General features: G+C 70.0%; 56 protein-coding genes and 1 riboswitch (1 of these 57 running past the window's edge). Of the genes, 22 read left to right on the plus strand and 34 right to left on the minus strand.

Annotated features, from left to right (window positions below; translation table 11 throughout):
* The 4 genes from groL to thrC all read right to left on the minus strand — a co-directional run.
* A protein-coding gene (gene groL, locus QSK37_RS14090; protein WP_285620452.1) for a chaperonin GroEL crosses the window boundary here: on the minus strand, positions 1–1513 show its 5' portion. Its footprint begins 110 nt before the window's first position; the window shows 1513 of its 1623 coding nt (coding positions 1–1513); it begins with the start codon at positions 1511–1513; its stop codon lies off the left edge, out of view.
* 272 nt (positions 1514–1785) lie between these two features.
* Positions 1786–1986: a cold-shock protein gene (locus tag QSK37_RS14095; protein ID WP_285620455.1), complete on the minus strand. Its 201-nt coding sequence runs from the start codon at positions 1984–1986 to the stop codon at positions 1786–1788.
* A 251-nt stretch (positions 1987–2237) separates the two neighbouring features.
* The gene (locus QSK37_RS14100; protein WP_285568448.1) at positions 2238–2516 is read right to left on the minus strand and encodes a MoaD/ThiS family protein; all 279 of its coding nucleotides are present in this window, start codon (positions 2514–2516) and stop codon (positions 2238–2240) included.
* A complete protein-coding gene (gene thrC, locus QSK37_RS14105; protein WP_285620458.1) occupies positions 2513–3757 on the minus strand; it encodes a threonine synthase in 1245 nt (414 codons plus the stop codon). The genes QSK37_RS14100 and thrC overlap by 4 nt, the downstream gene beginning before the upstream one ends.
* 15 nt (positions 3758–3772) lie before the next feature.
* Positions 3773–3941, minus strand: a riboswitch (SAM riboswitch).
* 179 nt (positions 3942–4120) lie between these two features.
* Between thrC and QSK37_RS14110 the strand changes: the two genes are divergently transcribed.
* Positions 4121–5542, plus strand: coding sequence for an alpha,alpha-trehalose-phosphate synthase (UDP-forming) (locus QSK37_RS14110; RefSeq protein WP_285620461.1), 1422 nt, complete (start codon positions 4121–4123; stop codon positions 5540–5542).
* Positions 5543–5572: 30 nt separating this feature from the next.
* Here the strand turns inward: QSK37_RS14110 and QSK37_RS14115 are convergent, their stop codons facing one another.
* Genes QSK37_RS14115 through QSK37_RS14125 form a run of 3 tightly spaced genes read right to left on the minus strand, consistent with a single transcriptional unit; the run spans position 5573 to position 7033 of the window.
* A complete protein-coding gene (locus QSK37_RS14115) occupies positions 5573–5980 on the minus strand; it encodes a VOC family protein (protein ID WP_285620464.1) in 408 nt (135 codons plus the stop codon).
* A 58-nt stretch (positions 5981–6038) separates the two neighbouring features.
* Positions 6039–6482 carry a helix-turn-helix domain-containing protein gene (locus QSK37_RS14120; protein ID WP_285620465.1) on the minus strand — a complete coding sequence of 148 codons (444 nt, stop codon included), beginning with the start codon at positions 6480–6482 and terminating at the stop codon, positions 6039–6041.
* On the minus strand, positions 6482–7033 hold the full coding sequence (locus QSK37_RS14125; RefSeq protein WP_285568439.1) for an RNA polymerase sigma factor: 552 nt from the start codon (positions 7031–7033) through the stop codon (positions 6482–6484). Before QSK37_RS14125 ends, QSK37_RS14120 begins: the two co-directional genes overlap by 1 nt.
* A gap of 54 nt (positions 7034–7087) precedes the next feature.
* Here QSK37_RS14125 and QSK37_RS14130 point away from each other — a divergent pair, with 54 nt between their 5' ends.
* Together QSK37_RS14130 and QSK37_RS14135 are read left to right on the plus strand one after the other, a co-directional pair.
* Positions 7088–8806, plus strand: coding sequence for a serine/threonine-protein kinase (locus QSK37_RS14130; protein ID WP_285621998.1), 1719 nt, complete (start codon positions 7088–7090; stop codon positions 8804–8806).
* An 82-nt stretch (positions 8807–8888) separates the two neighbouring features.
* Positions 8889–9425, plus strand: coding sequence for a PadR family transcriptional regulator (locus QSK37_RS14135; protein ID WP_285620468.1), 537 nt, complete (start codon positions 8889–8891; stop codon positions 9423–9425).
* 81 nt (positions 9426–9506) lie between these two features.
* Here the strand turns inward: QSK37_RS14135 and QSK37_RS14140 are convergent, their stop codons facing one another.
* The 3 genes from QSK37_RS14140 to QSK37_RS14150 all read right to left on the minus strand — a co-directional run bounded on the left by QSK37_RS14140 (position 9507) and on the right by QSK37_RS14150 (position 11273).
* A complete protein-coding gene (locus QSK37_RS14140; protein ID WP_285620471.1) occupies positions 9507–9920 on the minus strand; it encodes a hypothetical protein in 414 nt (137 codons plus the stop codon).
* 98 nt (positions 9921–10018) lie between these two features.
* Positions 10019–10825 carry a trehalose-phosphatase gene (gene otsB / locus QSK37_RS14145; protein WP_285620472.1) on the minus strand — a complete coding sequence of 269 codons (807 nt, stop codon included), beginning with the start codon at positions 10823–10825 and terminating at the stop codon, positions 10019–10021.
* Between the two features lie 121 nt (positions 10826–10946).
* On the minus strand, positions 10947–11273 hold the full coding sequence (locus QSK37_RS14150; protein WP_285568434.1) for a DUF3263 domain-containing protein: 327 nt from the start codon (positions 11271–11273) through the stop codon (positions 10947–10949).
* Positions 11274–11372: 99 nt separating this feature from the next.
* Between QSK37_RS14150 and QSK37_RS14155 the strand changes: the two genes are divergently transcribed.
* The 3 genes from QSK37_RS14155 to QSK37_RS14165 all read left to right on the plus strand — a co-directional run bounded on the left by QSK37_RS14155 (position 11373) and on the right by QSK37_RS14165 (position 13989).
* Entirely contained in the window at positions 11373–12179 is an 807-nt protein-coding gene (locus tag QSK37_RS14155; protein WP_285620475.1) for an SAM hydrolase/SAM-dependent halogenase family protein, read from the plus strand.
* An 85-nt stretch (positions 12180–12264) separates the two neighbouring features.
* Positions 12265–13365, plus strand: coding sequence for a calcium/proton exchanger (gene cax / locus QSK37_RS14160; RefSeq protein ID WP_285620478.1), 1101 nt, complete (start codon positions 12265–12267; stop codon positions 13363–13365).
* 69 nt (positions 13366–13434) lie between these two features.
* Positions 13435–13989: a MarR family winged helix-turn-helix transcriptional regulator gene (locus QSK37_RS14165; protein WP_285620480.1), complete on the plus strand. Its 555-nt coding sequence runs from the start codon at positions 13435–13437 to the stop codon at positions 13987–13989.
* A gap of 7 nt (positions 13990–13996) precedes the next feature.
* Here the strand turns inward: QSK37_RS14165 and QSK37_RS14170 are convergent, their stop codons facing one another.
* Positions 13997–14242, minus strand: coding sequence for an SHOCT domain-containing protein (locus QSK37_RS14170; protein WP_285568428.1), 246 nt, complete (start codon positions 14240–14242; stop codon positions 13997–13999).
* A gap of 351 nt (positions 14243–14593) precedes the next feature.
* On the opposite strand from QSK37_RS14170, the gene QSK37_RS14175 reads away from it, so the two are divergent.
* From QSK37_RS14175 to QSK37_RS14185, 3 genes are all read left to right on the plus strand, one after another.
* Complete coding sequence (locus QSK37_RS14175; protein ID WP_285620482.1) at positions 14594–17182, plus strand: S8 family serine peptidase; 2589 nt, start codon at positions 14594–14596, stop codon at positions 17180–17182.
* 807 nt (positions 17183–17989) lie between these two features.
* On the plus strand, positions 17990–18382 hold the full coding sequence (locus QSK37_RS14180; protein ID WP_285620485.1) for a hypothetical protein: 393 nt from the start codon (positions 17990–17992) through the stop codon (positions 18380–18382).
* 91 nt (positions 18383–18473) lie between these two features.
* Positions 18474–19259, plus strand: coding sequence for a DUF4097 family beta strand repeat-containing protein (locus tag QSK37_RS14185; RefSeq protein WP_285620487.1), 786 nt, complete (start codon positions 18474–18476; stop codon positions 19257–19259).
* Here the strand turns inward: QSK37_RS14185 and QSK37_RS14190 are convergent.
* The 3 genes from QSK37_RS14190 to QSK37_RS14200 all read right to left on the minus strand — a co-directional run bounded on the left by QSK37_RS14190 (position 19256) and on the right by QSK37_RS14200 (position 22703).
* The gene (locus tag QSK37_RS14190; RefSeq protein ID WP_285620490.1) at positions 19256–19969 is read right to left on the minus strand and encodes an SUKH-4 family immunity protein; all 714 of its coding nucleotides are present in this window, start codon (positions 19967–19969) and stop codon (positions 19256–19258) included. The genes QSK37_RS14185 and QSK37_RS14190 overlap by 4 nt on opposite strands.
* A complete protein-coding gene (locus QSK37_RS14195; RefSeq protein ID WP_285620492.1) occupies positions 19960–21585 on the minus strand; it encodes an ABC-F family ATP-binding cassette domain-containing protein in 1626 nt (541 codons plus the stop codon). Before QSK37_RS14195 ends, QSK37_RS14190 begins: the two co-directional genes overlap by 10 nt.
* 245 nt (positions 21586–21830) lie before the next feature.
* A complete protein-coding gene (locus QSK37_RS14200) occupies positions 21831–22703 on the minus strand; it encodes an NmrA family NAD(P)-binding protein (protein WP_285620495.1) in 873 nt (290 codons plus the stop codon).
* Between the two features lie 123 nt (positions 22704–22826).
* Here QSK37_RS14200 and QSK37_RS51730 point away from each other — a divergent pair, with 123 nt between their 5' ends.
* Positions 22827–23477 carry a maleylpyruvate isomerase family mycothiol-dependent enzyme gene (locus QSK37_RS51730; RefSeq protein WP_432705564.1) on the plus strand — a complete coding sequence of 217 codons (651 nt, stop codon included), beginning with the start codon at positions 22827–22829 and terminating at the stop codon, positions 23475–23477.
* Positions 23413–25452 (plus strand): hypothetical protein, encoded by a 2040-nt coding sequence (locus QSK37_RS14215; protein WP_285620508.1) that lies wholly within the window; start codon positions 23413–23415, stop codon positions 25450–25452. Before QSK37_RS51730 ends, QSK37_RS14215 begins: the two co-directional genes overlap by 65 nt.
* A gap of 8 nt (positions 25453–25460) precedes the next feature.
* Here the strand turns inward: QSK37_RS14215 and QSK37_RS14220 are convergent, their stop codons facing one another.
* The 5 genes from QSK37_RS14220 to QSK37_RS14240 form a co-directional block, all read right to left on the minus strand.
* Entirely contained in the window at positions 25461–25973 is a 513-nt protein-coding gene (locus tag QSK37_RS14220) for a GNAT family N-acetyltransferase (RefSeq protein WP_285620510.1), read from the minus strand.
* Positions 25974–26016: 43 nt separating this feature from the next.
* Positions 26017–26409 carry a peptidoglycan-binding domain-containing protein gene (locus QSK37_RS14225; protein WP_285620513.1) on the minus strand — a complete coding sequence of 131 codons (393 nt, stop codon included), beginning with the start codon at positions 26407–26409 and terminating at the stop codon, positions 26017–26019.
* Entirely contained in the window at positions 26382–26777 is a 396-nt protein-coding gene (locus QSK37_RS14230; RefSeq protein ID WP_285620516.1) for a hypothetical protein, read from the minus strand. The genes QSK37_RS14225 and QSK37_RS14230 overlap by 28 nt, the downstream gene beginning before the upstream one ends.
* 99 nt (positions 26778–26876) lie before the next feature.
* Positions 26877–27182 (minus strand): hypothetical protein, encoded by a 306-nt coding sequence (locus QSK37_RS14235; protein WP_285620518.1) that lies wholly within the window; start codon positions 27180–27182, stop codon positions 26877–26879.
* 207 nt (positions 27183–27389) lie between these two features.
* Complete coding sequence (locus QSK37_RS14240) at positions 27390–28499, minus strand: protein kinase family protein (protein ID WP_285620521.1); 1110 nt, start codon at positions 28497–28499, stop codon at positions 27390–27392.
* A 178-nt stretch (positions 28500–28677) separates the two neighbouring features.
* Here QSK37_RS14240 and QSK37_RS14245 point away from each other — a divergent pair, with 178 nt between their 5' ends.
* Positions 28678–29520 (plus strand): AraC family transcriptional regulator, encoded by an 843-nt coding sequence (locus QSK37_RS14245; RefSeq protein WP_285620524.1) that lies wholly within the window; start codon positions 28678–28680, stop codon positions 29518–29520.
* 7 nt (positions 29521–29527) lie between these two features.
* Here the strand turns inward: QSK37_RS14245 and QSK37_RS14250 are convergent, their stop codons facing one another.
* On the minus strand, positions 29528–29653 hold the full coding sequence (locus QSK37_RS14250) for a hypothetical protein (protein WP_285620526.1): 126 nt from the start codon (positions 29651–29653) through the stop codon (positions 29528–29530).
* 171 nt (positions 29654–29824) lie between these two features.
* Between QSK37_RS14250 and QSK37_RS14255 the strand changes: the two genes are divergently transcribed.
* Positions 29825–30436, plus strand: a complete 612-nt coding sequence (locus QSK37_RS14255) for a dihydrofolate reductase family protein (RefSeq protein ID WP_285620528.1) — start codon at positions 29825–29827, stop codon at positions 30434–30436.
* A gap of 6 nt (positions 30437–30442) precedes the next feature.
* Here the strand turns inward: QSK37_RS14255 and QSK37_RS14260 are convergent, their stop codons facing one another.
* Positions 30443–30898: a pyridoxamine 5'-phosphate oxidase family protein gene (locus QSK37_RS14260; protein WP_285620531.1), complete on the minus strand. Its 456-nt coding sequence runs from the start codon at positions 30896–30898 to the stop codon at positions 30443–30445.
* A gap of 73 nt (positions 30899–30971) precedes the next feature.
* On the opposite strand from QSK37_RS14260, the gene QSK37_RS14265 reads away from it, so the two are divergent.
* A complete protein-coding gene (locus tag QSK37_RS14265; protein WP_285620533.1) occupies positions 30972–33665 on the plus strand; it encodes an ATP-binding protein in 2694 nt (897 codons plus the stop codon).
* Between the two features lie 32 nt (positions 33666–33697).
* Here QSK37_RS14265 and QSK37_RS14270 read toward each other — a convergent pair whose 3' ends face one another.
* The 10 genes from QSK37_RS14270 to QSK37_RS14315 form a co-directional block, all read right to left on the minus strand.
* On the minus strand, positions 33698–34567 hold the full coding sequence (locus QSK37_RS14270) for an alpha/beta fold hydrolase (protein WP_285620535.1): 870 nt from the start codon (positions 34565–34567) through the stop codon (positions 33698–33700).
* A gap of 276 nt (positions 34568–34843) precedes the next feature.
* A complete protein-coding gene (locus QSK37_RS14275; RefSeq protein WP_285620537.1) occupies positions 34844–36349 on the minus strand; it encodes a twin-arginine translocation signal domain-containing protein in 1506 nt (501 codons plus the stop codon).
* A 29-nt stretch (positions 36350–36378) separates the two neighbouring features.
* Complete coding sequence (locus QSK37_RS14280) at positions 36379–37146, minus strand: sugar isomerase domain-containing protein (RefSeq protein WP_285620540.1); 768 nt, start codon at positions 37144–37146, stop codon at positions 36379–36381.
* Positions 37139–38305: a hypothetical protein gene (locus QSK37_RS14285; protein WP_285620542.1), complete on the minus strand. Its 1167-nt coding sequence runs from the start codon at positions 38303–38305 to the stop codon at positions 37139–37141. Before QSK37_RS14285 ends, QSK37_RS14280 begins: the two co-directional genes overlap by 8 nt.
* Entirely contained in the window at positions 38302–38949 is a 648-nt protein-coding gene (locus tag QSK37_RS14290) for an N-acetylmannosamine-6-phosphate 2-epimerase (protein WP_285620545.1), read from the minus strand. The genes QSK37_RS14285 and QSK37_RS14290 overlap by 4 nt, the downstream gene beginning before the upstream one ends.
* Positions 38946–39860, minus strand: a complete 915-nt coding sequence (locus QSK37_RS14295) for an N-acetylglucosamine kinase (RefSeq protein WP_285620549.1) — start codon at positions 39858–39860, stop codon at positions 38946–38948. Before QSK37_RS14295 ends, QSK37_RS14290 begins: the two co-directional genes overlap by 4 nt.
* Positions 39857–40672 (minus strand): carbohydrate ABC transporter permease, encoded by an 816-nt coding sequence (locus QSK37_RS14300; RefSeq protein ID WP_285620551.1) that lies wholly within the window; start codon positions 40670–40672, stop codon positions 39857–39859. Before QSK37_RS14300 ends, QSK37_RS14295 begins: the two co-directional genes overlap by 4 nt.
* A gap of 68 nt (positions 40673–40740) precedes the next feature.
* The gene (locus QSK37_RS14305; RefSeq protein ID WP_285568370.1) at positions 40741–41604 is read right to left on the minus strand and encodes a carbohydrate ABC transporter permease; all 864 of its coding nucleotides are present in this window, start codon (positions 41602–41604) and stop codon (positions 40741–40743) included.
* Positions 41605–41609: 5 nt separating this feature from the next.
* On the minus strand, positions 41610–42872 hold the full coding sequence (locus QSK37_RS14310; RefSeq protein ID WP_285568368.1) for an ABC transporter substrate-binding protein: 1263 nt from the start codon (positions 42870–42872) through the stop codon (positions 41610–41612).
* 21 nt (positions 42873–42893) lie between these two features.
* Positions 42894–43646 (minus strand): GntR family transcriptional regulator, encoded by a 753-nt coding sequence (locus tag QSK37_RS14315; RefSeq protein WP_285620557.1) that lies wholly within the window; start codon positions 43644–43646, stop codon positions 42894–42896.
* A gap of 357 nt (positions 43647–44003) precedes the next feature.
* Here QSK37_RS14315 and QSK37_RS14320 point away from each other — a divergent pair, with 357 nt between their 5' ends.
* Both QSK37_RS14320 and QSK37_RS14325 read left to right on the plus strand, forming a co-directional pair.
* On the plus strand, positions 44004–44609 hold the full coding sequence (locus tag QSK37_RS14320) for a class I SAM-dependent methyltransferase (RefSeq protein WP_285620559.1): 606 nt from the start codon (positions 44004–44006) through the stop codon (positions 44607–44609).
* A 91-nt stretch (positions 44610–44700) separates the two neighbouring features.
* The gene (locus tag QSK37_RS14325) at positions 44701–45903 is read left to right on the plus strand and encodes a DUF418 domain-containing protein (protein WP_285620562.1); all 1203 of its coding nucleotides are present in this window, start codon (positions 44701–44703) and stop codon (positions 45901–45903) included.
* A gap of 57 nt (positions 45904–45960) precedes the next feature.
* Here QSK37_RS14325 and QSK37_RS14330 read toward each other — a convergent pair whose 3' ends face one another.
* The gene (locus tag QSK37_RS14330; RefSeq protein ID WP_285620566.1) at positions 45961–46200 is read right to left on the minus strand and encodes a DUF7683 domain-containing protein; all 240 of its coding nucleotides are present in this window, start codon (positions 46198–46200) and stop codon (positions 45961–45963) included.
* A 738-nt stretch (positions 46201–46938) separates the two neighbouring features.
* Here QSK37_RS14330 and QSK37_RS14335 point away from each other — a divergent pair.
* The 3 genes from QSK37_RS14335 to QSK37_RS14345 all read left to right on the plus strand — a co-directional run bounded on the left by QSK37_RS14335 (position 46939) and on the right by QSK37_RS14345 (position 50956).
* Positions 46939–47805 (plus strand): hypothetical protein, encoded by an 867-nt coding sequence (locus tag QSK37_RS14335; protein WP_285620569.1) that lies wholly within the window; start codon positions 46939–46941, stop codon positions 47803–47805.
* 305 nt (positions 47806–48110) lie between these two features.
* Entirely contained in the window at positions 48111–49715 is a 1605-nt protein-coding gene (locus tag QSK37_RS14340; protein WP_285622000.1) for an FAD-dependent oxidoreductase, read from the plus strand.
* Positions 49716–49738: 23 nt separating this feature from the next.
* Positions 49739–50956 carry a cytochrome P450 gene (locus QSK37_RS14345; RefSeq protein WP_285620571.1) on the plus strand — a complete coding sequence of 406 codons (1218 nt, stop codon included), beginning with the start codon at positions 49739–49741 and terminating at the stop codon, positions 50954–50956.
* Positions 50957–51000: 44 nt separating this feature from the next.
* Here QSK37_RS14345 and QSK37_RS14350 read toward each other — a convergent pair whose 3' ends face one another.
* The gene (locus QSK37_RS14350; protein ID WP_285620574.1) at positions 51001–52095 is read right to left on the minus strand and encodes a PrsW family intramembrane metalloprotease; all 1095 of its coding nucleotides are present in this window, start codon (positions 52093–52095) and stop codon (positions 51001–51003) included.
* Positions 52092–52616, minus strand: a complete 525-nt coding sequence (locus tag QSK37_RS14355) for a hypothetical protein (protein ID WP_285620576.1) — start codon at positions 52614–52616, stop codon at positions 52092–52094. The genes QSK37_RS14350 and QSK37_RS14355 overlap by 4 nt, the downstream gene beginning before the upstream one ends.
* A 577-nt stretch (positions 52617–53193) precedes the next feature.
* Between QSK37_RS14355 and QSK37_RS14360 the strand changes: the two genes are divergently transcribed.
* The 3 genes from QSK37_RS14360 (at position 53194) to QSK37_RS14370 (ending at position 55536) form a co-directional block, all read left to right on the plus strand.
* On the plus strand, positions 53194–53832 hold the full coding sequence (locus QSK37_RS14360) for a hypothetical protein (protein WP_285620577.1): 639 nt from the start codon (positions 53194–53196) through the stop codon (positions 53830–53832).
* A 153-nt stretch (positions 53833–53985) separates the two neighbouring features.
* Positions 53986–54930, plus strand: coding sequence for an RNA polymerase subunit sigma-70 (locus QSK37_RS14365; protein ID WP_285620579.1), 945 nt, complete (start codon positions 53986–53988; stop codon positions 54928–54930).
* Between the two features lie 60 nt (positions 54931–54990).
* On the plus strand, positions 54991–55536 hold the full coding sequence (locus tag QSK37_RS14370) for a dihydrofolate reductase family protein (protein ID WP_285620582.1): 546 nt from the start codon (positions 54991–54993) through the stop codon (positions 55534–55536).
* Positions 55537–55807: the final 271 nt, after the last annotated feature.

The following is a 55807-nucleotide window of genomic DNA, read 5'->3' on the forward strand; positions in this document are numbered from 1 at the left end:
TCTGCAGCGCCGAACGCGTCACCTTGGCCGGGTCGATGATCCCGGCCTCGAACATGTTGACGTACTCACCGGACGCGGCGTTGAGGCCCTGGCCCGGCTCGAGCGAGCGCACCCGCTCGGCCACGACGCCGCCCTCGAGGCCGGCGTTGACGGCGATCTGCTTGAGGGGCTCCTCCAGCGCGCGCTTGACGATGGAGGCACCGGTGGCCTCGTCACCCTCAAGCTCGATCTTGTCGAACGCGCCCGTGCCCGCCTGCAGCAGCGCGACGCCGCCACCGGGGACGATGCCCTCCTCGACCGCGGCCTTGGCGTTGCGGACGGCGTCCTCGATGCGGTGCTTGCGCTCCTTGAGCTCCACCTCGGTGGCCGCGCCCGCCTTGATGACGGCGACGCCGCCGGCGAGCTTGGCGAGGCGCTCCTGGAGCTTCTCGCGGTCGTAGTCCGAGTCGCTGTTGTCGATCTCGACGCGGATCTCGTTGACGCGACCGGCGATGTCGTCCGGGTTGCCCGCACCGTCGACGATGGTGGTCTCGTCCTTGGTCACCACGACGCGCTTGGCCTGGCCGAGCATGTCCAGCGTGGTGTTCTCGAGCTTGAGGCCGATGTCCTCGGAGACGACCTGGCCACCGGTCAGGATCGCGATGTCCTGCAGCATGGCCTTGCGGCGGTCACCGAAGCCCGGGGCCTTGACGGCGACGGACTTGAAGACACCGCGGATCTTGTTGACGACCAGGGTGGCCAGGGCCTCGCCCTCGACGTCCTCGGCGATGATGACGAGCGGCTTGCCGCTCTGCATGACCTGCTCGAGGACCGGAACGAGGTCCTTGTTGGCCGAGATCTTCGAGCTGGCGATGAGGATGTAGGGGTCGTCGAAGACGGCCTCCATGCGCTCCGGGTCGGTCACGAAGTAGTGCGACACGTAGCCCTTGTCGAAGCGCATGCCCTCGGTCAGCTCGAGCTCCAGACCGAAGGTCTGGCTCTCCTCGACCGTGATCACGCCTTCCTTGCCGACCTTGTCCATCGCCTCGGCGATCATCTCGCCGATCGAGGTGTCACCGGCGGAGATGGAGGCCGTGGAGGCGATCTGCTCCTTGGTCTCCACGTCCTTGGCGATCTTGGAGAGCTCTTCGCTCACCCGCTCGACCGCGGACTCGATACCCCGCTTCAGCGACATCGGGTTGGCGCCGGCGGCGACGTTGCGCAGGCCCTCACGGACCAGCGCCTGGGCCAGCACGGTGGCCGTGGTGGTGCCGTCACCCGCGACGTCGTCGGTCTTCTTCGCGACCTCCTTGACCAGCTCGGCGCCGATCTTCTCCCACGGGTCCTCGAGCTCGATCTCCTTGGCGATCGATACACCGTCGTTGGTGATCGTGGGGGCGCCCCACTTCTTCTCCAGAACGACGTTGCGGCCCTTGGGACCGAGGGTGACCTTGACGGCGTCGGCGAGCTGGTTCATGCCGCGCTCGAGGCCGCGCCGCGCGTCCTCATCGAACGCGATCATCTTTGCAGCCATAGGCTCCAGATCCTCCCGGAACAGGGTGGCTATCACTGGATCGAGTCGACGCCCGCGACGGACGACCTGTCCGGCGGCTTCCATGCCGCCGCCGGGTGTGAGGCCTCGTCGCCTCGATCGCTTATTCAAGGCTGGCACTCTCAATGGCCGAGTGCCAATGTCGTGTTTAGCACTCTACCCAGGAGAGTGCAAGCCGTACCCCGTCCTACCTGGTCAGCGACACGTCAAGGCCCGGCGCACCAGGCGCCGGGCCTTGGACCGAGCTATACGGATCAGAGCGGGCGCACCGACTCCGCCTGCGGACCCCGGTCACTCTGCGTGATCTCGAACTCGACCCGCTGCCCCTGCTCGAGGCTGCGGTAACCATCAGCAAGGATGGCCGAATAGTGCACGAACACGTCCCTGCCACCGTCGACCGCGATGAAGCCGTAGCCTTTGTCCGCGTTGAACCACTTGACGGTGCCTTGTGCCATTCCTAACAACTCCCACCAGGGCAATTCCCGTGGTCATTCCCACGGCTACCGACTCGAGCCCGCCGGAGGCGCGGAACCCGACGGCCAGCACGGGTGCGCCGCGATGACCATCGCCGACCATACACACGGCTACGGTCCGTGGAACACCCTTTACCCAAGATGAACGGACGGCCGATCCTGGTCAATGTGAGTTTATAGAAATGGGAACTTCGGCACGGGCTAGTAAAAAATGCCCTGACGCGAGCGTCCGCCTAACCGCCGGCGACGGCAGGGATGATCGAGACCTGCGTGCCATCAGGGGTGGCGGTGTCGAGGCCGTCGGCGAATCGGACATCCTCTTCGCCGACGTAGACGTTGACAAAACGACGAATTTTGCCGTTTTCGTCAAGGATACGGGCGGCGATACCGGAGAAACTGGCCTCCAGATCCGCCACGACCTCACGCACCGTCGTCCCGGACGCGGTCACCTCGGACTCACCACCGGTGTAGTTCCGAAGGATCGTCGGGATACGCACGCTGATCGAGCTCATACCAGGCCTGCCTTTCGGAAAGCGTCGAAGGTGGGAGCGATGTTCGCGGAGGGCTTGGCGATCGGCGCCACCGCGTCGAGGGTCTTCAGGCCGTCACCGGAGTTGATGAACACGGTCTCGGCGCCCGGGTCGAGCGCGCCCGAGGCCAGCAGCTTGCGCAGGGAGCCCAGCGTGACGCCTCCGGCGGTCTCGCCGAAGATGCCCTCGGTGCGGGCGAGCAGCGCGATGCTGTCCACCACCTCGTCGTCGGAGACGTCCTCGATGGCCCCGCCGGTGCGCCGGACGGCGTCCAGGACGTACGGGCCGTCGGCCGGGTTGCCGATCGCGAGCGACTTGGCGATGGTGTCGGGCTTGACCGGCCGTACGACGTCGTGCCCGGCCTTGAAGGCCGCCGCCACCGGCGAGCAGCCGGTCGCCTGGGCGCCGAAGACCTTGTACGGCTTGTCCTCGACGAGGCCCAGCTTGATGAGCTCCTGGAACGCCTTGTCGATCTTGGTGAGCTGCGAGCCGGAGGCGATCGGGACGACGATCTGGTCGGGCAGCCGCCAGCCGAGCTGCTCGGCCACCTCGTACCCGATCGTCTTGGAGCCCTCGGCGTAGTAGGGCCGCACGTTGACGTTGACGAACGCCCAGTCTTCCTGCTCGCCGGCGATCTCGGAGGCGAGCCGGTTGACGTCGTCGTAGTTGCCGTCCACGGTGACGAACGTGCCGCCGTACACCGCGGTCGTGACGATCTTCTGCTGCTCCAGGTTGGACGGGACGAACACCGCGCTGCGGATGCCCGCGCGCGCCGCCGCGGCGGCCACCGCGTTGGCGAGGTTGCCGGTGGACGGGCAGGCCAGCACCTTGAAGCCCAGCTCGCGGGCGGCGGCGAGGGCGACCCCGACGACGCGGTCCTTGAACGAGTGGGTGGGGTTGCCGCTGTCGTCCTTCACCCACAGCGTGCGGACGCCGAGCGCCTCGGCGAGGTTGTCGGCGCGGACCAGGCGGGTGAAGCCCGGCTCGGTGTTCGGGGTGTCGGCGACGTTCGACGGCACCGGGAGCAGGTCGCGGTAGCGCCAGATGTTGCGCGGGCCCGCCTCGATGCGCTCCCGGCTCACGCGGGAGTAGTCGTAGGTGACTTCCAGGGGGCCGAAACACTGCTCACAGGCGTAGCGTGGGCCGAGATCGTAGGATTCACCGCATTCGCGGCACGCAAGTGCGGTCGCGGGGCCGAGGTTTCGGACGGCGGTCTGCGACATGGAGCGAGGCCTCTCTCCTCATCTTTCTCGTGCCACCTTGGTCACGAGCCGGAGTTGGCACCTGTCCCGGGCGGCCTCGCATCTGATCGGCGAGTTGCGGCGCGGCTGCGCCGCACTGGACCGCGTGTCCGGGAGGGTTGCCGGGGCTTCGACGGGCCGGTCCCTCCACCCCTCTGGATGAGCTGTATTGAGTTGTATCAGGAACTGTATACGTGACTGACCGGTTCTTTGGCCAGCCCGCGGTCTCAGCGCGCGAGACGCAGAGACACATCTCACGCCACGGCGAGCATCCGTATGGTCACGAAACGGACAGAGGCCGACCTTCGGCGATTGCGGACGACGGCCGCCGGTTACTCTCCCCCCATGGCTGACACGCAGGTGCTCGTCGCGTCCAACCGTGGTCCGGTCTCCTTCTCCCTCGCCGACGACGGCGCACTCTCGATGCGACGCGGCGGCGGCGGGCTCGTCTCCGCGCTGGCCGAGCTGGACGGCGACATCCTGTGGGTCTGCGCCACGCTGTCCGACGCCGACCGTACCGCGGCGCGACGCGCCACCGAGGGCCGGCTGGACGTCCCCGGCATCGGCGCCGTCCGCATGCTGGACATCCCGGCGGGCACCTTCCACCGTGCCTACAACGCGGTCGCCAACTCCACGCTGTGGTTCGTGCACCACATGCTGTACGACACCCCGAACAAACCGCTCTTCGACGCGCGGTCACGCCGCGACTGGCAGTCCTACGAGGCCTACAACGCGGCCTTCGCCGACGCCCTCGCCCAGGACGCCGCACCGGGCTCGAAGGTCGCCGTGCAGGACTACCACCTGACACTCGTGCCCACGCTCCTGCGCGAACGCCGGCCCGACGTCAAGATCACACACTTCTCGCACACGCCGTGGGCGCCGCCGGAGTACTACCGGCTGCTGCCGGACGACATCGGGAACCAGGTGCTCGAGGGCATTCTCGGCGCCGACCACGCCGGGTTCCAGACCCGGCGCTGGGCCGAGGCGTTCCTCGACTGCTGCGCGGAGATCCTCGGCGCCGACGTCGACCGTGCGGCCCGTACGGTCACCCACCAGGGTCACGTCACCCGCGTCGGCGTGCACGGCCTCGGCGTCGACGGCGACGCCCTGCGGGCCCGCGCCGCCGAGCCGGACGTGACCGCCCGCGCCGCCGCGCTGCGCGAGCAGGTCGGCGACCGGCGGCTGATCGTGCGCATCGACCGCACCGAGCTGTCCAAGAACATCGTGCGCGGCCTGGCCGCGTACCGCGAGCTGCTCGCCAAGCACCCCGAGTGGCACGGCCGGGTGGTGCACCTGGCGTTCGCCTACCCGTCGCGACACGACCTGCCGGAGTACCGGGAGTACACCGCCGCCGTGCAGCGGATCGCCGCCGAGATCTCCGACGAGTTCGGCGACGGCACGTGGGACCCGCTGATTCTGCAGGTCAACGACGACTACCCTCGCTCGCTCGCGGCGTACGGCCTGGCCGACGTGCTGCTGGTGAACCCGATCCGCGACGGCATGAACCTCGTCGCCAAGGAGGGCCCGACGCTGTCGAAGAACGGCTGCGCCCTCGTGCTGTCGGACCAGGCGGGCGCCGCCGACGAGATGTCCGACGACGCCATCATGGTGAACCCCTTCGACGTGTCGCAGACCGCGGAGGCGCTGCACCGGGCCCTGCTGATGCCGGCCGACGAACGCGCCGAACGCCGCAAGCGCCTCGCCACCGTCGCGACCGCCCTGCCGCCCCAGCGCTGGTTCGCCGACCAGCTCGCCGCTCTCGGCTGAGGCCCGGCGCCGGCCGTACGCCGCGCGCGGTCACCGCGTCCGCTGCGTCAGACTGAACCAGTTGCCCGAGTCGTCGCGCAGCACGGCCTCGATCCCGTACGGCCGTTCGGCCGGCTCCTGCAGGAACACCACCCCGCGTGCGGACAGCTCCTCGTACGCCTTGCGGCAGTCGGGCGTGTCCATCACTCCCGTGCTGAGCGCGCCCTTGGCGACCAGCTCACGGATCTGCTCGGCGGTGCCTTCGTCATGGCCCATGGAGCAGTCGGCCAGGATGACCTCGAAGTCCGGCTGGTCCGGCGGACCGACGGTGAGCCAGCGGAAGCCCTGACCCGCGCCGTCGAACTCCCCGCCCATCGTGATGTCGGCGCGCACCTCGAAGCCCAGCTTCTCGGTGTAGAACTCCCGGGCCCGCTCCTGGTCAAGGACAAAGATCGTCATGTGGGACATCTGGCTGATCATCGGCATTTCCCCTCGTCAGTGGCGGTTTCCGACGAGCCTACGAGTGGCCGGTGACCGGCGGCTTCTCCGCGATTGCTCCGCCCGGCAGCGGCCGGGACCAGGCCATGAGGAAACATCCGGGGATCGGCGGCCGCGCGCCGCGCTCCACGTGCCGCCGCCGGTACTCCGTGGGCGGGACGCCGACGAGCTCGGAGAACCGCGCGCTGAAGGAGCCCAGGCTGGAGAAGCCCACCAGGTGGCAGATCTCGGTGACCGTGAGGTTCGCGGCACGCAGGAGGTCCTGGGCGCGTTCGACGCGACGCCGGGTGAGGTAGGCGCGCGGCGTCTCCCCGTACGCCGCGCGGAAGGCGCGCGCGAAGTGGAAGCGGGAGAATCCGGCCGCGCGGGCCATGGCGTCGAGGTCGAGCGGCTCGGCGAACCGCCGGTCGATCAGGTCGCGGGCGCGCCGCAGATGGGCGACGGCCGGGACCGGGCCCGGCATCAGTTGTAACCGTCGCCGAGACTCTGGCGGACCTGCTTGCGTGCCTCGTGGATGCGCGACTTCACCGTGCCCAGCGGCAGGTTGAGCTGCGTGGCGATCTCGGTGTACTCCAGCTGCGACACGTCGCGCAGCACCAGCGCCTCGATGAGGTCCGGCTTGCGGCGCTCCAGGTCCTCCATCGCGTCGAGGATGTCCACGCGCGAGCCGGCGATGACGCTCGTCCGGTGCGGGTCCGGCCGCTGGTCGGGCAGCTCACCGGCCTGTTCCATCGAGCGGCGCTTGAGCGACCGGTAGGTCGAACGCGCGGAGTTGGCCACCACGACGTGCAGCCACGTCGTGAACCGCGACCGGCCCTCGAAGCGGTTGATGTTGCGGGCGACCTGCATCAACGCGTCCTGGCAGGCCTCCTCGGCGTCCTGCCGGCACGGGAGGAACCGCGAGCAGTGCCGCAGCACGTCCGGCTCGATCACCCGCAGCAGTGCCTCGAGAGCCGCCCGATCACCCCCGGCGGCCCGCTTCGCCAGTTCTTCGGTCCGCTCGTCGTACGCCATGACCCGTCCTCGCCCTCAGCATCGCCCCGCATTGGGCATGATACGGGGGTGTCCATGCCTTCGGCCGTCGGCCGTTACCGAATCGATCGTGTTCTGGGATCGGGAGCCTTCGCCTCCGTGTGGCTCGCCCACGACGAGGTTCTCGATGCCCAGGTCGCGGTGAAGGTGCTGGCCGGCGGACTCATCGACGACCTCGACGTACGCAGCCGCTTCCTGGAGGAGGCCAAGATACTGCGCCGTGCCGACTCTGAACGGCTCGTGCGCGTGCACGACATCGGCGAACTCGCCGACGGGCGCCCCTACTTCGTCATGTCCTACGCCGACCTCGGCACCCTCGCGGACCGGATGCGCGACCGCGACCTGCCGGTGGCCGAGGCGCTCCGGCTGGCCACGGAGGTCGCGCGGGGCGTCGAGGTCATCAACCGGCTCGGCGTCATCCACCGCGACCTGAAACCGTCGAACGTGCTGTTCCAGTCGACCACGGACGGCGGTGAGCGGCTGCTGATCGCCGACCTCGGCCTCGCCAAGGCGCTCGCGCACGCCTCGGGCGCGTTCACCCTTCCGGTCGGCACTCCGGGGTACATGTCGCCCGAGCAGGCGCGGTTCGGCGGCGGCCTCGACGTCCGCGCCGACGTGTACGGCCTGGGCGCGCTGACCTATCACCTCCTCACCGGCCGCGCGCCGGGCACGGCGCCGGTGGCGGCGCCGCCGAGCGCGCTCCGGCCGGGCGTGCCGCCGGCCGTCGACGAGATCGTGATGCGGGCACTGGAGGCCGACCGCGAGCGCCGCTGGCCCACCGCGGAGGCGTTCGCCGCCGCGCTCGCCGGGCCGCTCTCGCAGGTGTCCGGCCGGCACCGCGCGCCCGGCCCGGCGTATGGCGACCGCGCCCCGGCCGGCTTCGACGACGACTCGACGGTGCGCGACCCCACGGTCTCCGGCGGACCGGGGTTCGACCACACCGTGGCCGACCCGACGACCGCCGACCCGTCGTTCCGCCCCGGTGGCCATGGACCCCCGCCCGGCGACGGCACCGTCCGGGTGCCGCCGCCGTACGAGCGGACGGCGCAGAACCCACGGCCCTACGTGGAGAGTTCGGTGGACGCGACGCGGGTGGACCTGCCGGTTTACCGGCCGGAGCCGGACGCCGCGCCCGCCGGCGAGGTGCGTACCGGCGACACCACGCGCGGCCGGGTGCTGGTCGCCGCCGGCCTCGCGGCGGTCCTCGTGGGCTGCGGAGGCGGCGCGTACGGCATCGCCAGGCTCACCGGCGTCAAGGCCACCCAGTCCGCCGGCAAGGACCAGACGACGACCGATGACGGCCTGGTGCCGGTCACCGACACGACCGGGCGGCTGAGCCTCCGCGTGCCGCCGTCCTGGAAGCTGCAGCGGGACCACAGCCACTGGCCCGTACAGGTCAGCGACGGCGCGACCGCGCCCGCGCTGCGCGCGACACCGGACTACGCCCAGTTCGTACGGGACGACGCGCGGGTCCCCGGCGTGTTCGCCGGGCTGACCCACGACCTGAACGTCAGGCTCCCGCCCGCGGGCCTCGGCGACCACTCCGCCAAGTGCACGCGCGGCACCTCCCGGGCGTACCGCCACGGCTCGCTGAGCGGCCGTATCACCCCATGGACCTGCGGCGACTCCATCACGGTCAACGAGGTCGGGCTGCGCGACTCCGGCGGCCGGTTCGCGCTGTGGGTCCGGGTGAAGCTGACCGGGCCGCCGGACATCACCCGGACCATCCTCGACAGCATCCAGACGAAGGGCTGATCAAATGCCGGCGCTCCCCCGGCCGGCCGGCCTCTCCGGATCGCGTACGATATATCGGTAATAGCTCGGCCGGGAGAGAGACATGCGCAGACGATCGATGCACCGTGAGGAGCGCGCCGCGTTCGGCGGCTGGGGTCCCGGCTTCGGACCTCGGGGACGGGGCGGCCGCGGCGGGCGCCGGACGAAGCGCGGCAACGTCCGCGCGGCGATCCTGGCGCTGCTGGCCGAGCGGCCCATGCACGGCTACGAGATGATCCAAGAGCTGGAGAGCCGCACCGGCGGGCTGTGGCGGCCGAGCCCGGGTTCGGTCTACCCCACGCTTCAGCTGCTCGAGGACGAGGGGCTGATCAGCGGCGAGCAGTCCTCGGGCAAGCGGCTGTTCTCGCTCGCCGCGTCCGGGCGCACCGAGGCGGAGTCGCAGCGGACGCCGCCCTGGGCCGAGATCACCGAGGACGCCGGCGAGGCGGCCACGCACTTCCATGACGCGATGGGCCGGCTCATGATGGCGATCCGCCAGGTCATGCACGCGGGCAGCGAAGACCAGAAGGCACGCGCGCTGGAGGTCATCAACGACGCGCGGCGGCGCCTGTACGGCATCCTCGCCGACGACGAGGACTGAGCGACCGCCCGGCGCCCGTCTCCGGCGACGAAAGAGCGCCCGGCGGTCTCGCCGCCGGGCGCTCGATTCGGCTCTCCGTACTCACGCCACCGGCACGCCGAACGCACCGATCAGCGCGTCGAGCTCCTGCCGCCAGATGCGGTGGACGTTCAGGCGCAGCGGCTTCTGCGCGGCGGGCGTCTGGTAGTGGAACGAGCTCCACAGGGCGGCGCGGTTGTAGTTCGAGATCCGGACGCTCTGCAGCGGCGCGGTGAAGGCGATCTCCTTCGGCCGGTTCGAGATGCGGTTCATCTTCACGAAGATGATCTGCTGCGGCGTCACGGCGACGTAGTAATAGTCGATGAAGAACTGACCGAGCAGGCCGAGCTGGTTCATCAGCCACGGGCTCGGGCCCGTGATGGCGTAGACGCCACTGATGATCGGCTCGCCGGGCTGAAGTGCCTGGGCGGCCATCTCGTTCGCCTGCTGCTTGATGGTCTCCTTGCGAACGGCCATCCGTCTCACCTTTCACTTCGGGTGCGACAGAAGGCTCATTCCGCCGCGAAAAGGAGTTGATCGCCGGGGATGCTACCGGTTCTGCAGGAAGCCCACTGTCAGAACAATTCGTTCGTGAGGGAATCGAGCAACCGGACGACGCCGGGCGGGCCGTCGACCACGATGTCGGCGCGGTCGGCCAGCGCGGTCACCTCGTCGGACCCGCTGCACACCTTGATCCCCGGCACGCCCTCCTCGCGCAGCGCCTCGACCGCGTCGTAGGCGGCCAGGTCACCGAGATCGTCTCCGGCGTAGAGGACGGCGGCGCTGCCCAGCTCGGCGGCGAGCGCGCGCAGCGCGGCGCCCTTGTCCATGCCCGGCGGGCGAAGCTCGAGGACGAACCGTCCGGGCTCCACCACCAGACCGGTGCGCTCGGCGAGCGCGGCGACGATGCTCCGGAGGCGTTCGAGGGCGACCTCCGGCTCGGCCGCGCGGCGGGTGTGCACGGCCAGCGCGTGGCCCTTGTCCTCGATGGCGACGCCCTCCGGGGCCGTCTCGATGAGGCGGGGCAGCTTCCGCCGCGCCTCCTCGACGCCCGGCGGCGGCTCCGGCGACCGGAGGACGTCGTCCTCCCAGCGCTCGCGGCCGTACTGGCCGAGGACCACGATCCCCTCGACGCCGGACAGGCCGCCCTTCTCGACCGCGGTCGCGGCCGGACGCCCGGTGATGATCGCGACCTTGCCGACATGGCGCGCGAGCTCGGCGAGCGCCGCGATGGCTCCGTCCTGGGCCCGGGCGGAGTCGGGGTCGTCGACGATCGGCGCGAGCGTGCCGTCGAAGTCGAAGGCGGCCAGCGTCTTGCCGGGCCGCGCCTTGATCACGGACAGGGCTTCGGCACCTTCGGCCGTACGGGACTCAACGTTCATGGGTCGCCCAGCGTACCGACATCGCCGCTGGGCGGCCGGTGCCGCGCCGCGGTGTTCGCCCGGCGGTAGCGGAGCGGCGGCGTACGCACGGCCCGCCACGACGGACGGCGAGGAGTCTGCCTCAGGTGCGGATGCCGAGGCGGCGCGCCGCCCGCTGGCGCTGGCGCTGCGACCGCTGCCTCCGCAGCCGCTTCACGAGCATGGGGTCGTGTTCGAGCGCCTCGGGACGGTCGAGGAGCCCGCCGAGGAGCTGGTAGTAGCGGGTGGAGGACATGCCGAAGTGCTCGCGGATCGCCTGCTCCTTGGCGCCCGCGTGCTGCCACCACTGCCGCTCGAAGGCGAGGATCTTCAGGTCACGGTCGGTCAGACCGCCGTCACCGTCGCGTTCGGGGCCGTTGTCGTCAGGGTTTTTCTCAGGGCCGCTGCCCCGGGCGTCCGCCGGTTGCATCAGGTCCCCTCTGTACGGGTTCGGGGGGCTGTCATGCTACGCGTGCTCAGTGACATGTTCGCGCTGTTCTCACGGATGGACGCTGTCGTAGCCTGAACTGTGACGCCGGATCACTGCGTATCGCTACTGACCGACTACGGACTGGAAGACGGCTTCGTCGCCGCATGTCACGGGGTCATCGTCGGCATCTGCCCGCACGCTCGCATCATCGACATCACCCACCTCGTCCCGCCCGGAGACGTACGGCGCGGCGCCGCGATCATGGCGCAGACGGTCCCGTACCTGCCGGTCGGCGTGCACGTCGCCGTCGTCGACCCGGGCGTGGGCACCCGGCGGCGCGCGGTCGCGGTCGCGGCCGGTGACCGCGTCTTCGTCGGCCCGGACAACGGCGTGCTGTCCTGGGCGGCTGCCGGCGCTGACCTGCGCGCGTGGGAGCTGACCGAGAGCGAGCTGTGGCTGGAGCCGGTCTCGGCGACCTTCCACGGCCGCGACATCTTCGCCCCCGTGGCGGCCCACATCGCCGCGGGCCGCGACGTCGCGGCGGTCGGGCGGGAGATCGACCCGGCCGGTCTCGTACGGCTGCCGCCGCCTGCCCGCGCGGTGCGCGACGGCACGGCCGAGGGCGAGGTGGTCACGGTCGACCGGTTCGGCAACGTGCAGCTCTCCCTGACCCGTACGGACCTGGACGCGATCGGCGCGCGGCGCGGCGGTGCCCTCACGGTCACACTGGGCCGGCACTCCTTGCGCATGGCGTACGGAGAGACGTTCGGATCCGTGCCGCCGGGCGAGCTCGTGGCCTACACCGACGCGGCCGGCCGGGTGGCCCTCGCGGTCAACGCCGGCGACGCCGCCCAGCGCCTGGGTCTGCCCCCGGGAGCCCACGTACGCCTCACTGTGGCCGACTGATCCGTCCCGCCTTCGGCCGAGATACGACACTTTGAAGGTAACGAAACCTTCAAAGCGGCTGGTCCGGATAAGGCATGATCATGGCATGGTTTTCACGCGCTCTGACTGGCGCTTGATCATCGCCACGATCGTGGTGGCGGCCGGGGCCGGCGTCACCCACTACGCCGGGCTCGGCGGGGACATCGCGCCGTTCGTGATCGCGGCGATCGCTCTGGCACTGCTGGCCAGTCTGGTCGGCCGCAGCGTCGAGGCGCTGGGCGACCGGCTCGGTTCGGGCGCCACCGGCGTGGTGCAGAGCGCGCTCGGAAACCTGCCGGAGCTGTTCGTCGTGCTGTTCGCGTTGCGGGACAAGCTCTACGGCGTGGCGACCGCGACGATCGTCGGGTCGATCCTGGCGAACGTCCTGCTGGTGCTCGGCCTGGCGTTCCTGTTCGGCGGCATCAAGCACGGACGGCAGAAGTTCGGCAACGACGCCGCCCGCACGCTGTCGATGCTCCTGGCGCTCTCGGTGGCCGCCCTCCTCGTGCCCTCGCTCACGGCGGCGCTCGGCTCGCACGCGACGCGCGCCGCGCTGCACGAGCGGGACCTGTCGATCGTCGTGTCGGTCCTGTTGCTCTGCCTGTTCGTGGCGTCACTGCCGTCCTCGATCAAGCGGCAGAAGAGCGCCGAGCAGCCCGAGCCCTCCTCGGCGGCGGCCCCGTCCGGCGGCGAAGAGGCGAAGCACCGTTCCTGGCCGCTCGGCCTGGCGCTGGCGATGCTGGCGATCACCGGTGTGGGCGCGGCCTTCGTCTCCGACTGGTTCGTGGCCGCGCTACAGCCGGCGATCTCCTCGCTCGGCATCTCCGAGGCGTTCGCCGGCCTGGTGATCGTGGCGATCGCCGGCAACGCCGTCGAGAACGTCGTGGGCATCCAGCTCGCCCTGAAGAACCAGTCCGACTACGCCCTGTCGGTGATCCTGCAGAGTCCGCTGCAGATCGCCCTGGTCGTCGCCCCCGCCCTCGTGCTGCTCTCGCCGATCGTCGGCGCGTCGTTCACACTGGTGCTGTCGCCGCTGCTCATCGCCGTGCTGATCATGGCGGTAGTGATCACCGTGCTGGTGGTGCTCGACGGCGAGTCGAACTGGCTGGAGGGCGCGACGTTGATCGTCCTGTACGGGATCATCGCGACGGCCTTCTGGTGGGGATGAGATGAAAAGCACTAGAACGGCCGAAACCGGACGAGCGTCATATTCCTCCGACTCAACTACTGTGACCTTGTGAATCCGCACATCGACGCGAGTGTCGCGGAGATCGAGCGGGCGGCGTTCCAGCTCCGCCGGCTCTGGGCCAAGCCACAGTTTCTCCAGCGTCTGCGCGAGCGGTGCGGGCACGGCGGGCGGCCGATCCAGCTGTCCAGTCTCCTGGTCATCCACGCGATCGCGGGCCAGGGCGGCGCCGGGAACGGCGATGTCACCGTGGGCGCGGTCGCGGACTTCCTCGACATCGACCCGTCGACCGCCAGCCGGCTCGTCGGGCACGCGACCGACGCCGGGTTCGTCTCGCGCACCTCGTCCCCGGTCGACGCACGCCGCGCGCACCTGCGGCTCACCGAGGCCGGCGACCGGGTCAGGGCGCTGACCGATGAGTTCCGGCGGCGCTTCATCGCCCAGCTCGTCGCCGACTGGTCCGAGGAGGATCGGCGTATGTTCGCACACCTGCTCGGCCGCTTCGCCGAGGCCGCCGCGAACTTCCCCACGAACGCGGGCGGCCTGGAGGCCGTCGGGCTGGGGGCCGAGCCGGAGCTCGAGTCGGCTCGGCGACCCGACGAGTGACAGATTTCTAGGAGCGCAGCACGCCCAGGCGCTCGCGGTACTCCTCCTCGTCGATCTCGCCGCGCGCGTAACGGTCGGCGAGTACGCGCTCGGCGCCCCCTCGGCTCCACTTCGCGCGCTTGGACAGCAGGTAGAACCCGCCGCCGAGGACCAGGAGCCAGAACACGGCGAACCCGATCGGGAAGACCGGCCACCATCCGTGTGCGTGGCCGTCGTGCCAGGGACCGTACGCGGTCAGCGTCATGGTGTTCATGAGGGGATGGTGGCCCGGCGGCACGGCCTCGCGCGTCGTACGGCGGGCGGCTCCGCGCCTACGCCCGGCGGCGCAGTCGCCGCAGACGAATCCGGGCCGGCAGTCCGGATGGCCGCCAGGGAAGGGGTGCGCGGACGACGCCGCGCGCGGCCATCGGGATCACAGGCCCGGAACGCGTACAAGGTGCACCGTACACATCTCTCGGGATTTCGACCATATTCCCCCCGATCACCGTAGGTCACACTCAATCGCGTGAGCATCCGACCTCACGCCGTGGCAGAATTACGCTCGCTGTCGACCGCCGGGAGGGAACCGGTGCACTTGTCCGAAGTTCGCCGCGCCCTCCCCCGCGTGGCCTCGGCAGTGCTGGTCAGCATCGCGGTCGGCGTGCTGTCCGTTCCCGCCGCACAGTCGGCCTCTCCTTCCGCGCCCACCCGCCCGGCCGCCGCGCCGGCCGACCTCTACCGTGGCCAGCAGTGGACTCTCGACGCGCTGCACATCTCCCGCGCGTGGAGGTACTCCCGCGGCAACGGCGTGACCGTCGCGGTGCTCGACACCGGCGTCGACGGCCACCAGGCCGACCTGGCCGGACGCGTCATCGACGGCCCCGACTTCACCGGCCACGGGCGCAAGCCGGGCGGCCGCTACTGGGGCCGGCACGGCACCGAGATGGCGAGCCTCATCGCCGGGCACGGTCACGGCGCCGGCGCCACGGCGGGAGTCATGGGCGTGGCGCCCGACGCCAAGATCCTGTCGATCCGGGTGACCTGGGAGCTGAACGACCCGATCCGCAACGACCACGCCCAGGTCAACCGGGCGCGCGACGCCGTCGCGAAGGGCATCCGCTACGCCGCCGACCACGGCGCGCAGGTCATCAGCATGTCGCTCGGCGGCGGCAACCTGTTCTATAACGGCAACGCCGCCGAGGAGGCGGCGATCAAGTACGCCCTCGGCAAGGGCACCGTGCTCGTCGCGTCCGCGGGCAACGACGGCGACGGCGCCAACCGGCGCAACTACCCCGCCGCCTACCCCGGAGTGATCGCCGTCGGCGCGACCGACCGCGCGTTCAAGGCGGCCAAGTTCACCAACCGGCACACCTACATCTCGGTCGCCGCCCCCGGCGTGGAGATCGTCAGCGCCGACGCCGCCGGGCACGGCTACATCCTCGGCACCGGCACGAGTTCGTCGGCCGCCTTCGTGGCGGGCATGAGCGCGCTCGTCAAGGCGCGTTACCCGAACCTCACGGCGCAGGAGGTCAAGCAGGCCCTGGAGGAGGGCGCCACCCACCGGCCGCCCGACGGGCGCAGCAACGAGATCGGCACGGGCGTCGCCGACGCGTACGGCGCGCTGCGCACGGCCGCCCGGATCAACAAGGCCGAGCACGATGGCACGTCTGTGCACACGCCGCCGGCGGCGGCCCGGCCGGCACCGACGGCGTCCGAGCACAGCGACCCCGACCTGATGCTGATCGCCGTCCTGAGCGGTGGCGGCACCCTGATCCTGCTCAGCCTGATCCTCGGCTGGCGGCAGCGACGGCGGCGGATCGCCCGGGAGAAGGCCACGGTCGAGCCGGAGGAGCCGGAGCCGTCCCCCATGCCGGTGGCCGCGCACGCCTCATCGGCCCCCGCGTCGTGGGAACGCCGGCCGTCGCCGCCGCCGTCGCGTACGGGCCGGTCGTCGGGCCTGTCCCCGTGGGAGCGCCGCCCGGAGCCGGCCGCGGAAGAGGAGCTCCGCTGGGACGCGGGACCGCCCGAAGCCTCGCCGCCGGTGACGCCCTGGGACCGCCGTCCGAGCTCACCCGCCGACGACGCGCCCCACTGGGACTCCGCACCCTCCGAGGCATCGCCCCCGGTCACCCCCTGGGACCGTCATCCGAGCTCACCCGCCGACGACGCGCCCCACTGGGACTCCGCACCCTCCGAGGCATCGCCCCCGGTCACCCCCTGGGACCGTCATCCGAGCTCACCCGCCGACGACGCGCCCCACTGGGACCCCGCACCCTCCGAAGCATCACCGCCGGTCACCCCCTGGGACCGCCACGAGTCGGCCGGTTCCTGGGACCCCTCGCCCAACGGCACCGCCTGGGACCGGCCCGAGACATCGCCGCCCGGCCGTGACGAGCGGCCGCCCGCGGGGGAGCATCCGGAGACGCCGGCGCCGTCCTGGGACCGGCTGTCCCCCGCGGAGCGCTCCTGGGACGAGCCGCCCCCGGCGGACCGCTCGTGGGACCTGCCGCCCGCCGACTCGTCATCGCCCACCGAGTCCTGGGACCGTCTGTCTCCTGAGCCGTCGTCCCCCACTGAATCCTGGGACCGTCTGTCTCCTGAGCCGTCGTCCCCCACTGAATCCTGGGACCGGCTGCCTCCCGAGTCGTCGTCCCCCACCGAGTCCTGGGACCGGCTGCCTCCTGAGCCGTCGTCCCCCACCGAGTCCTGGGATCGGCTGCCCGCCGATCCCTCGTCGCCCACCGAAGCCTGGGACCGGCTGCCCGCCGAGACCTCCTCGCCGACCGGCGCCTCGGACCGGCCGGAGCCGGGTGAGCCGGAGGCGCGGGAGACTCCACCGGCCGAGCCACCGGCGCCGGGGACTCCGCCGCCGGCCAGACCGTTCGAGCCCTTCGAGCCGCCGCCCCGCGACCCCGCCGAGACCAACGGCCATCCCACGTCCGCGTACCAGGACCTCCGCGGCGCGGAGCCCGACCCGCTCAGCGACGACTCCCCGTTCGACTCCTCGTCCGACGTCGGCACTCCGCTGGCCGACGAGAGCTGGGAGAGCATCCGGCGCGGCTTCGACCGGCTGAAGGACATGACCAACTGGGAGTCCTCCGCCAAGAGCGACCTGGACGACACCGGCAGCGCACCCGCGCAGGACGCCTCCGACGAGACGGCCGCCCTCCCCACCGCGGACCCGGACGAAGACCACCAGCGCCCGCCCTCCTGACCCATCGCCGCCTCAGCCGGTCCAGGCCGCGAGGCGGGTGCGGGAAGTGGTGAAAGGCGGTACGCGTACTGGCGGTCCACCGGCCTCGCGCGTCGCTACGGCCTCGGCGAGTTCCCCGTCGAAGAGGAGCCGAGCCGAAGCCCCGGCGTCCGTACCGCGCCCCGTGACCGGCCGGAGGAGATCCGCCCGCCCGCCGAGGCCGCCCGGCACGCGCGGCCCCTCGCCGACCTGACCCTCCCGGACGTGCCCGAGCCGCCGCCCCGGCGCGACCGGCCCGGACCCCTCGCTGCGGCGCAGGACCTGTTCGCCCTCCCCCAGCCGGAGCCACCGATGGAACCAATGGCCATTCCGGCCGGCGGGCCGGTCACCTGCTGCCCTTCGAGCACCACCTTCCCGGCCCGACGTGCAGTCACCGCACCCGACCGATCCCCGCGACGTCGGAGGCCACCAGGTGATCGCCCGGCTGGGCGAAGGCCGCATGGGGCAGGTCCTCCTCGGCACGTCGCCGGACGGCCGGCCGGTCGCCATCAAGGTCGTCCGTCCGGCCCTGGCCGCCGAGGGCAAGGTGGCCGCCCGGTACCCGCTGTCGCGGTACCCGTCCGCCGGACTAGCCTGGGCGGCGGTCCTGACCGACGAGTCCTGGGCCTGCTCGACCCTGGCCGGGGCCGGATTCCGTGAGCGGTTCCGCGGGGACGTCGAGGCGGCGCGGGACGGTCAGCGGCGCGTTCACCGCTCCGGTCGTCACGGCCGACCCGGTTCCCTGGCCGACCATCGCCTATCCGCCCGTGCTCGACCTGGTACGCGGCCGTGCCGTGCTTCGCGGCGACGGCCGCCGGACCCTTCGGCGTCGGCGACGTGCCGACCCTGCTCCACCGCACCTTTCACGAGGAGCCGGATCTGTCCGCCGTCGCCGCCCCGTACCGCGCGACCTCTTCGCCGCCGGTCTCCGCAAGGACCCCGCCCAGCGGCCGACGCCCGCCCGGCTGCCGGCCACGCTCGGCCGGCCGGAGGACGGGTCTCGGCCGGCTCCCCGCCCCGCTCGCCGACGTCGTGCTCCGCAGGGCCGCCGTCCGGCCGCCCGCGCCTCCGCCTCCGTACGCGTCGTGGGGCCGCAGGCCGGCCGCCGCCCTGCTCCTCGTACTGCCCGTCCTCTGCGTCGTGCTGGAGCGCCCCGGCCGCGGCCCGGCCATGGGGGGTTAGCCCCACCTTCACCCGGCGTGCCAGCCGCATGGGAGCGGCCCCGGCCGTCCCGTAGCGTTCTCCTCGAACCGAGCTTCGAGGAGTCTCAGCCGTGAACAGCCGTAGCGTGGCGGTCGTCGCCCTCACCGCACTGACCGCGTCGGGATGCGGCGTCGGCGTGCACTTCGCCGACTACCGGCACACCACGACCATGAACGACACGCACGTCACCGGGGTCACGAGCGTGCGGGTCGACGCGAACCGCGGGCACGTGGTCGTGACGCGCGGCGCTGGGGACGGCGTGACGGTCCACCGCGTGGTGCACTACCAGAACGGGGCTCCCCACCCCGGCCAGCAGGTGACCAACGGGACGCTGACCTTCACCGCCGGCTGCTCGCGGTGCCGGATCGACTATGACCTGGTCGTCCCCGCCTCGGTCAGTGTGAGCGCCCATACGGACAGCGGCCGGGTGAACGTCAACGGCGTGAAGACCGTGGACGCGAAGTCCGACTCCGGCTCGGTGACCGTGCGGCACGTCACGGGCGACGTGAGCGCCCGCTCCGACTCGGGCGAGGTGACGCTGCAGGACGTCGGCGGCGCCGTCCAGGCGAGCACGGACTCGGGGGCGATCCGCGCGACGGAGCTCCGCTCGACCGACGCGACCGCCTCCAGCGACTCCGGCTCCATCGACCTGACGTTCGCCTCGGCGCCGAAGAACGTCCGGATGACCGACGACTCCGGCGCGCTGCGCCTGGCCGTCCCCGGCGGCCCGTACAGCGTGGACGCGCACACCGACTCGGGCGGCCGGCACATCGGTGTGCCCACGGCCCCCGTCGCCCCGGCCCGGCTGTCACTGCGCACCGACTCGGGCAGCGTGAACGTCGTCCCGGCCGGTTAGCACCCGGGATCGGTGATGAGCGCCACCCAGAGCGCCCGGGGGTCATCGGGATCGATCGCCGGGTCGATCTCCGCCGCCCGCGCGAGCACGATCCGTTCACCCGCCTCGACCCGGGTGAGGTGGGCGTCGTGCTCTTCTTCCGGCCGTGAGTAGTGGGGTTCCTGGAGGTGGAGCTCCCGGAGGATCGCGACCGCGGAGCGCCACCGCCATGCCAGCTCGACGAGTCGCGCGATCGAGGAGTTGAGGAACGCGACCGCCGGCTGGTACAGGTCCGCGTAGACGCGGCGTAGATCGGGATGGACGTCGGCGGCCGTCACCGGGGCGTCCCGGACGGCCAGCACCCGCCCGTCGCCGGCGACCGCTCCCATCTTCGGAGTCCGATCGTGGGCGCCCCACCACCCGAGGTGGTACAGCCGTTGATCGCCGGCGATCAGCCGGCGCTCGTGCTCTCCCGCCACGTTCGGAACCAGCAGCGGCTCGGTCGCGTGCTGGAACTCCGGCCTCATGACCAGATCCGTCGGCAGGCCCCATTCCGCGAGGGCGGACCGGTCCTCTTCCGGCACCTTCCACCGGTCCACCACCGTGCCGGGCGGCCGTACTCGCCGGTCGGGGGCGACGATGCGCGCCAACGGCGCCGCCATCACCTCCCGCAGGCGTTCTTCCAACGGCGTCCGCCCCCGATCGGCGGGTCCCGGTCCCGTCAGTCCCATGCGGCGAGCTCCTCCAGGGTGGTCTCCCGCAGTTCCTCGTCCAGCACCAGCCAGCGCGTGATGCCGGCCGACTCCAGGAACGGCAGGTCGTGACTCGCGACGACGAGCGCACCCTCGTACGACGCGAGCGCGCCGGTGAGCTGCCGGACGCTGGGCACGTCGAGGTTGTTGGTGGGCTCGTCGAGCAGCAGCAGCTGGGGCGCCGGTTCGGCGAGCATCATGGCCGCGAGCGCGGCGCGGAAGCGCTCGCCGCCGGAGAGAGTGCCGGCCGGCTGTTCCGCCCGCGCCCCCTTGAACAGGAAGCGGGCGAGCTGGGCGCGGATGTGGTTGTCGGTCACCCCCGGCGCCCGGCGGGCGACGTTCGCGGCGACGCTCAGGTCGTCGTCCAGCACGTCGAGACGCTGCGGGAGGAACCGCCACGGCACGTACGTCCTCGCCTCACCGGCCAGCGGCGGCAGCTCTCCGGTGAGGGTGCGCAGGAGGGAGGTCTTCCCGGCGCCGTTGCGCCCGACGAGAGCGATCCGCTCGGGCCCACGCACCTCCAGGTCGGCCTCGCGCAGCCGCCCGTACCCGGGCCGTACGCCGCGCAGGCTGAGCACGGTGCGCCCGGCGGGCACGGCGGTGTGCGGGAGGCTCACGCGGATCTCGTCGTCGTCGCGTACGGCGTCCGCCGCCTCTTCGAGCCGGTCGCGCGCCTCACCGAGCCGGTCCTCGTGGAGGTTGCGCAGCTTGCCCGCCGACTCCTGCGCGGACCGCTTCTTGGCGCCGGCGATGATCTTGGGCGCCCGCCGTTCGAGGTCCATCTTCCGGCTGTTCCGCCGGCGCCGGGCGAGCTTGATCTGGGTCTCCTCCAGCTCCCGCTTCTGCCGGCGTACGTCCGCCTCCGCGGCGCGCAGCATCCGTCCGGCCGCCTCCTGTTCGATCGCCACGCCCTCCTCGTACGCCGACCAGCCGCCGCCGTACCAGGACACCGCGCCGGCCCGGAGCTCGGCGATGCGGTCGACGCGTTCGAGCAGCTCACGGTCGTGGCTGACCACGACCAGGATGCCGGTGTGCCAGGCGTCGACGGCGTCGTACAGCCGCCTGCGGGCGTGCAGGTCGAGGTTGTTGGTCGGCTCGTCCAGCAGGAGGATGTCGGGGCGCTCCAGGAGCAGCGCGGCGAGGCGCAGCAGGACGGCCTCGCCGCCGGAGACCTCCCCCACCGTACGGTCGAGGCCGATGCCGTCGAGGCCGAGCGAGCCGAGCATGGCGAGGGCGCGTTCTTCGACGTCCCAGTCGTCGCCGACCGTCTCGAAGTGCTCCTCCCGTACGTCGCCGCTCTCGATCGCGGCCAGTGCCCTGCGCCGGTCGGCGATGCCGAGTGCCTCGTCGACGTGCTGGGCGGTGTCGAGGGTGATGGTCTGCGGAAGGTAGGCGAGGCTGCCGCGGACGCCGACCGAGCCGGCCGAGGGTCTCAGCCGTCCCGCGAGCAGCCGGAGCAGGGTCGACTTGCCGGAGCCGTTGGCCCCGGCCAGCCCGGTGCGTCCCGGCGGGAAGCCGAGCGACAGCCCGTCGAAGACGGGCGTACCGTCCGGCCAGGCGAACGAGAGAGCCGAACAGGTCAGGGATGCGCTCATGAGGAGTCCTTCACGGTCGTGATGTTCGGGGGCGTCATACGCGAACACCACGCGGCGAAGCGGAGCGCTTGAGGAAGGCTCGTCCACCGAGGTCGCTGCCACACGTCGTCGTACGGCGAAGCCGTACCGCGTGGTGATCGCGAACCTCAGACGAGCAACATCCACCTCTATCGCAGGCAACAGAACCGAGCCGATATTAGGCGGGCCGCGAACCGGCGGGCAAACGTATTTACCGGCGAGCCCGCTCAGCCGAGGACGGCGGGCCGGAGCACGTCCTCGCACCACTGGCGGAAGGTGGTGGGGCTGCTGGACCGCGGGGTGCGCGGCTCGGCGTTGTAGACGCCCTGGTCGACCTCGGCGAGGAGGTCGACCAGTCCCTGGGCCCAGCCGTCACTCATCCCGTTCCGCACCAGGTTGGCCTTGAACGCGTCGGCGGGCACCCGCTGGTAGCGGATCGGCCGCTCCAGCACCTCGGACATGATCTGCGCCATCTCGTTGTAGGACAGGTCTTCGGGCCCGAGGATCGGGACGCCGGCCTGCCCGCTCCAGGAGTCGTCGAGCAGCAGCCGGGCCGCGGTGGCCGCGATGTCACGGGTGGCGCACGTCGGCAGCCTCCGGTCCCCGGACACCGGGAAGAAGAACACGCCCTGGCTCCTGAGCGGCTCGAGCTGCTGGAGCACGTTCTCCATGAACCCGGGCATCCGCAGGGCCCGGCAGCTCACGCCGGTGCTCTCGATCATCTCGTCCATGATCAGCGAGGTCGACCCGTGCCCGGTGTCCCCGTCGCGGCGCAGGGCCGAGACGTAGACCAGGCGCTCGACGCCCTGACTCCTGACGGCGTCGCACAGCGGACGGGTGAACTCCAGGGCGCGGTCCCGCATGCTGTCGGCGGTGGGCGTCGGCGGCACGAGCCAGAACACGCTGTCCGCCCCCGCGAACGCCTCGGTGAGGACGCCGAGGTCGTCCAACGACCCCGACACGACCTCCACGCGCTCGCGGACCCGCGGGGAGAGGCGAGACGGGTCCCGCGCGAGCACCCGGACCGGCGCGCCGCCGGCGAGGACGTTGTCGAGAACCTGGCGGCCGATCTGGCCGGTGGGAGTGGTGATGACGATCACGAGCTCTCTGCCCCTCTGCACTGGAATCGGAATTCGGATTCCGTTTGATATCGACGGGTACGTTACGGAACCCGGATTCCGCTTGTCAATCGCTCAGTGATCGCCGGCCGCGAAGCGCCGGCCATGACGGACCGGCCGCGCGAGGCGGAGGCCTTCCTCACGGCGTTGCAGGACCTGCCACCCAACGCGCTGAGCACCTGCGACACGTGGACGGTTCACCACATCGGCGCGCACCTGGCCGGCAACCACGAGGAGGCGCTCCGGCACGTCGAGACGTACGCGCAGGGCAGCCCGCTGACCTCGACGCGTTCGGTCGAGGAACGCGAACCACCGTTCCGCGAGTTGTCCGGCGCCGCCCTGCTGAAGGCGGTCGAGCGCTACGAAGAGCGCATGCGGAGAGCGGTCGCCGCGGTGCTCGCCGACGACCCCGACGCCGATCCGGCCTGGACGGGCCGCCCGTTCAAGGTCGGCTCGTTCTCCTCGCACATGCGCAACGAGTGCACGATCCACCGCTGGGACTCCGCGGATGTCGCTGACCGGCGCGGCCGGGGAGCCCACCGTGGTGGGCTCCCCGGCCGCCCGGCTGCTCATGCTGTGGGGCCGCAAACCCGGCCCGCCGGACGACGTGAACCGCCTCCAGCGGCTGCCGTCCGGCTACTGACTCCGGTCAGGTACAGGCCGCGACAGACGGTCTGGATAGAGTGCGCCGATGCTCGATGGACTGGACGACGTCGCATGGTCGGAGCTGGGTCACGCGTACGGAGACGCCGGTGACGTTCCCGACCTGCTGCGCCGGGCGGCGGCAGGCGGAGACGAGGCCGGGGAGGCGCTCGCGGAGCTGTACGGCTGCGTCTTTCACCAGGGCACCGTCTACTCCGCCACGGTGGCGGCCGTGCCGTTCCTCACCGAGTTGGCGCGGTGCGCACCGGAACCGCGCGACGAGTTCGTCTGGCTGCTCGGCATGCTGTCCGATCCCCACCACGCGTACGGCTCCGCGTTCGACGCCGTCAGAGCGGCGATCGCCGCGCACGCCGACGTCCTGCCGCCGCTCCTGGGCGACCCCGACCCGCAGGTGCGTGCGGCCGCCGCGTACGCCCTCGCCCAGTGCGCCGCGCCGCCGGCACCGTTGTGGGACCGCTGGGCGGTCGAGGAGGACGCGGAGGTACGCGCCTCGCTCGCGCTCGCGCTCGGCCTGCTCGACCCGGTCCGGTCCGGTGAGCCCCTCTCCCACGCGGTCGTGCACGCTCCCCCGGCGGAGCGGGTCGCCGCCGCGCTGGCCCTGACACGGAACGGCGCGGCGTGGCCGGACGGCGCGGCGGCCGCCGTGGTCGGCGTCATGGACGACGCCGAGGTGGAGTACGCCTGGCAGCGTCACGCCGACTGGACCGACGAACTGCTGGCCGTGGCGGATGACGCCCTCGCCGCCGCCCTTCTGGAACAGATGCTCGCGTCGTCTTCCGCCCAGGTCCGCCGTGCGGGCGTGTGGGGGATGACGGTACGCGGCCAGGCCCGGCGTACGGCTCCGGCGCTGCTGCTGCCGATGGTGCGTCCGCTCCTGGACGACCCGGACGAGGGCGTACGCGGTGAGGCCGTCGGGGCGCTGCGCCGGTCCGGGGCCGCGTCCGCGCTGTTCGCCGGCGAACTCCGTGCGATCGCCGCGCGGTATCCGCGGACGGCGGATCAGGTGGCGATCACCCCGGAGCTCAAGGCCGTGGAGACCCTGATGTCGCTGGGCGACCCCGGCTGGATCGACCCGGTCTGCGCGGCCATCGCCGAGGGGCACGACACGGGGCGGATCCGGCTGCTGCGCCAGGGCATGCCGTGGAGCCGGCAGACGCTCGACGAGGTACGGCGGCGGCTCGCCGGCGCGGACGCCGCGGTGACGGCGGTCCTGGCCGCGGTCCTCGGCCAGTGGGGTTCCGATGCCGCGCCCGCCGTTCCGGAGCTGCTGGCGGCGCTGCCGCACGCGGGCGAGGCGGTGTCCCGCGCGCTGGCGCGGATGGGCCACGCCACCGCGGAGACGGTGCCGCACCTGCGGGCGCTCGCCGAACGGACCGGCGAGCTGGAACCCGCCATCGACGTGTGGCGCGTGGCCGGGGATCCGCAGTGGCTGGTCGAGGCCCTGAACGGCCTGCTGACGGGTGACCGGGCACGGCCGCCCGCGACCTCGTACGACCTCGGCGAGGTGGGCGCCCGCCTGCTGCCGTTGGTCCCCGCCGCACGCCGGCACCTCACCGGCGCCGTGGCCGCGACGTACCCGCAGTGCGACATCCAGATTCTCGCGGCCCGCGTGCTGTCGGCCGCGACCGGCGACCCGGCGCCGGCGCTGCCGACCGTGTGCGCCGTCCTCGCCTCCGAGGGCCCGCCCGCGAGCCGCGCGGCCGACCTGGTCGCGGACCTGGCCGCCGCGCACCCGCCGGCCGTCGCCGACCTTGAGCCGGTCCTGCGCGACCGGCTCGACGACCACTGGTGCGCGGTGGCGTCCGCCCGCGCGCTGTGGCGGCTCGGCGTCCCTCCGGCCGAGCTGGTCACCCCGCTGATCGCGGCGATCACGGCGCCGTACGGCGGTGGCGGCGCGGTACCGCTGCTGGTCGACATGGGCGCCGTGGACGCCGTCGCGGAGCTCGACCGGCTCGCCCGCCGCGACGAACGGATCGTCGTCTCGGGCATCGACGACGACATCATCTGGCAGGACGAGTGGCTGCGGGACCGGCTGCGAACCGCGGTCGCCGCACTGCGCGGGCTGTGACGACGCGCTCAGTCGTGCGGAGGACGGCGTACGGCCGCGGCCGGCTGTCGCACCATGAAGACGTCGATCGGGTCCTGGGCCTCCACGGTGAACCCGTGGCGCTCGTACAGCCGCTGGGCGGCGCTGCCCTGCAGGACGTTCAGTCGGACGGGCACGCGGTCGGCGTCGGCCCGCCGCAGCAGTGTCCGCAGGACGGCCGACCCGAGGCCTCGGCCCTGGAGGTCCGGAGCGAGATAGAAATGCTCCAGCCACCGCCCGTCCTCGGCCGGGCGTACGGTGACGCAGCCCGCGAAGGCGCCGTCGACCACGATGACCGATGTGTGCCGCTCGGAGAAGGAGTCCCGGAACCGCTGCCGGACCCGGTGCTCGTCGAACCGCCCCAGCCGCTCCAGGTCCGGGCGCATCACCGTCGCCCGCAGTTCCGCGATCACCTCGACGTCCGCCGGCCCGGCGGCACGCAGCACCCACTCGATGGGCTCGATGCCCGGTTTCGCCCCGTCCGCCCTCACAGTCGCGTCCATGGCCGGAGTATCCCAATAGCCCGCCGCATCCCGAGTGCGGACGTCAGACGACGTCTTCGCCGAGGATGAGGATCGACCAGGTGTGCGGGCCGACCTGACCATCGGCGGCGATCCTGTGCTGGGACTGCTCCTGCCTGACGCGGTCCTCGGTGGCGGAGCCGAACCCACCGTCGATGACGAGCGGTTGCTGTTCGCCGTCGGCACGTGCGTTCAGGAGCCCTTGCAGCGTCCACACGGCGTACCCGGTGTCGCCCGGCTTCAGGGTGGGCAGTCGCCGCACGATCTTCTCCGTCCAGTCGCCGGCGTCACCGCCGGCACCGTACTTGGGGGTGGCGTAGCCGTACACGTAGGACCGCGAACGTGTGCGGCGCATGACGTGGTCCGAGGTGTTGCCCTCGATCGTCTGGATCACCGAACCGGAGACGACCTTCTCCACGATGCCGATGTGCTCGGGCTCGCCTGCTTGCCGAAGATCAGATGGAGCGCGCCCAGTCTGTCGAAGGCGTAGCTCTGGAACATGAAGCACCAGGCCCCGTCTCCGCCGTACCAGGACGTGTACTTGTTGTGGTTGGAACCGGGCGGGGACTCGCCGGTGCCGATCTGGCTCGCCTCGTAGGCGATGATCGCGTACGCGGTCGTGCCGCCCGCGGCGGCGAGTAACGCGGCGTGCTCCGCCTCGTCCAGGTCCGGCACCGGATCCTGGGAGACGCCGGACTGGTCCGGATCATCGGGCATCACACCCGCGCCTCGGGTCACCTCGATGGGGGCCGGTCCGTCGAACGCGCGGCCGCTGGGCACGGTCATCTGTTACCTCCGGTGAAACGCGCGCACGGCAACCCCGGCCCCCACCACATCCCTGAAAAAACGCCTGGACGGCGGTCAGGCTCCCACGAGCAACTTCACTCAAGTGGCGTGCGGGCCTGAATTGTTCTTCAGGAGTGCACCCAGGCCGCTCATCGCTATCTGAACCCACGACTTCAGTTCGGAGTAGGCGTAGGCGAGGACGTCCTGGGTACTGCCGTCATCGTTCACGATGTCGATGTAATTGCCGTCGTTCTCGAAGCGAAGATTGCAGTGGAAGTCGACGTTCTTCGGCGCCCCCTGTCGCGCCAGGATCTTGCCGGTGCGCCCGTCGACGTAGTAGATCCAGTTCGCGCTGTCCACCTGGGACGTGTAGAACTGGACGTTGTTCTGTCGATCGAGGGACATCGACTTGAAATGGATGCCCTGGTAGTACCAGGGGATCCCGCACGCGCCATTCCGCGCCCATTGCGGCGAGAGGCCAAAACTTACCGGCTCCCCCTCTCCGGCCTCAGCACCGATTACCCCGTTTATGCGTAGTCGGATACTAAACCGAATTCTTCCGGAGAGAAGGTCCCTGCCTGGCCAAATCAGGACAACGACCAAGCCCGCAGATCAGCCGACGTAGGCCACTTTCGCCATCAACCACCGACCGCCGACGCGGTTCATCGTCACCTGCATCGGGGGGACGGTCTTCTTGGTCGGCGACGGCGTCGTCTTCGTCCGCACCTCGGTGCCCACGGCGGCGAGCACGGTGGCCTGTGACGGACCCGTCGAGGCGCCGGGGGAGACGTCGATCGCCCTGACCCTGGAGACGCTCTGCTCGGTGACGTAGGCCGATCTGAGCTGAGCCTCGGAACCGACCCACTGATCACGGAACTCGCCGGTGGCGCACGCCCGGACGGCCGTGAACGTGCCGTCGACGGCCCGATGGTCGACGGAGTACATCGCGCGGATACACGACTGCGCGGCCTTGAGCACCGCGGAGACCTTCCGGCCGGGCCAGGAGGCGCCCTCGAGATCGGCGGGAGCCGCGGGCAGCGGCGTGACCTGGTCAAGCCACCACTGTCCCTGCCGGCGGACCAGCGCGGCCCGGACCTCGGCCTGACTCGCCGTCGGCGTCTCCCCCGCTCTGGTGATCCGCTGGTCGAGGGAGAGCAGGACGTTGGCTCGAGCACCGCGCGTCGACTCGAGCCCGGCGGCGACCACCGACGCCACGTTCACGATCTTCTGTTTCAGCGCCACGGGACGGGCGGTCGTCATCTCGGAGTCGTACTGCTGCCGCAAGCCGCTGGTCATCCTGCTTCGGGCCGACCGCGCGTCCGCGTCGAAGGTGCGATAGTCGTAGCTCTCGAAGGCCCTCGCGTCGGCCGAGGCGATCTTCAAGATCTCCGATCCGCCCGTGGGCAGCGCGAGCGAGTCCGCCGGACCTCGTCCCGGGGCGTACATCCAGGCTCCGACCGCGGCCACCACATCGGCGTCGATCACCTGCGCCGTGCAGAACCCCGCGACGCGTTCGATCACCGCCAGTTCGCGGGCGAACCGCGCCCGCACCGCCTCGTCCTGGCCAAGGTGGGACCGCAGCAGCTTGACCGCCACCTGCCGTCCCTCGGCATCGCGCTCCAGGTAGACGATCCCCTGACCGCCCTCGCCGAGCCTGCCCTCCAGGCGGTAGACGCCCAGTTGAGGCGGATCCCCCAGCCGCAATGGGCGAGGCTTCGCCATTCGTCCCCCATTCCACGCTTACCGGCCCGAATAATGATCTCTCACACAGAGATCAGGCGCTCGATGGGAGCAGATGTCGTGGGCGTGCTGTTCGCGGACGACCATCTGTACTGCTGGATGTGCCTGTGAACCGGGACGTCCCGCGACGGCCGAAGCACCGCTCGGCCACACTGAGTCCATGGAGTACGTCGGCCGCGTGCCCGCACCGCCGCTCGACCGGTTCATCGACGACATCTACTGCCTGACCGGCGTGCCACGCCACCGCCGGATGAACGTCCCGCCGATGCCGTCGGCGCACCTGTTCATCAACCTGGGCGAACCCGTCCGCCTGCGGGATTCCGACCCTTCGGTGCCGTCGGCGGTGTTGACCGATGGGTGGTTCATGGGCGTGTGGACCCGGCGTTTCCTCGTCGAGTACCCGGCACGGGTGCGGCTCGTCGGGGTGCACTTCAAGCCCTGGGGAAGCTCGCCGTTCGTCGACATGCCGGCGACCGAGCTGCGGGACCGATGGGTGCCGGTCGACGCCGTCTGGCAACGGTCCCTGGACCGGATTCGCGACCAGGTCGGCGACATGACGTCGGCCACCGGGACACTGCGGGTCCTGGAGGAGGAGCTGCGCTCGCGCCTCGCCGAGGCGCCGTCGCGCGGGCTCGGCCTGGTCCAGCACACCGGCGGGCGGCTGGAGACCGCCCACGGCGCGGTCCCGGTCGGCGCGCTGGCCGACGCCGCCGGGGTGAGCGGCAATCACCTGGCCACGCAGTTCAAGTTCCATGTCGGCGTCACCCCGAAGCGGGTGGCGCGGATCTACCGTTTCGCGCGACTGATCCTGTCCGTGGACGCCCTGCGTCCGGTCGACTGGTCGGATCTCGCTCACACGGCGGGCTACTTCGACCGAGCCCACTTCAGCAGGGAGTTCAAGGACTTCACCGGCCACACCCCGACGGAATACCTGGCCCTGCGGCGCCGGTTCCCCGCCGAGCGGGGATTCCCGCCGGACAGCGGTCCGATGCCCGCTGCCTGATGCCTTTTCAGCGGCCTGCCGCATGGGATCTCAGCACGTCGACCTCGCAGCCCGGCGAGGACGGGTCGAACCCGTGCTCGACCAGCCAGCGGACCGCCAGCAGGCTGCGCAACGACCACCACGCGCGGATCACGTCGGCACCCGCCGCGGCCCACGCCGCCGGCGACGCGGTCGACGGACCTCTTCCACGTCGGCCATTGTCGCGGGACCCGAATGAGAAGGGCCATTGATTTCTTACAAGCCCAGACCTCCTCCGTACCGACAAGATCGGGGGCAAACGCGCAAGGAGACTCAAGGAGAACCCATGGGTACGGTGATCATGCACAACGTGGTGTCGGTGGACGGCTTCATCGCCGACGAGAACGACGACGTGGGGCCCCTCCACGACTGGTACTTCAGCGGGGACACCCCGATCACCGAGGATGGCGACCAGCAGTACGACCACTCCGCGGTGGGAAGCCGCTTCAGGGTCTCCCGCGCATCGGCGGAGTACGTCCGGCCGATGTGGGAGACGATCGGCGTGATCGTGATGGGCCGCACCCTGTTCGACCTGGTGAACGGCTGGGAGGGTCAGCCACCCGCGGGCGAGCACGTGGTCGTGGTGTCCCACCGGCCCAAGCCCGAGGGATGGCACCCCGAGGCGTCGTACCATTTCGTCGATGACGTGAGGGCCGCGATCGACAAGGCGCAGGAGCTCGCCGGGGAGCGCACCGTCAGCGTGAACGCCGGCGACGTGGGCGGCCAGATCCTCGCGGCCGGCCTCGTGGACGAGGTGGCGATGGACGTGGTGCCGGTGGTGTTCGGGTCGGGCAAACGCTACTTCGGCGGCATCGACGGGCAGCACCTGCTGGAGGATCCCCACGTGGTCATCCGGGGCGACCGGGTGCTCCACCTTAAGTTCGAAGTACGCCGCTAGACGGCGTCAGACCGGCACCCGCACGGGTACGCGAATGTCCGGGCCGTCGTCGTTGAGCAGGACGGACGCTTCCAGGACATGGGCACGGTAGAGCCGGAGCGGGTGGGGGGTCCGCAGCCGTTCGGGCGTGAACGACGCCAGCTCAGGCCGGCGGCGGCGGAAGACCCCGGCGTACCGTTCGAGGTCCGCTTCGCCCACCTGTTCCGCGCGGGCGGTCAGGTAGACGGCCTCGGCGTCGCCGAGCGGGACCTGGGAGTCGTAGATGACGATGCCGACCTCGGAGCGCTCGGCGATGTTGCGGGAGTGGCGGCTGCCCGGCCGGGACACCCAGAACAAGTCGATGCCGCCATCCGGGGTGTAGTACACGGGCGACGCCCAGGGCCGGCCGTCGCGGTTCGCGGTGGCGAGGGTCAGGTAGTTGCCGGCCTCGATGATCCGGCGGGCCGTCTGCTGTGCGGTCATGGCTTCAGCGTCGCCCGGAGGAGACCTGAGCACATCCGTGCCGGCCACGGATCCGCGTGAATAGGGTGACCAGATGGAATGGCTCGACCGGGTTTCCCAGCGGGAGGCCGAGGTACTCGCGGCGATCCGCCGTCACCAGTCGAACGCGCAGATCGCGGAGCACCTGCACCTGTCCGTACGGACCGTGGAAAGCCACGTCTCCGCCCTGCTGCGCAAGGCCGGTGTCCCCGATCGCCGGACACTGGCCACGCTCGCGGAGACCCCGGCGGACGGCGGTGAGCTCCCGGCGTACCCGACGTCGTTCATCGGACGCGAGCACGAACGCGCCGTGGTGTCCTCGGCGCTGCGCACCGCGCGGCTGGTGAGCCTGGTGGGGACCGGCGGCATGGGAAAGACCCGGCTGGCCGTCGAGGTCGCCGCGAGCCTCGCCGTGGACACCGCGTTCGTCGATCTCGTGCCGGTACGCGGCGGTGGGGTCGATCAGGCGGTCGCTCGGGTTCTCGGCGTCGCCGAACGGCCGCCGCGGACGCCCGCCGACGCGGTGATCGACCGGCTGCGGTCGCACCGGACCCTGCTGGTGCTGGACAACTGCGAACACGTCATCGCCGAGGTGTGCGCGCTGGTGGCGCGGATCCTCCGGTCCTGCCCGCATGTGACGATCCTGGCGACCAGCCGCGAACGCCTGGGCATTCCCGGGGAGGTGCTGGTGCCGGTGCCGCCGCTCGGCGCCGAGGCGCAGCGGCTGTTCCTGGACCGCGCTCACGCGGTCAACCCCGCTCTCACCGCCGAACCTGCCGCGATCGAGCGACTGTGCGCCGCGGTCGACGGCATGCCGCTGGCGATCGAGCTGGTCGCGGCGCGGACCGCGTCGCTCGGCGTCGACGGCCTCCATGTCGCGCTGCAGGACCGGTTGCGGCTGATCTCCGGCGGCCGCGGAGCGGATCACCGGCACCATTCGCTCGACGAGGTGATCGGCTGGAGCCTCGACCTGCTCGACGACGAGGAGCGCCGCCTGTTCCGCAGGCTGGGGGTGTTCGTCGGCGGGTTCGACCTGGACGCGGTCAGGGCCCTCAATCCCGAACACGACGTCGGCGCGGTCGCCGACCTGCTCGGCCGACTGGTCGACCGCAGCATCGTCGTGTTCCAGAACGCTCGCTGGTGGTTGCTCGAGACGGTTCGGGCGGTCGCCGTTCAGGAGCTGACGGCGAGCGGCGAGGACGTGCGGCCGCGCTACGTGCGCTGGGCCGCGGACACCGCGGCCGGCCTCGAGTCGCGGATCGACGGGCTCCCACCCGCCGAGTTCGACGTGGTCGCCGACGACCTGCGACACGCGCTCACCCGGGCGAACCGGGACGGCACCGCGTACCGGCTCGCTAAATCGCTCGCCCATCTCAGTTTCGCCCGCGGTCTGGTCGTGGCCGCCGGCGAGTACTACCGCACCGCCGCCGACCTCGCGCCGGACCCGGCCCCCGATTTCATCACGGCGGCCTGGGCCGCACTCACCATCTCCGCCGGGGAAACCGCCTTCGGGCTGCTCCGGGAGGCGGCCACCCGCGCACGACACCCGACCGCGCGAGCCATGGCCCTCGCCACGGCCGCGATCGCGGCCACGCGGTACTCGATGTGCTTCATCGAGCCGGTCCCGCGCGATCGCGTGCTCACGCTGCTGGCCGAGGCGACCGACCTGACCGACCCGGCCGATGAGCGCGCCGCCGCCCTGCTCGCGATGGCGCGAGCGTGGGTATCGGGACAGGGATCGCTCGAACCGGACCTGGAGCTGTCGCGCGACGCGGCGGCGGCCGCGCGGCGCACAGGGGACGCCGCGCTGGTCATCGGCGCGTTGGACGCGCTCGGCACCGCGCTGGCCAACGCCGGGCGCCTGCGCCAGGCACACCGGCTCTCCGACGAACGGCTCCGGCTGGCCGTCACCGCGCCACGGCACGAGCCCGCCGTCGCGGCCGAGCTGACCGACCTGTTCCACGTGGCGTCCACCTCCGCGCTCGCGGCAGGGGATCTGCCGGCCGCGAGATCCATCGCGGAGCAGGCCGTACGGCAGGACCTGATCGGCGTGCACCCGGCCATCACCGCCCCGAGGCTGGTCCGGTTGTACGGCCTGACCGGCCGGTTCGACGAGGCACTCGCCCAGGCCGGCATCCTCTGGGACGGCTGGCAGCACGCGCCCACCGGTGTCGCGGACGGGGAGCTGTCCGCGCTGCGCGGCGACTGGCCGTCCTCGGCCGCCGCGATCGCCGCACTGGTCAACGGCCTGCGCGGCGACCTCCCCGGGTTCGAGGAGTGGCGTTCGCGCGCGCTGCGGATCGCACACGTCGACGATGCGGCCGAGTCATCGGCGCTGGCGGCGGCCGCCGCGTTCGCCGATGCCCGGGTCGCCGTGCACACCGGCCGGTACGCCGACCCGGAGCGGTTGGTCGATGCCGCGCTCGCGTCGTTCCCGGAGAAGTGGTGGCTGGCCTACGCCCACGCGGCCGGGGCCGAACTCGCGGTCGTCGCGGGACTGCCCGACGCCGGTGACCGGCTCGCGGCGGCCGAATCCGCCGCCGCCGAGAACGACTGGGCGGCGGCCTGCCTGGCGCGCGCCACCGCCCGGCACACCGGTGACGTCCGGCCGGCGATCGAGTCGGTGACCCGGTGGGAACGCATCGGCGCCCGGTTCGAGCGCGCGGTCACGCTGTTGCTGGTGCCGGGACGAGCCGAGGAGGGCCGCACGGAGCTCCAAGCCCTCAAGGCCACGATGCCGGCCCCCTAGTCGTGACACCCACAAGGCACGGCCGGCTTCTGCTAGGCCGCACGCACGTGCTCCAGAATATGTTCGGCCCAGACGTCCGGTGCTTCCAGCGGGCTGAAGTGTCCGACGTTCTTCATGAAGTGGAGTGTGAAGTCACTGTAGAAGTCGGACAGATTGTCACTCCATTCCGGCGGAAAGAGCGGATCCTTGTCGGGCCAGAGGATGGTGATGGGCTTGGCGAACCTGTCAGCGGGATCCGGTTTCTTCTCGTTGGCGTAATAGGTGATGGGGTTCCCCTCCGGAAAGCGAAACCACATGACGCCGGCCACGAAGGCACCCGGGGCGGAGTGGTTCTCGGTCAGATGGTCCAGCAGCTCGTCCACGACCTCGGAGCCTGGAGCCGACCAGTTCTGCAGGTTCTCCTTCAGCGCGGCGCGGACGGCATCCGGCTTGCCGTCGATGAGATCCTCTACCAGGGTCGTCTTGTAGAGGATCGCGTGGAGGAAGGCGTTGACCGCCTTCTCCTCCAGAATCCTCCGGCCGACTCCCATCGTCGGTGGCGCGATCACCAGAGATTCAGCGAGGTCGGGGCGCTTCACCGCGATCGTCTGGACGGTGAAGCTGCCCACGTCGTATCCGCACAAGACCGCGTCGCTGATGCCGAGTTCGTCGATCAGCGCGATGACGCCGTCCACCTGCCCGGACAGGGCGTAGGCGTTGCCCACGTCCGTCAGGTGCTTGTCCGACTTGCCGTAGCCCCTCAGGTCGGGGACGACCACGTCAGCGTGGGGTGTCAGCAGGGGCAGCAGCTTGGAGTACTCCTTGTTGTCACCCGGGTTACCGTGGACGAGGACCACCGGCCGGCCTTCTCCGGATCGCAGATAGTGCAGGCGGAAACCATTGGTCGGCTTTGAGAACGGCATGGTCTGACCTCCGGATTTCTGCGGCCGTCGACAGAGACGGACTCCCCGGTTCAGATCCGGCAGGAACCGGCAAGTCAACCATTAATCGGCAAATCTTGAGGTCTCGTTCTGTACCGCCGGTCACGCAGAGCATGGCTATGTCCGGACAAGTCCGTCATCGACACGGTGAAAAGCGCCGCCTCTTCGGCGTTCTCCGGCCGCGAGAGGTAGTCGAAACGCCCGCCGAGTTCGCCCATGCGCACAGAACGAGCCCGGAGACCGGCCGACCCTGATCGTTCAGCGCAGGTGGGCGGCCAGCAGGTGCCGTGAGCCGGGATCCCAGTTCCGCCGCATCAGCGCCGCGTGCTCGCCGAGCGCCCGGACGCGCGGGTTGCGCGAGGCGGTCACCCGGCGGGCCACCGCCGGCAGCGCGTCGAGCCCGTTCTGGATCTTGCGTAGGTCGGCGATGCCGAGCAGCCCGCGTTCCAGGTTGTCGCGCAGCACGGACGGATCGGCCTGCGCCGACGGGGAGAACAGCGACTTGTTCCAGTAGAAGCAGTCGTGCAGGAACATCAGGTCGTCGATGTCCTGATCGGTGGCGGTGTCTCCGAACACCGAGCGGCCCAGCGCCGCGCGGAACTCGGCGTCGGACAGGTCCGGGTCGCGCATGTACTCGCGGTACGCGATGCGGTTGACGGACACGAGCGGGTCGACGTACGGGTTGGCGTCCAGCCCGATCACGTCGATGCCGAACGGATGCAGCTGGCGTCCGACGATCCCCGGTTCGCCTATCTCGGGATGCTTGGGCACGAACGTGAAGAACTCCTGCGACGGCAGGTAGCCCGCGAATCCGTGGTCGCGCACGTAGCGCGCACTGGCCTTCATGTACGGCGGTGACTGGCTGATGACGTCGAGGTCGAAGTAATAGGAGTACGACGCCCGCTTGACCAGGTCGAGATTGACCGTCCACGGCGAGAAGATCAGGCCCCACCGCGGGTCGTAGGGCTTGTCGGCACCGTTCGAGCCCCCGGTGAAGTAGTTGGGGTGGATCAGGATCTGCGCGTCCGGATCGTGCGCCCACACGTCCTCGGAGATCTGCCGGACGAACTCGTACTCGAGCTCGTAGTAGTGCGACGCGCCGCCGCATGCGCCGCCGACGCAGATGTCGATGTCCGAGGACTCGATCAACAGCCCGTCGGCGTTCGGGTAGAAGTCGAAGTACATCTCGCGTGCGTAGTTCAGCATGAACGTCCGCGCGTCGGCCTTGGTCGGGTCGAGGTTGTAGCCCCATGAGTCGATGCCCTGCAGGCGGGCCAGCTTCCCGTTCGCCTGCACGCCTTTGAGGTCCGGACGCTCGAGCGCGTACTGGTTGGTGCCGTCGTAGGTGTACGGCGTGAACCCGAGCAGGACCTTGACGCCACGGGTGTGCGCGTAGTCGATCAGCCGGCCCACGAAGTCGTGCCGCACGTTCGCGTGATGACGGTTGTACTGCCAGGTGATCGGGTACTTCCGCGACCGGAATGCTCCGCCCATCCACATGATCACGTGCTGGATGCCGTCGTCGGCGAACGTGTCGAAGATGGATCGCCAGGTGTCGTAGCCGGCGGTCGGGATGCGGCAGAACGTGATGTAGTAGCCGCGCGAACCGATGCCGGGCGGCGGGGCCGACATCGGTTGCCGCGCAGCGGCCTGCGCGGCACGGGGCTGGGCGGCGGCGCGACCGGCGGTGGTGCCGCCGAGCAGGCCGGCCGCACCGGCGGCTCCGCTGAACTTGAGGATGTCACGGCGGCTGGGCCGGGTCATGGGTCCTCCTTCGGACTCGGGGGCGTCGATCAGGGCTCACCCAGCCGGACCCGGCCGGTGTAGTGGGCGAGTACGGCCTGGTTGTGTTCGTCGCCGCCGGGGATGTTGGCCGAGATGAACACCGGGACGTCCTGGTGCGCGGCGAGCAACCTGCCGCAGACCTCCGTCACCAGCAGCTGGGCGATCAGCACGCTGGTGAGCGACGAGGTCGCGCTGATCGCGGCACCCGACGGCAGGTTCAGCGCGGCGTCGCCGAAGACGCCACCGTTGTCGATCACCACGTCGGCGAGCTCGAACAGTCGCAGTTTCGATGGATGCCGGGACTCGATCTGCCGCGAGTGGTTCAGCGACGTCACCGCGACGACCGGGTGGCCGCGCTCCTTCACCAGCCGGGCGAGCTCGACGACCGCGCCGTTGCCGCCGGAGTTCGACCCGATGATGAACACGTCCTGAGGGTGGACGTTCGCCAGCGCGAGGATGCGCGCGGCGAGGCTCGGGTCGCGTTCCAGCGAGGGGTCGAGGATCTCCTCCGGAGGTACCCCGCCGTACATGACGAGGTCCTTGACGGACAGGCCGTTCGCCGGGATCAGCCCGCCGGCGCGGCCGACGATCTCCATGGCGAACGACCGGGAGTGCCCGGTGCCGAACATCTGGATGACGCCGTCGGCGAGCAGCGACTTCGTGACCAGCTCGGCCGCGGCCGCGATGTTGTCGACCTGCGTCTCGATCACGCGGTCAACGGCATCGCGCATGATCTCCGCGCACGCCTGTTGGCCGACCTGCACCGTGTCAGTCATCACTCTCCTCCGCTTCGAACATCTCGTTGATGGCGCGCGTCGCCCGGCCGGCCGCGTCGGGCCGGAACGGGCTGGACAGCACCTCGTAGCCAGGCGTCTCGAAGGCATCGGCATCCGGTAGGTAACCGGCGTAGCCGTTCGCGTAGCCGAGGACGACGCCGTCGACCAGGTCCCGTACCGCCAGGTACGGTTCGGCGCCGATTCCGGCCAGCCGGATGGCGCCGAGTCGGACCGTGTCGACGCGCAGCATGGCGACGCCGTCGGGGTGGCGGGTCATCCGCTCGCGAGCGACCGCCAGGCCCTGCCGATACGTGTGCGCGATGCGGCCGTCGCCGGACGGCGCCGCCGGCACGTCCTCGGCCGGACGGATGGGCAGTCGCAGGGTTCGCGTCCCGGCCTGGACCGGCGGGTCGCCGCGTTCGAGGTGGATCGGCTCCGTGGCCAGGACGTCGACGATCTGCGCGGCGGCGAGTTCGCCGAGGCGGTCGCACTCCTCTGGTGTCGAGGCGCGCCGCGTCATCCGCGTGCTGATGTCGCCGGCGCAGCCGGTGGCGACGACGACCCAGGTCGACGGGCCGAGTCGCCGTCGCACGGCGCGGCGCACCGCCCCGGCCAGGTCGGCGCTGACCCTGGTGTTGCCCGCCGGCAGCACGGTCGGGTGAATCGGCGACACCACGACCACTCCCCGCAGCCTGCCGTCATCGTCACGGGCCGCCAGCACGTCCGCCGGTACGGACGGCGCGCCGTCCGTACGCGCGCGTACCGAACCCACCCCGTGCAGGGCGCCGGCGTGCCACGCCAGCGCCGCGTCCGCCACGACGACGCGCGATGCCGCCTCGGCGGCCGCTGCCGGGATCGCCTCCAGCCACGGTGCCGGCGTCGGCCGGATGCCCGGCCCGCAGTTCAGGTCGGGACCCGAGTGCGTGTGCGTGGCGGTCGTCCAGACCGGGCCGCCCCCGAGCGCCGCTGACACGGAGTCGGCCAGGTCGCCGCGCACGCACACCACGTCGGCGACGACCAGGGTGAGGCCGCCGAGGCGAACGCACCACACCTGCAGCTCGTCCAGAGTGCCGGTGGCGCCGCCGACCCGGTCGGCATAGCCGCCGAGCGCAGCGCCGAGGGGTACGGCCAGCGGAGAGGACGCGGCACCGATCCTCATCGCTCCACCAGCCGGCGCGTGATGGCGGTGGGATTGGTGATCGCCGTACCGACGACGACGGCGGTCGCGCCGGCGTCGAAGGCGGCCGACACGTCCGCCGGCGTGACGTAGCGCCCTTCGGCCACGATCGGGCAGGAGAGCTCTACGGCCAGGCCGCGTACCAGCTCCAGATCCGGTTCTGACGGCACGGGACCGCCGGTGTAGCCGGACAACGTCGTCGCGACGAGGTCGGCGCCGGCCGAGGCCGCGGCCACGCCGGCGGCCACCGAGTCGACGTCGGCCAGCACCGGAACACCCAGCTCACCGTGGATGCGGGCGATCAGGCCGGACAACGTTTCCGGCCGTGGCCGCAGCGTCGCGTCGAGGCCGACGATGGAGGCGCCCGCCGAGACCAGCGGTGCCGCCGCTGCGAACGTCGGCGTGATGTACACGCCGTCCGGGTCGCCGGTCTTGGAGATACCGATGATCGGCAGGTCGACGGCGGCATGGATCGCGGCGATGTCGGCGGCGCCGTTGGCCCGGATGCCGGCCGCCCCACCGAGCGCGGCCGCCCGCGCCATCAGCGTCATCCCGGCCGGACCGTGGAACGGACTGGCCGGCGGCGCCTGGCAGGACACGACCAGCGAGCCGCGCGGGAAGATCATCGCGCCTCCCGGGTGACCAGCGTGCCGTACGGATGCTCGCCGAGCAGCCGGGCGGCCCCGTCGATCGGGGCACCCTGCGGCTCGCGCACCCGCGCCTCGGGGCAGCGCGCGGCCAGGCCGGCCACGAACGGCTCGCGCAGCAGGTCGGCCACGTCGAACAGCCGTCCTGTGTACGAGACCGGCACCTCGGCCGCATCCGGGAAGCAGCGGCGCACCACGCTCATGGTGGTGTCGACGAGCCGATCGGCCGCCCGCGCCCAGAGCTCCGATGCGACGGCGTCCCCAGCGCGGGCCTCCGCGACGACCGCCCGGGTGAACGACGCGATCGACGCCACCGGATTGACCGTGCTGTAGATGCCATGCGGGAAGTCCGGGACGTCGGCGAAGTGCGCGTCGAGGACGTCGACCAGGGACGTGGCCGGACCGCGACCTTCACGGGCGCGCAGCGCGGCGGCCACGCCGGACCGGCCGATCGAGAAGCCGCTGCCGTCGTCGCCGAGCAGGTGGCCGAACCCGTCGGCGTGCTCGGTCCCGTCGCCGTTGACGCCCAGGCAGTTCGTGCCGGTGCCGGCCGTGATCACGACGCCGGGGCCGCCGCCCAGCGCACCGGCGTGCGCCGTCACCACGTCACCGGCGATCAGCACCTCGTCCGCGCCGATCGCGTCCAACATCGCTCGTGCCATGCGACGAGCACCGTCCACCGTGGACGGTGCGCTGGTCAGGCCCAGGGCGATGCGGCCGACCGGGCGTCCGTCGACGGCGGCGCATACCGCTCGTACGGTGCTGTCCACCGGGTCCACGGACGGGCGGTACCGGAAGCCGTCGTGCTCCACGACATCGCGCACCGCGCCGTCGACCACCAGCCCCAGGCGCAGCCGGGTCTGCCCGCCGTCCACGGCGAATTCGCTCATTGAATGCCCGCCGACATCGTGATCCCCTCGACGAATCGCTTCTGCAGGAAGCAGAACAGCAACAGGGTGGGCAGCACGGCCATGACCGCCGCCGCCACGAGCATGGGGATGCCGGTGGCGCCGGCGTTGTCGGCCTGCATGGCCGCCAGGCCGACCGGCAGCGTCTTGTGGCCGTCATCGCTGCCCACCAGCAGCGGCCACAGGTGGCTGTCCCAGGTGGTCATGAACACGACGAGCGCGAGCGCCGACATGGGTGCGGTCATCATCGGTGCGACGATGCGCCACAGGATGCGCATCTCGCCCGCGCCGTCGAGCCGGGCGGCGTCGAGGACCTCGTCGGGCAGGCCGTTGATGCTCTGCCGCATCAGCAGGATGCCGAACGCGCTCGTGCCGGCCGGCACGATCAGACCGGCGAAGCTGTTCACCCAGTGCAGCTTGAAGACCAGGGCGTACAGCGGGACGTAGATGACCTCCAGCGGAATCATCATGGTCGCCAGCACGATCAGGTACAGCAACGTCCGCCCGCGGTAGGAGAACTTCGAGAAGCTGTAGGCGGCCAGCGTGCACGTGACGACGTTCAGCAGCGTGACCGCCACGCCCACCACCACGCTGTTCAGGTAGTAGCGGGCGAACGGCACCGTCGTGAACGGCAGCGTGAAGTTCGACCACACGAACCGGCTCGGCCACCAGTGCGTCGACAGCACCTCGTCGGCCGGCTTCAGCGCCGACAGCACCGCGTAGACGAACACCGACGCGAACAGCAAACCGCCGGGCAGCAGCAGGCCGTACAGCACGACCGCACGAACGTTCACTCGCCGTCGACGCCGGCGTACCGGGGTGGCGGACGACACCGCTACGGGAGGCCGCTTGAGCACGTCCGTCATCGCTCACCCGACCGGAACAGGCGCAGTTGCAGCATGGTCACCATCAGCAGTGCGAAGAACAGGAGCACCGCCACCGCGGACGCGCGTCCCATCCGGGCGTTCTCGAAGGCGGTCTTGTAGACGTAGAGGTTGACGACCTGGGTCTTGAAGCTGCCGCCCGTCAGCACGACCTGCGGGCTGAACGACTGGCAGCCCCGGATCACCGCCATCACGCACACGACCGCGGTCATCGGTTTGAGCAGCGGCAGCGTGATGTACCGGAACGAGCGGAACGCCCCGGCCCCGTCGAGGGATGCGGCCTCACGCAGCTCGCGCGGGATCCTCGACAGGCCGGCCAGGAAGAGGATCAGGAAGAGCCCGGTCTCCTTCCAGACGCTCGCGATCACCAGCGCCCACTCGGCGGACTTGGCGCTGGTCAGCCAGGGGGTGTGCGTACCGAGCACCTGGTTGAGCAACCCGTCCGGCTGGAACAGCAGTCGCCAGATCACCGAGATGGCCACCCAGGACATGGCGACCGGTGCGAAGTACAGCAGCCGGATGAAGCCGCTGCCCGGCAGTTTCGTGTCCAGGCCGAGCGCGAGCAGCAGGGCCAGCAGCACGGCCGGCACGTACGTGAACAGCAGGTAGAAGCCGGTGGCCTCGAGAGACTGGTGGAACTGCTCGCTGTGCCACAGGAATCCGTAGTTGGCGAATCCGACCCAGTGCGGCGGGCTGGTCAGGTCGTAGTCGAACAGGCTGATGTAGAACACCCGGACCATCGGGTAGACGGCGAACAGGCCGAACAGGGCCAGCGCCGGCACCGCGAACACGGCACCGATGATCTTGCGATGCGCCGACGCCCGTACGTTCAGGGTCGTCATGGCGCTCACTCCGACAGCGACTGGTTGATCGTGTCGGCCGCCTGCTTCAAGGTCGAGCCGGCCGGCTTGCCGTCCAGCACGGTGCTCTCGATCGCCGTCTTGATGGCGTCCTGCACCTCGGCCCAGTGCGGTGCCACCTCGTCGAATCGCCCCTGCTGGTAAGCCTGTTCCCAGACCTTCAGGAACGGCACCTTCGCCGCCGCCGGCGACGACGACCAGTCCTTGACCGGCTGGATGAAGTTGACGTCGGTGAGCCACCGCTGGTTCTGCGAGGTCACGTAGTCGATGAACTTCCACGCCTCGGCCTGGTGCTTGGACGCCTTGTTCACCGCCATGTAGTAGCCGTACCAGCGGCCGTTCGGCTTGCTCGGGTCCACCTGCGGCAGCGGCACGACTTCCATGTTCTTGTAGGTCTTCGGGTTGTCCTGGGCGATCTGCCCGACACCCCACGGGTACATGACCGTCATGGACGTCTTGCCCGCCTCGAAGTCGGCGAACGGCGCCGTCGCGTCGTGGGAGGCGGTGTGCGGGTCACCGAGTTTGTCCTTGTTCACCAGGGTGTTCCACAGCTCGAGCGCCTGCACGCCGAGCGGCTGGTCGATCGTCGCCTTCTTGCCGTCGTCGCTGACGATGCGTCCACCGGTCTCGTTCAGCAGGATCTGCAGCTGCTGGGTGTACTGGCCGGCGCTGAGGTAGAGGAAGTTGAACCCACCCTGCCCGGCGGCGATCAGCTTCTTCCCGTCGGCGGCCACGTCGTCCCACGTCTTGGGCGGGTCGGCCGGATCGAGGCCGGCCTTCTTGAAAGCCGCCTTGTTGATGGCGAACGCCGTGGCGTTGAACTCGGTGGGCAGCCCGTACACCTTGCCGTCCGGCCCCTTCGCGCCGTCGAGCGTATTGGGCAGGTACCGTCCCTCGGCGGCGGTCTGCGCGGCGGAGTCCATCGGTGCGAGCAGGCGCTTGGGGATGTAGTCGCCGCGAAGCGCCACGTCGTCCATGTTGATCACGTCCGGTCCCGAGCCGTTGCTCAGCGACGTGAGCATCTTCGTGTTGAAGTCGGTGTTCGGGATCTGCTGGTAGTCGATCGTGACGTTGGGATGCGCCTTCTCGTACTCGGCGATCAGCTTCTTGTTCAGCGCGATCATCGGCGGGTGGGTGTGCGTCCAGAACGTCAGATGCACCTTGTCACCACTGCCACTGCTTCCGGAACCGCACGCGGTCATCGCGACGCCGACCACGCACAGCGCCAGGACGGCGCTCAGCTTCTTCATGACGGTCATCCCTCGTGTTGATCAGGCGGGCGCCGCGGCCGACAGCCGCGGCCGGCGGGCAATTGGTCGTACGGCGAGGCGATCGGTCATCAGGGAGTACCGGTCGGCTCGGAACAGGTCGACGCCGAAGTCGACGACCCGGCCGGCTTTCCCGTAACTAGTCGTCTCGATACGGAGCAGGGCCGCGCCGGGCTCGCACTCGAGCAGCCGCGCTTCCCGTTCCGACGCCATGGCGATCTCGATCACCGATGTGCCGGTGAGGATGTGTGTTTCGTACCGCTCGGCCAGCAGCTCGTACCACGACCCGGTGAGATCGTCCTGCGTCAGGCCGGGCACCCGGCCCGCCCCGACCCAGGTGGTCTCCAGGCCGATCGGTTCGCCTTCGGCCAGGCGCAGCCGGGTGAACCGCACGACCGGATCGTTGGACGGAATGCGCAGTACCCGAGACCGGACGCCCCCGCGGCGCAGCCTCCGGAACTCCACCACCCGGCTGCTGGGACGCAGACCCCGATCCCGGATGCCGTCCGAGAACGACTGCATCGCCATCGGCCGGGCTATCTTCTGCCGCGCCACGAACGTGCCCCGGCCCTGCTCGCGCACCACCAGACCGGCGACGACCAGCTCGTCGGTCGCTCGGCGCAAGGTCATCCGGGCGACGTCCCACTCGCGGGCCAGTTCGCGCTCGGACGGCAGCGCCGTGCCCGCCTCGGTATCCTCGATGAGTTGCAGCAACCGCGCACGGATAGCCGACACCTTGTTGTAACTGGCCTGCATCGCGGGACCTCCGTCCACAGCTCAGAGCTGCCTATCCCGTGGCCTTTCCTAGCAGCGTGTTGCCTGCGCGGCGGTGCCGCCAGGCATACGTGTTAGACCACTCAAGGCAGCTGACCATACGATCAACCAGGCAGAATAGGAAGATCCAGGGCCTGGTGGACCACGGTGGTCTACTGGAAGTTGGGGCCATCGGTTGCCGGAGGTGTGACCGGCGCCGTCCGCGGAAATTTCAGTACGAGCGGCTCAAGGTCCGTCCGGCTCATCGCGGCTCGACCCCGGGAAGACATCCCCGCCGTCCGTGCGATTGGCATGCCGTCCACTGTCCGGCGCGGCGACCGGCTCAATATCCTTGCCGCCATGAGCCGTTGGGACGAGCTGACCGGTGGGACGTCCGGGGAGGACTACGCCGCGCGGTTCGCGGCTCTGGCCGACAGCGGCAAGGACATGCACGGTGAGGCGCGGTTCTGCGCCGCACTTGTTCCCGCCGGAGCGCGGGTGCTGGACGCCGGGTGCGGTACCGGACGAGTCATGATCCGCCTTGCCGAGCTCGGGTACGACTGCGTCGGCGTGGATCTTGATCCGTCCATGCTGGCGGTGGCGCGGAAAGCGGCGCCGGGACTGCCGTGGATCCGGGCTGACCTGGCGGAGTTCGACCCGGCCGCGGTCACTATGGCCGGGGACTTCGATCTCGTGGTCGCCGCCGGCAACATCTTCCCGCTTCTCGCCGCGGGCACCGAGCTCGCGGTGGTCACGCGCCTGGCCGCGACCCTGCGCCCGGGCGGTCTGATGGTCGCCGGATTCGGCTTGGACGAGGCCCACCTGCCGGTGCCGCCCAGCATCACCCTGCCGGAGTACGACGCCTACTGCGCCGCGGCCGGCCTCACCTTCGTCGACCGCTTCGCCACTTGGGACGCCGACCCCTACGACGACGGTGGCTACGCCATCAGCGTCCACCGCCGCTGAGGATCCCCGTCGAAAAGGGGGGCTGGGTACACCCTCTGGGGTAGACCTGAGCGGCTGGGTGACGGTTTTTCCGGACCATAGTCTCGTCTGCGTGAAGTCATTTGCGAGCAAGCGAAACGCCCAAGTCACGGCGACATCAACACCATCGCGGATATTGGATGTCGACGCCTTGCGGGGATTCGCCCTGTTAGGCATCTTGGTCGTCAATATCGCGTTCTTTGCCTCAGGGTACCCGATACATGGCACCCTGGATCCGGCTTACACTTCGGGCGAAGACAAGGCCGTACGCTGGTTGATCACCTTTGTGTTCGAGATGAAGTTCTATCTGATATTTTCCTTTCTCTTCGGATATAGCTTCACGCTCCAGATGGATTCGGCCGCCCGCCAGGGAGCGGTATTCACCCCGCGCATCCTGCGTCGTCTTGCCGGGCTTCTGACGCTGGGCCTCATCCATGCCGTGCTGCTCTTCTATGGCGACATCCTTTCCTGCTACGCGGTGCTCGGGCTGATCCTGTTCGCCTTGCGGGGCATCAAGCCCCGAACCGCTCTGATCGTGGCCGGCGCGATCGTCGGGATGCTGGTGGTCACCCTCCTGCTCGCCGACGGCGCGACCGCGAGCGATCCGGTCACCGCGCTCGCGGAGGGCCATCGGACCACGGCCGCCATGCGAAACAGCCCCGCGAGCTTCATCACCAGCAATATTCATATTCTGCCCCTTATGGCGGCGACGCTGGCGGTGCAGGGCCTCAGCTCCTTCGCCGCGTTTCTTGTCGGTTTCGCTGCGGGCAAGCGCCAAGTGCTGGCCCGCGTCAAGGAACACGACCGCAGCCTGCGGCGCATCCAGTGGGTAGGCTTTCCGGTCGGACTGGCGGGAGCGTTTTACCTGGCCAGCGCCGGCAGTGTTGTCAGCGATCTCACCCCGGTCGCCGTAACGATGCTGACCGGCTCTTTCCTGGCAGCCGCGTACATGGCAACGGCGTTGCGCTTCTTTCAGACGGAGCCCGGCAGTCGCGTCATGGCCGCCCTAGCGCCGGCAGGCCGGATGGCACTCACCAACTATCTGAGCCAATCCCTGATCTGCGCCGTCCTGTTCACGGCGTACGGTTTCCGCCTGGCCGGCCATGTCTCACCGCTGGGCGCCCTCCTGTTGGCGGTGGCCATCTTCGCCGCGCAACTGTGGCTGAGCAGGAAATGGCTCACCGGTCACATCTACGGTCCTGTCGAGTGGCTCCTACGTGCGGTCACACTGGCGAGGCTCCCGGCCATGAGGGCAGGCTCCAAGCCTGGGGACTAGGGCAGCCGTACGCCGGGAAACCGTTGTGAGGACACGTTGGCGGGCGAGCCGCTCGGCTCACCCGTCAGTCGCGACTCCTTCTACGAAGTAGAGGAGCCCTTCTTCCGGCGGTGGACAACCAAGCGTCTCGATGATGCGGGGCCACATCTCGTGCTTGACCTCGTAGCAGTAGACCATCCACTCGTCATCGCCCCGGTCGAACATCTCTCGGATTCGGACCAGCTGATCCCGAGTGATCGGAAGGGTCGTCCGCAACCACTCATCTTTGCTGTCGTAGGCAGCGAGCCGCCATCCCATGTGACGCTCCGTTGGCAGCAGGCGGCGTATCCGTGCTTGGACACGGTATCGATTTGCGTACCCGACCTGCATCAAAACCGTGCCAGTAAGGTGCCCGGACGGGTGACGAGTACGCGGGACGACTTCGCCCACAACTCCGCCTGCGGGCCATTCTGTGGCGTCGTCCCGTCCGGCTCGATGACCTGGCGGCGGAACTGAAGCCGTGCCGACGCGCGGTGACACGGCCCTGACGACGCTGCGAGGTCCGCTGCGGTCGATCAAGCCCTCCTATGACCTCAACCCGTGGGGGCGGCAGCCCCCAGGGGTCGTCCCACCGGGCCGGCACGAGCCTCCGGCCGGATTCGAACCGGCGATCTGCCGCCTACAAGGCGACTCATGCCGACACTTCATCAGTAGTCATGGCGCTAATGGCTGCTCTGGCAGTCCCCCACCACCGCTCAGCGCGACGGTCGTCGGCACGACGACGCCCTTTTCGGTACACCTATTTCCCGAAACATTCGACCAGATAAAAGCTTCCTCGCAATGGTAAAGATTTCAAAGGTTTCAAAGAATCGATGCAGCATGATAGCGTGCGGCCTTGCCTATGCGAACGGACACGCTTGCCATTTTTCTGAAACGACAGAGAAAGCAATTTCAACCACACGGGCAGTCATATGTCCATATTGGCCGGGAGGCCTGATGGGTTCGACTATGAGGAAATGCGGCGGCATCGCCACGGCCGCACTGATGATGACTGGAATGGCCGCCGTTCCGCCGGCGCACGCCCGCCAGGTCGTGAGGGTGCCCTGCAGTGCACCGGCGCTGGTCAACGCGGTCGCCGCCGCCAACCAGACCGGCGAGGGCGTGCTCGTGCTGGATACAGGTTGTAACTACGTCCTCACCGCGCCGTCCGCGACCGGACGAGGGCCGGACGGCCTGCTCATCAACGCGGATGTCGAGCTCATCGGCGGATCCGGCACTCAGATCAGCAGGTCCGCGACCGCGGCACCCTTCCGGATCATCGAGGTCGCGGCGGGCGCCTTCCTGGATCTGGAGAACACCACTATCACCGGCGGCCTGACCAACAACACCGTCCCGAGCAATGACACGGGCGGTGGCATCCTCAACTCGCGTGGCACCACGACGCTGTACCGCTCGACGATCACGGGCAACACCGCGGACAACGGCGCCGGCGTCTCCAACGACAGCGGGCGGCTGGACCTGAACCAGTCGTCCATCAACGACAACACGACCCGCGCCGGCGGTGGCGGCGGTGGCGGTGTGTACAACGACGGCGCCCTCAACATGCAGAACAGCGTGATCCGCCACAATCACGCCAATACGAATGGCGGCGGCCTCTACAACGGCCAAGGCGGCAGCACCGAGACCGTCGGCAGCACCGTTGACCTCAACACCGCCGGCGCGCAGGGCGGTGGCGTGTACAACGCGCCGGACGGTCGCCTGCTCCTGCAGAGCACCAACATCACGCTCAACTCCGCGACCAGCGGTGGCGGCATCTTCAACGCGGGCCTGCCAAGCCGAGTGAATCTCATCGCGAGCGCTGTCACCAGCAACACTCCGAACAACTGCGTGCCTGTCGGCACGATACGGAACTGCACGGGCTGACCCGGATTTCCCCGTCAACGCGGCGCCGTGTGTGCCAGGCACACCGCACTGGCACACACGGCGCGAACCGGGGGCCTGCGGTCGGGGACCCAGCGCCTCGCCGGAGAGCCGGTAGAGCTGAAGGAGATGGAACCCTGGGCTGAGGGCCGTCGGCGCCATCGTCCGCGGAAGCCCGCTGTCGCCCGGCCCGTCCGACGCCGCCTTGAACAACCGGAACGCGGGGTAGGTCAGCGTAAGGGAGAGGCGGCCGGGGCTTGGCTTAAGGGCCATAGGGAATCCGCGCTCGGGGGGAGTGCACCGTGCGGGTGATCGTCGATCTCACGCGTTGTCAGGGGTATGGCCAGTGCGCGTTTCTGGCGCCTGAGGTGTTCGCGATGCGCGGTGAAGAGGCGCTGGTGTACGACCCGGACGCGGACGACGCGCAGCGTGAGCACGTCCTGCGGGCGGCGGCGGCCTGCCCGGTCCAGGCGATCCACGTGGAGTGGATGGCCATCCAGCGCAAGGGGATGAGAACCGCTGCGGCTCGGCCGCCGCTCGGTGACGACGCGTTCCGCAAGACGGGGCGCATCGTGATCGTCGGCGCTTCGCTGGCCGGGGGGCGGGCGGCGGGCGTACTCCGCCGGGAAGGGTTCACCGGGACGCTGACCGTGATCGGGGGTGAGCCGTACGAACCCTACGACCGCCCGCCACTGTCCAAGCAGGTCCTGGCCGGTCGGGTGCCCGCAGATCACACGCTGCTGCCACACCTGAGCGAGATCGAGGCGGAGTGGCTGTCGGGTGCACCTGCCACCGGCCTTGACGTGGTCGCCAAGCGAGTGACGCTCGCCGACGGCCGGGAGGTGCCCTTCGACCGGCTGCTGATCGCCACCGGCGCCCGCGCCCGGCCATGGCCGAACGAAGCCGAGGCGACGCTGGACGGAGTCTTCGCGCTTCGCACGATGGATGAGGCGATACGGCTGCGGGAGTGCCTGGCCGCCAGGCCGCGCCGGGTGCTGGTCATCGGCGCGGGGTTCACCGGGTCGGAGGTCGCGTCGGTATGCCGGGAACTCGACGTTCCGGTGACCGTGGTCGAGCGTGGTCCGGCGCCTCTGGTCGGTGCCCTGGGCGGTGTGATCGGTGCGGTCGCGGCCGACCTGCAGCGGGCGCATGGCGTGGATCTGCGGTGCGAGGTGACGGTTGAGGCGTTGGAGGGCGATGCCGACGGGCGGTTCCGCTCAGCGCGGTTGTCCGATGGCACCACGGTGGAGGCCGACGTGGCGATCGTCGCGCTCGGGGCGATCCGCAATGTCGAATGGCTGGAGGATTCGGGGCTGGCGGCCGGGGTCTGGGGCGTGGCCTGTGACGCGGGCTGCCGCGCCTTCGACATCAACGGGCTGGTCACCGATGACGTCTTCGTCGCCGGGGACGTGGCGCGGTTCCCGCATCCGGTCTACGGCTACCAGTTCATGGCACTGGAGCACTGGGGCAACGCGGTCGCCCAGGCCGAGATCGCCGCGCACAACATGCTCAGCGATCAGATGCATCGCTGGCCGCACCTGTCCTTGCCGATCTTCTGGTCCAACCAGTTCGGCACCAACATCAAGTCCGTCGGTGTGCCGACCTTCGCCGATGAGGTGGCCATCGTGCACGGCTCCGTCGCCGAGCGCCGGTTCGTCGCCGTCTACGGCAACCGGGGCCGGGTCACGGCCGCGGTCACCTTTGACCAGGCCATGTGGCTGGAGCACTACCAGCACCTGATCGAGCAGGCCGCGCCCTTCCCACCCGCCTCCCACGCAGCGGACCGGCGAGAGCCGGTGATCCCCGTCCCGGCCGAGATGCCGGATCGTATCGAAGCGACGCAGGTGACCGTGGTGGTCACCGGGCACGACCCGGCCGAGCGCCGTGCGTCGCTGGTCCGGGGCGATCGATGAACGAGTCTTGAGGAGGCGCCGCCATGGCACCACCCAGCGTCTTCCAGCGGATCCTGGACTACTCCCACCGCGCCGACCCCTACCCGCTGTACGCCGAGCTGCGCAAGACACCGGTGCGGCGGGAGGAAGACGGCACCTACGTCGTCAGCGGCTATGAGGAGATCGTCTCACTCCTCCACGATCCACGCGTCAGCGTCGGTCGCCCGCAGCCGGGCGAACCCCGGGACGCCGAGAAGGAGCCACCGTCCTTCCTCCGGCTCGATCCGCCTGAGCACGACCGGCTCCGCCGCGTGGCGATGCGCCATTTCGGTCCGCCGCATTCGCCGCACCAGGTGGACGGCCTGAGGCCGGAGCTGTTCGGGATCGTCAAGGACCTGATCGACGGCGTCGCGGGCCGGACCCGGATCGACATCGTCGACGACGTCGCCTACCCGTTCCCGGTGACGGTGATCTGCCGAATCCTCGGGGTGCCGCGCGAGGACGAGGCGCGGTTCCACGACTGGGCTGACGCGGTCATCGAGTCGCTCGACCCCAGTGAGGAGGGCCGGCCGGAGCGCCTGAGGCGCCGGGAGAACGCGGTGGTAGAGCTGCACCGATACCTCGGCGGGATCGCCGCCGAGCGCCGGAGGAACCCGGGCGACGACCTCATCTCCGGCCTCGTCACCGATGAGGGCCCGGACGGTGCGATGTCCCCGACCGAGGTCGCGGCCAACGGCGCGCTGCTACTCATCGCCGGCCATGAGACCACGGTCAACCTCATCACCAACGGCATGCTCACCCTGCTCCGCCACCCAGAACTACTCGACCGGCTCCGTCACGAGCCGGACCTGGCCATCGGCCTGGTCGAAGAACTGCTGCGCTACGAGCCCCCGGTGCACCTGCGGTCCACGCGGATCGCGTTGGAGGACATCATGATCGGCGACATCACGATCCCTGAGGGAGCTCCGATCGTCCTGGCGCTCGCGGCGGGAAGCCGCGACCCGAAGCGCGTACCCGACCCCGACCGCTTCGACCCGGACCGCCGCCCCAACCAGCATCTCGGCTTCGGCGGCGGCATCCACTACTGCTTCGGCGCCCCGCTCGCCCGCCTGGAAGCACAGATCGCCCTGACCGAGCTGGCCAGACGCCTGCGGAACCCCCGCCTCGTCACCGACCCGCCACCCTACCGGCCCAGCCCCGAGCTACGCGGCCCCCGCCACCTCCTCCTCGACATCGACGGCGTCATTCAGCCGGCGCGGTGAACGGAAGACGCACCCATCGTCAGAGGGCAACCGGCCAACGCGTTTCAGCGGCGAGTGGCCTCCAGGCGAGAACGGAGATCACCCACGTCGGTTCGCAGGTCCGCACTGGCGCCGGGGTCGTTCAGGTCTGTGTCGATCAGGTCCAGCTCGGCGCTGCGCAGATCGGTCAGGAGCCGGCGGGGCGTTCCGCCGGGTGTACGGCGACGTTCCCTGCGGCGCCTCCGGCGATCGGTGAGGATCTCGGTTTCCGCCGCGGTCAGCACACCACGGTCGGCCTCCGCCGCGGCGGCGTCCCGGAATCGATCGAGGTACCGGCGGCGAGCGACGCGATAGACGACCACGGCGATGACCAAGATCGCCGGCCCCCTGGCCCACACCCAGGTGCCACCGGCCAGCAGGGGGAAGTCCCACCAGGCGTGCATCGCCATCGCGAGAACGAACGCGCCGACGGCGACGAGCAGCCGCCGTGCCAGCGGGCGTCCGGTGGCACCGACCAGGTAACCCAGCCCGGCGCCTGCGACGGCGCCCATCGCCCAGTGACCCCACCAGATGGTGCCGACCCGGCCGATGAGCGAGTCAAGGACGCTGACGGTGCTGTGCACGGCTCCGTGCGCCACGATGGTGTTGAAGACGTAGAGGTAATTCTCGGCGATCTCGAAGCCGAAGCCCGCCAGCGCACCGTACGCGAAGCCATCCAGTGGGCCGCGGACAGCCTGCGGGACCATCAGTGCGAGCAGCGCGACCCCGGCCAGCTTCAGGGTCTCCTCGACGATCGGCGCACTGATCGCCGCGCCCCACCGGTCGGCGAAGCTCAACCCCGCCATCTGGGTGAGAATGCCGCCGAACGCCTCGTTGGCGATCAGGGCCACGCCGGGCACGGCGAACAGCCCCCAGGCCGTGATGAGCAGCGCGTGGCTCCACGGATGCGGGCGCACCGGGTGCAGCCGGCGGAAGTACCAGAGCCCGGCCAGCAGCACCGGGATCAGGACCAGGGCTCCGACAAGGGCTCCGCCGAAGAAGACCAGCACGTACGGAGTGAGCGTGAGTATCCCCATGAGCGCGCCCAGCAGACAGAACACGGCCCACAACCAGAACGCCGAACGCCGTGTCAGCCGCGACACTTTCGTCGTGTGCGTCATCGGGCGCTCTTGGTGAACTGGATGCTTCGCACCATTCCGCGGACCTGGTCGGCCTTGTGCCGGAAGTCCTCTGGTGGGCCGGTGGCCGTCACGTCGGTACCCAGCGTCGGACGGGCGAAGACGCTCGCGATGCCGATCTGACCCCGGCCGGCGAGCTCACCGGCGAGCCCGGTCACGCCCTGATCGGTGGTGGCCGGTACCGGGCGAGTGGCCGCCCGCGGGCCGCCCGTCAGGACCGCGATCTTGTCACGACCGTCCCAGAGTTGCCTGGGCGTCGCTTGCCGCGGGGTGACGACACTCACGCTGAATCGGGTTGGACCGCTCCTCAGAGTGATCCTGGAGAATAGGTCGGTGTCCCTCGCATCCACCGCCCATCCAGCCGGAACGGTCAGAGCGACGGGCCGCTTGTCGCCTGGGTGCGCGGCGCCGACCTGCATCACCGAGCCCGGCGGCACCGAAATCTCCGAGTCCCGTACCGCGGAATCGATCATTGGAAGGCCCGCGCACAGCACAACCAGCACCGCGGTGAGTCCAGCGGTGTACTGCCATCCACTCCAATCCACGCGAACCCCACCAAACTAAAATCGGGGGGATGCTTAACAGATAACCACCCCTCAACCAGCTCAAACTCCCGGACTGGCGGCTGGGCTTCCTCCTTTACGTGGAGGCCTGATCCAGAGAGACGGGTGAGTCGTGGGAGTGGAAAGCCGCAGGTCCCATAGGCACGTTGGAGGGTGGCCGGACACGCTGGCGCGCGGGGTGTTGCCGTACTTTCCTGCTGCACGGATCCGTGACCGGCCGAGCCCTTGGTGCGGCGTCAGAGGGGGCCTCTACGGTGTGGCCATGAATGGCGCTACGAGGGCTCGTACGACCGAGGCTCCTCCGCTCGATATGGCCGAGGCCGTTCCGGGTCTGGGCGCGTACGCCCGGACGGTGGTCCGGTTGCACCCCCGGCCAGGTACCCCGGACATCTCCAGCAGTCACATCGGCGGTCCGGTGCTGTGGCCGGCGGACGAACCGTGGCCGCACTGCTCGGACCCCAAGTACTCGGAGCAGAACCGGCATAAGACGCCGGACCGTCCGGTGGCGATGGTCCCCGTGGCTCAGCTCGCCGCAGCGGACTTCCCGGAGATCGCCTTCCCGGCCGGCACCGACCTGGCGCAGATCCTGTGGTGCCCGAGCCATCACCCGACCTGGGGCTACGCGCCCGCGTTCCGGCTGATCTGGCGGGACTCCTCCACCGTGACCGCACCTCTCGCGGCGCCTCCGACGCCACACCTGATCGGTGATGCGGACTATGTACCGCGGCCCTGTGTGCTCCACCCGGAACGCGTGATCGAGTATCCATGGCACGAGGAACTCCCCAAAGACCTCCGGGACAAGCTGGAGGAATGGGAGGCCGGAGAAAGCCTGTACCAGTACATGCTGTCGATCGTGCCCGGCTGCAAAGTCGGCGGCGGGATGTCCTGGGAAGTCACCGACATGGGAGAACTGCCTCCATGTGACGCCTGCGGCGCGCCCCTGAAACTGCTGCTGCAATTGGACAGTTGTGAATGGTCCACCGACGCCCAGGGCTTGCGCTGGGCGCCGATGGAAGACCGACACCTGGAATTCGCCACCCCAGAACACAACCGCGCACACGAACCGACCGGCCTGCAGATCAGCCGGTACAGCCACGGCGGCTTCTTCGTCTGCTCAACCGCTCCCGAGCACCCAGCGATCTTCTTCACCCAGTAACCAGGCCATCACACGCTCACCGGCGATCGATGTTAATTGTTGCGGGTCAGGACCTTGTTGACGCCTGCGGAGCCGGGCTCGTGGCTCAGTCGCTGAGTCCTGAGTGTCCGAGTGCGGCCGTCGACTTTGTTGCGATGAGTGAATACTGACCCTGTGGACAGGGGATGGACGGAGGTCCTGGATGGCTTCCTCGGCGAGCATCGCCGCGAGTTGTGGGCGTTCTGCTATCAGATGTTGGGCTCTCCGTTCGATGCTGAAGACGCCGTCCAAGATGTGCTTGAGCGGGTGTGGCGAGCGCGGGGTGACTTTGACGCCGAGGTAGGGAGCGTGACCGGATGGGTGTTTCGGATCGCTCGGAATGTCTGCGTGGATCGTCTTCGGAGCGCGAGCCGCCGTACGCTGCCGCGCGATCTCAGCGATCCGGGATTCGAGGTGGGCGCCACTCTGGTCCCTCGGTTCGACACCCCGTGGCTGCAGCCGGCCCCGTCAAGCTGGTTGGGCGAGGATGGCACCGCCGATGCTGTGGTGCGGGGCAGCGAGGTCCGGTTGGCGTTGACGGCTCTCCTGCAAGCGCTGCCGGCACAACAGCGCGCGGTCTTCATTCTGCGCGAGGTGCTGGGCTACTCCTCGGCTGACGCCGCCGCCGCACTCGGCACCTCGGTACCTGCGATCAACTCTGCACTCCAGCGCGCTCGATCTCGTCTCTCACAGACGCGAACGGATGGCCACCCTGAGCAACGAGGCATCGAAGCCGCACTGGTCGAGCAGTACGCCCGGGCCTTGGAAGCGGGGGACACAGAGGCACTGGAGCAGTTGGTGACAGCGGATGTCGTCTTCGAGATGCCGCCAGTTCCACAGTGGTTGCGCGGCCGGGTTCCGTACCGGGCATTCATGGACGACTTCTTCCGCCGGCGTGGCGCCCGCTGGCAGACGCGTCTCATCTCGGCCAATCATCAACCAGGGCTGCTGCTCTATCACGTCACCGACGACGGTGTGCAGCCCAACACGCTCCATGTGCTCACGGGGGGAGCGGACGGCCTGCTGTCCCACCTACTCGTCTACCGGGACCCGAAGCTGTTCGCGCTCTTCGAGCAGTAGCGATGAGTTCGAGGGCTCTCATTCGTAGGTAGCGGTAACCGGATCAGGAGGGTTAGCGCTATGCGGAAAGTGATCGAGTACGTTCTGACCTCGGCGGACGGTGTCGTTGAAGACCCGGTGGGCATGGGGGTGGCCGAGTATCAGGATGAGGCCTATCTGCGGGACGGTCTGGGCCTGCTGACGGCCTGCGACGCGATCCTGTTCGGACGCCGCATCTACGAAGCGTTCGCGGAACTGTATGACGGTCGCACAGACCACAAGCCGATGTGGGCCGACCGACTCACGACGATCCCGAAGTATGTGTTCAGCTCGACGCTTGAAAGGGCCGACTGGAACAACTCGATCATCGTTCGTGGCGATGCCGTTGCCGAGGTGGCCCGCCTCAAACAGCAAGACGGGGGGAACCTGCTGCTTCTCGGCCACGGCCAGTTCGGGGAGACTCTTCTGCGAGAGCAGCTGATCGATGTCATCGACCTCACGATTTACCCCTTTATGACCGGGAGTGGGAAACAATTTTTCCGGGAGGGGCAGGATGCCAAGCTGAGACTCGCGGGCGTGAAGACCTTTTCGAAGATCGTCAAGCTGACCTACGAGATGCAGAGATGAGACCCCAAGGGCCGACCCTCGGGCTCTTCGACCGCACGGTGATGAGCCGGCGGCCTTAGCAGATGAGCCACCGCAACGCCCTCGGGGTCTTCTGGCTGGTCAGGTGGGATCCTCCGGCCGGATTCGAACCGGCGACCTGCCGCTTACAAGGCAACTTATGCTGACATTTCACCAGCACTCCCGATGCTGGCGCCTGCGCTGGCAGTCCCTCACCACGCGCGAGTGTCCGTCGTCGTTCGTCGTCGTTCGTCGCGATTGTCACCCACGACAA

The organism is Actinoallomurus iriomotensis, from assembly GCF_030269445.1.
Lineage (GTDB): Bacteria > Actinomycetota > Actinomycetes > Streptosporangiales > Streptosporangiaceae > Actinoallomurus > Actinoallomurus iriomotensis.

What these genes read in the sequence shown, in the direction of transcription:
- QSK37_RS14115 (WP_285620464.1), bottom strand. Translation starts at nt 5,980, where the DNA reads ATGACGATCTTTGTCCTTGACCAGGAGCGGGCCCGGGAGTTCTACACC.
- QSK37_RS51730 (WP_432705564.1), top strand. Translation starts at nt 22,827, where the DNA reads ATGACGGACCGGCCGCGCGAGGCGGAGGCCTTCCTCACGGCGTTGCAG.
- QSK37_RS14195 (WP_285620492.1), bottom strand. Translation starts at nt 21,585, where the DNA reads ATGAGCGCATCCCTGACCTGTTCGGCTCTCTCGTTCGCCTGGCCGGAC.
- QSK37_RS14100 (WP_285568448.1), bottom strand. Translation starts at nt 2,516, where the DNA reads ATGAGCTCGATCAGCGTGCGTATCCCGACGATCCTTCGGAACTACACC.
- QSK37_RS14290 (WP_285620545.1), bottom strand. Translation starts at nt 38,949, where the DNA reads ATGATCTTCCCGCGCGGCTCGCTGGTCGTGTCCTGCCAGGCGCCGCCG.
- QSK37_RS14235 (WP_285620518.1), bottom strand. Translation starts at nt 27,182, where the DNA reads ATGTCCCTCGATCGACAGAACAACGTCCAGTTCTACACGTCCCAGGTG.
- QSK37_RS14295 (WP_285620549.1), bottom strand. Translation starts at nt 39,860, where the DNA reads ATGAGCGAATTCGCCGTGGACGGCGGGCAGACCCGGCTGCGCCTGGGG.
- QSK37_RS14215 (WP_285620508.1), top strand. Translation starts at nt 23,413, where the DNA reads ATGCTCGATGGACTGGACGACGTCGCATGGTCGGAGCTGGGTCACGCG.
- QSK37_RS14120 (WP_285620465.1), bottom strand. Translation starts at nt 6,482, where the DNA reads ATGCCGGGCCCGGTCCCGGCCGTCGCCCATCTGCGGCGCGCCCGCGAC.
- otsB (WP_285620472.1), bottom strand. Translation starts at nt 10,825, where the DNA reads ATGAACGTTGAGTCCCGTACGGCCGAAGGTGCCGAAGCCCTGTCCGTG.
- QSK37_RS14260 (WP_285620531.1), bottom strand. Translation starts at nt 30,898, where the DNA reads ATGACCGCACAGCAGACGGCCCGCCGGATCATCGAGGCCGGCAACTAC.
- QSK37_RS14125 (WP_285568439.1), bottom strand. Translation starts at nt 7,033, where the DNA reads ATGGCGTACGACGAGCGGACCGAAGAACTGGCGAAGCGGGCCGCCGGG.
- QSK37_RS14345 (WP_285620571.1), top strand. Translation starts at nt 49,739, where the DNA reads ATGGCACCACCCAGCGTCTTCCAGCGGATCCTGGACTACTCCCACCGC.
- QSK37_RS14275 (WP_285620537.1), bottom strand. Translation starts at nt 36,349, where the DNA reads ATGACCCGGCCCAGCCGCCGTGACATCCTCAAGTTCAGCGGAGCCGCC.
- QSK37_RS14095 (WP_285620455.1), bottom strand. Translation starts at nt 1,986, where the DNA reads ATGGCACAAGGCACCGTCAAGTGGTTCAACGCGGACAAAGGCTACGGC.
- QSK37_RS14265 (WP_285620533.1), top strand. Translation starts at nt 30,972, where the DNA reads ATGGAATGGCTCGACCGGGTTTCCCAGCGGGAGGCCGAGGTACTCGCG.
- QSK37_RS14270 (WP_285620535.1), bottom strand. Translation starts at nt 34,567, where the DNA reads ATGCCGTTCTCAAAGCCGACCAATGGTTTCCGCCTGCACTATCTGCGA.
- cax (WP_285620478.1), top strand. Translation starts at nt 12,265, where the DNA reads ATGGTTTTCACGCGCTCTGACTGGCGCTTGATCATCGCCACGATCGTG.
- QSK37_RS14350 (WP_285620574.1), bottom strand. Translation starts at nt 52,095, where the DNA reads ATGACGCACACGACGAAAGTGTCGCGGCTGACACGGCGTTCGGCGTTC.
- QSK37_RS14230 (WP_285620516.1), bottom strand. Translation starts at nt 26,777, where the DNA reads ATGACCGTGCCCAGCGGCCGCGCGTTCGACGGACCGGCCCCCATCGAG.
- QSK37_RS14305 (WP_285568370.1), bottom strand. Translation starts at nt 41,604, where the DNA reads ATGACGACCCTGAACGTACGGGCGTCGGCGCATCGCAAGATCATCGGT.
- QSK37_RS14190 (WP_285620490.1), bottom strand. Translation starts at nt 19,969, where the DNA reads ATGGGACTGACGGGACCGGGACCCGCCGATCGGGGGCGGACGCCGTTG.
- QSK37_RS14370 (WP_285620582.1), top strand. Translation starts at nt 54,991, where the DNA reads ATGCGGAAAGTGATCGAGTACGTTCTGACCTCGGCGGACGGTGTCGTT.
- QSK37_RS14140 (WP_285620471.1), bottom strand. Translation starts at nt 9,920, where the DNA reads ATGGCCGTTCGCAAGGAGACCATCAAGCAGCAGGCGAACGAGATGGCC.
- QSK37_RS14130 (WP_285621998.1), top strand. Translation starts at nt 7,088, where the DNA reads ATGCCTTCGGCCGTCGGCCGTTACCGAATCGATCGTGTTCTGGGATCG.
- QSK37_RS14315 (WP_285620557.1), bottom strand. Translation starts at nt 43,646, where the DNA reads ATGCAGGCCAGTTACAACAAGGTGTCGGCTATCCGTGCGCGGTTGCTG.
- QSK37_RS14170 (WP_285568428.1), bottom strand. Translation starts at nt 14,242, where the DNA reads ATGAACACCATGACGCTGACCGCGTACGGTCCCTGGCACGACGGCCAC.
- QSK37_RS14245 (WP_285620524.1), top strand. Translation starts at nt 28,678, where the DNA reads ATGGAGTACGTCGGCCGCGTGCCCGCACCGCCGCTCGACCGGTTCATC.
- QSK37_RS14330 (WP_285620566.1), bottom strand. Translation starts at nt 46,200, where the DNA reads ATGGGATGGCGGCTCGCTGCCTACGACAGCAAAGATGAGTGGTTGCGG.
- QSK37_RS14280 (WP_285620540.1), bottom strand. Translation starts at nt 37,146, where the DNA reads ATGACTGACACGGTGCAGGTCGGCCAACAGGCGTGCGCGGAGATCATG.
- thrC (WP_285620458.1), bottom strand. Translation starts at nt 3,757, where the DNA reads ATGTCGCAGACCGCCGTCCGAAACCTCGGCCCCGCGACCGCACTTGCG.
- QSK37_RS14135 (WP_285620468.1), top strand. Translation starts at nt 8,889, where the DNA reads ATGCGCAGACGATCGATGCACCGTGAGGAGCGCGCCGCGTTCGGCGGC.
- QSK37_RS14310 (WP_285568368.1), bottom strand. Translation starts at nt 42,872, where the DNA reads ATGAAGAAGCTGAGCGCCGTCCTGGCGCTGTGCGTGGTCGGCGTCGCG.
- QSK37_RS14110 (WP_285620461.1), top strand. Translation starts at nt 4,121, where the DNA reads ATGGCTGACACGCAGGTGCTCGTCGCGTCCAACCGTGGTCCGGTCTCC.
- QSK37_RS14320 (WP_285620559.1), top strand. Translation starts at nt 44,004, where the DNA reads ATGAGCCGTTGGGACGAGCTGACCGGTGGGACGTCCGGGGAGGACTAC.
- QSK37_RS14240 (WP_285620521.1), bottom strand. Translation starts at nt 28,499, where the DNA reads ATGGCGAAGCCTCGCCCATTGCGGCTGGGGGATCCGCCTCAACTGGGC.
- QSK37_RS14335 (WP_285620569.1), top strand. Translation starts at nt 46,939, where the DNA reads ATGGCCGCCGTTCCGCCGGCGCACGCCCGCCAGGTCGTGAGGGTGCCC.
- QSK37_RS14220 (WP_285620510.1), bottom strand. Translation starts at nt 25,973, where the DNA reads ATGGACGCGACTGTGAGGGCGGACGGGGCGAAACCGGGCATCGAGCCC.
- QSK37_RS14285 (WP_285620542.1), bottom strand. Translation starts at nt 38,305, where the DNA reads ATGAGGATCGGTGCCGCGTCCTCTCCGCTGGCCGTACCCCTCGGCGCT.
- QSK37_RS14255 (WP_285620528.1), top strand. Translation starts at nt 29,825, where the DNA reads ATGGGTACGGTGATCATGCACAACGTGGTGTCGGTGGACGGCTTCATC.
- QSK37_RS14150 (WP_285568434.1), bottom strand. Translation starts at nt 11,273, where the DNA reads ATGCAACCGGCGGACGCCCGGGGCAGCGGCCCTGAGAAAAACCCTGAC.